The organism is Streptomyces sp. NPDC055189, assembly GCF_053606765.1.
In genome coordinates this window covers 1-56564 of the sequence record NZ_JBSGSG010000056.1, presented here as the reverse complement: position 1 = coordinate 56564, position 56564 = coordinate 1, and the positions used below count along the sequence as shown (strand labels likewise).

The 56564-nt window shown below is 71.3% G+C and carries 48 protein-coding genes (1 of these 48 running past the window's edge); 25 read left to right on the top strand and 23 right to left on the bottom strand.

All coding sequences use genetic code 11. The features are described 5' to 3' along the window. The 3 genes in view from ACWFR3_RS30970 to ACWFR3_RS30960 are tightly spaced (each overlapping or abutting the next) and all read left to right on the top strand, a layout consistent with a single transcriptional unit that may run on beyond the window. A protein-coding gene (locus ACWFR3_RS30970; RefSeq protein WP_453737965.1) for a peptidoglycan-binding protein crosses the window boundary here: on the top strand, positions 1-622 show its 3' portion. Its footprint begins 446 nt before the window's first position; only the last 622 of its 1068 coding nucleotides appear in the window; its start codon lies off the left edge, out of view; its stop codon occupies positions 620-622. Continuing rightward, positions 619-1347: an ABC transporter ATP-binding protein gene (locus tag ACWFR3_RS30965; protein ID WP_453737964.1), complete on the top strand. Its 729-nt coding sequence runs from the start codon at positions 619-621 to the stop codon at positions 1345-1347. The genes ACWFR3_RS30970 and ACWFR3_RS30965 overlap by 4 nt, the downstream gene beginning before the upstream one ends. Continuing rightward, positions 1344-2561, top strand: a complete 1218-nt coding sequence (locus tag ACWFR3_RS30960; protein ID WP_453737963.1) for an ABC transporter permease — start codon at positions 1344-1346, stop codon at positions 2559-2561. Before ACWFR3_RS30965 ends, ACWFR3_RS30960 begins: the two co-directional genes overlap by 4 nt. 441 nt (positions 2562-3002) lie before the next feature. Here ACWFR3_RS30960 and ACWFR3_RS30955 read toward each other — a convergent pair whose 3' ends face one another. Beyond that, positions 3003-4430 carry a PAS domain-containing protein gene (locus ACWFR3_RS30955; RefSeq protein ID WP_453737962.1) on the bottom strand — a complete coding sequence of 476 codons (1428 nt, stop codon included), beginning with the start codon at positions 4428-4430 and terminating at the stop codon, positions 3003-3005. Positions 4431-5048: 618 nt separating this feature from the next. Here ACWFR3_RS30955 and iscB point away from each other — a divergent pair. Continuing rightward, a complete protein-coding gene (gene iscB, locus ACWFR3_RS30950) occupies positions 5049-6482 on the top strand; it encodes an RNA-guided endonuclease IscB (protein WP_453737961.1) in 1434 nt (477 codons plus the stop codon). Between the two features lie 379 nt (positions 6483-6861). Next, the gene (locus ACWFR3_RS30945) at positions 6862-7512 is read left to right on the top strand and encodes a dihydrofolate reductase family protein (protein ID WP_453737960.1); all 651 of its coding nucleotides are present in this window, start codon (positions 6862-6864) and stop codon (positions 7510-7512) included. Between the two features lie 114 nt (positions 7513-7626). Here the strand turns inward: ACWFR3_RS30945 and ACWFR3_RS30940 are convergent, their stop codons facing one another. The 3 genes from ACWFR3_RS30940 to ACWFR3_RS30930 all read right to left on the bottom strand — a co-directional run bounded on the left by ACWFR3_RS30940 (position 7627) and on the right by ACWFR3_RS30930 (position 10778). Next, positions 7627-9240 (bottom strand): transporter, encoded by a 1614-nt coding sequence (locus ACWFR3_RS30940; protein ID WP_453737959.1) that lies wholly within the window; start codon positions 9238-9240, stop codon positions 7627-7629. After that, a complete protein-coding gene (locus tag ACWFR3_RS30935; RefSeq protein WP_453737958.1) occupies positions 9237-10022 on the bottom strand; it encodes an ABC transporter ATP-binding protein in 786 nt (261 codons plus the stop codon). Before ACWFR3_RS30935 ends, ACWFR3_RS30940 begins: the two co-directional genes overlap by 4 nt. Before the next feature lie 108 nt (positions 10023-10130). Continuing rightward, positions 10131-10778: a bifunctional DNA primase/polymerase gene (locus ACWFR3_RS30930; RefSeq protein WP_453737957.1), complete on the bottom strand. Its 648-nt coding sequence runs from the start codon at positions 10776-10778 to the stop codon at positions 10131-10133. 310 nt (positions 10779-11088) lie between these two features. On the opposite strand from ACWFR3_RS30930, the gene ACWFR3_RS30925 reads away from it, so the two are divergent. Next, a complete protein-coding gene (locus ACWFR3_RS30925; RefSeq protein WP_453737956.1) occupies positions 11089-12477 on the top strand; it encodes a transcriptional regulator in 1389 nt (462 codons plus the stop codon). 296 nt (positions 12478-12773) lie between these two features. Continuing rightward, positions 12774-14681, top strand: a complete 1908-nt coding sequence (locus ACWFR3_RS30920) for a hypothetical protein (protein WP_453737955.1) — start codon at positions 12774-12776, stop codon at positions 14679-14681. 30 nt (positions 14682-14711) lie between these two features. On the opposite strand, the gene ACWFR3_RS30915 is transcribed toward ACWFR3_RS30920, so the two are convergent. After that, positions 14712-16019 (bottom strand): ABC transporter substrate-binding protein, encoded by a 1308-nt coding sequence (locus tag ACWFR3_RS30915; protein WP_453737954.1) that lies wholly within the window; start codon positions 16017-16019, stop codon positions 14712-14714. Positions 16020-16130: 111 nt separating this feature from the next. Here ACWFR3_RS30915 and ACWFR3_RS30910 point away from each other — a divergent pair, with 111 nt between their 5' ends. Then, a complete protein-coding gene (locus tag ACWFR3_RS30910) occupies positions 16131-16634 on the top strand; it encodes an SCO4402 family protein (protein WP_453737953.1) in 504 nt (167 codons plus the stop codon). A gap of 102 nt (positions 16635-16736) precedes the next feature. Further along, positions 16737-17621, top strand: a complete 885-nt coding sequence (purU, locus tag ACWFR3_RS30905; RefSeq protein WP_453737952.1) for a formyltetrahydrofolate deformylase — start codon at positions 16737-16739, stop codon at positions 17619-17621. Positions 17622-17676: 55 nt separating this feature from the next. Here the strand turns inward: purU and ACWFR3_RS30900 are convergent, their stop codons facing one another. Both ACWFR3_RS30900 and ACWFR3_RS30895 read right to left on the bottom strand, forming a co-directional pair. Beyond that, the gene (locus ACWFR3_RS30900; RefSeq protein ID WP_453737951.1) at positions 17677-18993 is read right to left on the bottom strand and encodes a zf-HC2 domain-containing protein; all 1317 of its coding nucleotides are present in this window, start codon (positions 18991-18993) and stop codon (positions 17677-17679) included. Next, positions 18990-19589 (bottom strand): sigma-70 family RNA polymerase sigma factor, encoded by a 600-nt coding sequence (locus tag ACWFR3_RS30895; protein WP_453737950.1) that lies wholly within the window; start codon positions 19587-19589, stop codon positions 18990-18992. The genes ACWFR3_RS30900 and ACWFR3_RS30895 overlap by 4 nt, the downstream gene beginning before the upstream one ends. 290 nt (positions 19590-19879) lie before the next feature. On the opposite strand from ACWFR3_RS30895, the gene ACWFR3_RS30890 reads away from it, so the two are divergent. Next, positions 19880-20254 carry an STAS domain-containing protein gene (locus tag ACWFR3_RS30890; RefSeq protein WP_453737949.1) on the top strand — a complete coding sequence of 125 codons (375 nt, stop codon included), beginning with the start codon at positions 19880-19882 and terminating at the stop codon, positions 20252-20254. 27 nt (positions 20255-20281) lie between these two features. Here ACWFR3_RS30890 and ACWFR3_RS30885 read toward each other — a convergent pair whose 3' ends face one another. From ACWFR3_RS30885 to ACWFR3_RS30875, 3 genes are all read right to left on the bottom strand, one after another. Beyond that, complete coding sequence (locus ACWFR3_RS30885; protein WP_453737948.1) at positions 20282-22552, bottom strand: ABC transporter permease; 2271 nt, start codon at positions 22550-22552, stop codon at positions 20282-20284. Further along, on the bottom strand, positions 22549-23265 hold the full coding sequence (locus ACWFR3_RS30880; RefSeq protein WP_453737947.1) for an ABC transporter ATP-binding protein: 717 nt from the start codon (positions 23263-23265) through the stop codon (positions 22549-22551). The genes ACWFR3_RS30885 and ACWFR3_RS30880 overlap by 4 nt, the downstream gene beginning before the upstream one ends. An 85-nt stretch (positions 23266-23350) precedes the next feature. Continuing rightward, positions 23351-23800: a hypothetical protein gene (locus tag ACWFR3_RS30875; protein ID WP_453737946.1), complete on the bottom strand. Its 450-nt coding sequence runs from the start codon at positions 23798-23800 to the stop codon at positions 23351-23353. 423 nt (positions 23801-24223) lie between these two features. On the opposite strand from ACWFR3_RS30875, the gene ACWFR3_RS30870 reads away from it, so the two are divergent. Continuing rightward, entirely contained in the window at positions 24224-24736 is a 513-nt protein-coding gene (locus ACWFR3_RS30870) for an EF-hand domain-containing protein (protein WP_453737945.1), read from the top strand. 19 nt (positions 24737-24755) lie between these two features. Here ACWFR3_RS30870 and ACWFR3_RS30865 read toward each other — a convergent pair whose 3' ends face one another. Then, on the bottom strand, positions 24756-26342 hold the full coding sequence (locus ACWFR3_RS30865; RefSeq protein WP_453737944.1) for a class I adenylate-forming enzyme family protein: 1587 nt from the start codon (positions 26340-26342) through the stop codon (positions 24756-24758). A gap of 231 nt (positions 26343-26573) precedes the next feature. Here ACWFR3_RS30865 and ACWFR3_RS30860 point away from each other — a divergent pair, with 231 nt between their 5' ends. The 3 genes from ACWFR3_RS30860 (at position 26574) to ACWFR3_RS30850 (ending at position 29632) form a co-directional block, all read left to right on the top strand. Further along, positions 26574-27740: an acyl-CoA dehydrogenase family protein gene (locus ACWFR3_RS30860; protein ID WP_453737943.1), complete on the top strand. Its 1167-nt coding sequence runs from the start codon at positions 26574-26576 to the stop codon at positions 27738-27740. A gap of 8 nt (positions 27741-27748) precedes the next feature. After that, complete coding sequence (locus ACWFR3_RS30855) at positions 27749-28636, top strand: acyl-CoA dehydrogenase family protein (RefSeq protein ID WP_453737942.1); 888 nt, start codon at positions 27749-27751, stop codon at positions 28634-28636. Between the two features lie 471 nt (positions 28637-29107). Beyond that, positions 29108-29632: an ATP-binding protein gene (locus ACWFR3_RS30850; protein WP_453737941.1), complete on the top strand. Its 525-nt coding sequence runs from the start codon at positions 29108-29110 to the stop codon at positions 29630-29632. A gap of 374 nt (positions 29633-30006) precedes the next feature. Here ACWFR3_RS30850 and ACWFR3_RS30845 read toward each other — a convergent pair whose 3' ends face one another. Next, positions 30007-30975, bottom strand: a complete 969-nt coding sequence (locus ACWFR3_RS30845; protein ID WP_453737940.1) for a cyclase family protein — start codon at positions 30973-30975, stop codon at positions 30007-30009. 84 nt (positions 30976-31059) lie between these two features. Between ACWFR3_RS30845 and ACWFR3_RS30840 the strand changes: the two genes are divergently transcribed. Genes ACWFR3_RS30840 through ACWFR3_RS30830 form a run of 3 tightly spaced genes read left to right on the top strand, consistent with a single transcriptional unit; the run spans position 31060 to position 34300 of the window. Then, positions 31060-31971, top strand: coding sequence for an SDR family oxidoreductase (locus ACWFR3_RS30840; RefSeq protein WP_453737939.1), 912 nt, complete (start codon positions 31060-31062; stop codon positions 31969-31971). 14 nt (positions 31972-31985) lie between these two features. After that, positions 31986-33233 (top strand): acyl-CoA dehydrogenase family protein, encoded by a 1248-nt coding sequence (locus tag ACWFR3_RS30835; RefSeq protein WP_453737938.1) that lies wholly within the window; start codon positions 31986-31988, stop codon positions 33231-33233. Continuing rightward, positions 33230-34300, top strand: coding sequence for a Zn-dependent alcohol dehydrogenase (locus ACWFR3_RS30830; protein WP_453737937.1), 1071 nt, complete (start codon positions 33230-33232; stop codon positions 34298-34300). Before ACWFR3_RS30835 ends, ACWFR3_RS30830 begins: the two co-directional genes overlap by 4 nt. Positions 34301-34672: 372 nt before the next feature. Here ACWFR3_RS30830 and ACWFR3_RS30825 read toward each other — a convergent pair whose 3' ends face one another. Then, the gene (locus ACWFR3_RS30825) at positions 34673-35695 is read right to left on the bottom strand and encodes a GlxA family transcriptional regulator (protein ID WP_453737936.1); all 1023 of its coding nucleotides are present in this window, start codon (positions 35693-35695) and stop codon (positions 34673-34675) included. Positions 35696-35846: 151 nt separating this feature from the next. Between ACWFR3_RS30825 and ACWFR3_RS30820 the strand changes: the two genes are divergently transcribed. Next, a complete protein-coding gene (locus ACWFR3_RS30820; protein ID WP_453737972.1) occupies positions 35847-37130 on the top strand; it encodes an MFS transporter in 1284 nt (427 codons plus the stop codon). Here ACWFR3_RS30820 and ACWFR3_RS30815 read toward each other — a convergent pair. The 4 genes from ACWFR3_RS30815 to ACWFR3_RS30800 all read right to left on the bottom strand — a co-directional run bounded on the left by ACWFR3_RS30815 (position 37123) and on the right by ACWFR3_RS30800 (position 42418). Then, positions 37123-37755, bottom strand: coding sequence for a flavin reductase family protein (locus ACWFR3_RS30815; RefSeq protein ID WP_453737935.1), 633 nt, complete (start codon positions 37753-37755; stop codon positions 37123-37125). The two genes, ACWFR3_RS30820 and ACWFR3_RS30815, sit on opposite strands and share 8 nt — an antisense overlap. Positions 37756-37833: 78 nt before the next feature. Then, positions 37834-38676, bottom strand: a complete 843-nt coding sequence (locus tag ACWFR3_RS30810; RefSeq protein WP_453737934.1) for an enoyl-CoA hydratase/isomerase family protein — start codon at positions 38674-38676, stop codon at positions 37834-37836. Positions 38677-38761: 85 nt separating this feature from the next. Beyond that, complete coding sequence (locus ACWFR3_RS30805) at positions 38762-40987, bottom strand: acetate--CoA ligase family protein (protein WP_453737933.1); 2226 nt, start codon at positions 40985-40987, stop codon at positions 38762-38764. A 261-nt stretch (positions 40988-41248) separates the two neighbouring features. After that, complete coding sequence (locus ACWFR3_RS30800) at positions 41249-42418, bottom strand: flavin-containing monooxygenase (RefSeq protein WP_453737932.1); 1170 nt, start codon at positions 42416-42418, stop codon at positions 41249-41251. Between the two features lie 326 nt (positions 42419-42744). Here ACWFR3_RS30800 and ACWFR3_RS30795 point away from each other — a divergent pair, with 326 nt between their 5' ends. Together ACWFR3_RS30795 and ACWFR3_RS30790 are read left to right on the top strand one after the other, a co-directional pair. Beyond that, positions 42745-43161, top strand: a complete 417-nt coding sequence (locus ACWFR3_RS30795) for a Zn-ribbon domain-containing OB-fold protein (RefSeq protein ID WP_453737931.1) — start codon at positions 42745-42747, stop codon at positions 43159-43161. A gap of 75 nt (positions 43162-43236) precedes the next feature. After that, entirely contained in the window at positions 43237-44115 is an 879-nt protein-coding gene (locus ACWFR3_RS30790; RefSeq protein ID WP_453737930.1) for a GNAT family N-acetyltransferase, read from the top strand. A gap of 63 nt (positions 44116-44178) precedes the next feature. Here the strand turns inward: ACWFR3_RS30790 and ACWFR3_RS30785 are convergent, their stop codons facing one another. Continuing rightward, positions 44179-44895: a pyridoxine/pyridoxamine 5'-phosphate oxidase gene (locus ACWFR3_RS30785; protein WP_453737929.1), complete on the bottom strand. Its 717-nt coding sequence runs from the start codon at positions 44893-44895 to the stop codon at positions 44179-44181. A gap of 227 nt (positions 44896-45122) precedes the next feature. Here ACWFR3_RS30785 and ACWFR3_RS30780 point away from each other — a divergent pair, with 227 nt between their 5' ends. Next, positions 45123-45353 carry a hypothetical protein gene (locus ACWFR3_RS30780; protein WP_365860416.1) on the top strand — a complete coding sequence of 77 codons (231 nt, stop codon included), beginning with the start codon at positions 45123-45125 and terminating at the stop codon, positions 45351-45353. Positions 45354-45372: 19 nt separating this feature from the next. On the opposite strand, the gene ACWFR3_RS30775 is transcribed toward ACWFR3_RS30780, so the two are convergent. Further along, positions 45373-46605: a thiolase C-terminal domain-containing protein gene (locus tag ACWFR3_RS30775; RefSeq protein ID WP_453737928.1), complete on the bottom strand. Its 1233-nt coding sequence runs from the start codon at positions 46603-46605 to the stop codon at positions 45373-45375. 148 nt (positions 46606-46753) lie between these two features. On the opposite strand from ACWFR3_RS30775, the gene ACWFR3_RS30770 reads away from it, so the two are divergent. Next, positions 46754-48055 carry an acyl-CoA dehydrogenase family protein gene (locus ACWFR3_RS30770; protein WP_453737927.1) on the top strand — a complete coding sequence of 434 codons (1302 nt, stop codon included), beginning with the start codon at positions 46754-46756 and terminating at the stop codon, positions 48053-48055. Then, positions 48055-48534 carry a nitroreductase family deazaflavin-dependent oxidoreductase gene (locus ACWFR3_RS30765; protein ID WP_453737926.1) on the top strand — a complete coding sequence of 160 codons (480 nt, stop codon included), beginning with the start codon at positions 48055-48057 and terminating at the stop codon, positions 48532-48534. Before ACWFR3_RS30770 ends, ACWFR3_RS30765 begins: the two co-directional genes overlap by 1 nt. A gap of 119 nt (positions 48535-48653) precedes the next feature. Here the strand turns inward: ACWFR3_RS30765 and ACWFR3_RS30760 are convergent, their stop codons facing one another. Next, a complete protein-coding gene (locus tag ACWFR3_RS30760) occupies positions 48654-49301 on the bottom strand; it encodes a TetR family transcriptional regulator (RefSeq protein WP_453737925.1) in 648 nt (215 codons plus the stop codon). A 316-nt stretch (positions 49302-49617) separates the two neighbouring features. Between ACWFR3_RS30760 and ACWFR3_RS30755 the strand changes: the two genes are divergently transcribed. Beyond that, on the top strand, positions 49618-51984 hold the full coding sequence (locus ACWFR3_RS30755; protein ID WP_453737924.1) for a serine/threonine-protein kinase: 2367 nt from the start codon (positions 49618-49620) through the stop codon (positions 51982-51984). A gap of 205 nt (positions 51985-52189) precedes the next feature. Here the strand turns inward: ACWFR3_RS30755 and ACWFR3_RS30750 are convergent, their stop codons facing one another. The 3 genes from ACWFR3_RS30750 to ACWFR3_RS30740 all read right to left on the bottom strand — a co-directional run bounded on the left by ACWFR3_RS30750 (position 52190) and on the right by ACWFR3_RS30740 (position 54661). After that, positions 52190-52960 carry an enoyl-CoA hydratase/isomerase family protein gene (locus ACWFR3_RS30750; protein WP_453737923.1) on the bottom strand — a complete coding sequence of 257 codons (771 nt, stop codon included), beginning with the start codon at positions 52958-52960 and terminating at the stop codon, positions 52190-52192. Then, the gene (locus tag ACWFR3_RS30745; RefSeq protein WP_453737922.1) at positions 52957-53418 is read right to left on the bottom strand and encodes a Zn-ribbon domain-containing OB-fold protein; all 462 of its coding nucleotides are present in this window, start codon (positions 53416-53418) and stop codon (positions 52957-52959) included. Before ACWFR3_RS30745 ends, ACWFR3_RS30750 begins: the two co-directional genes overlap by 4 nt. A gap of 91 nt (positions 53419-53509) precedes the next feature. Next, entirely contained in the window at positions 53510-54661 is a 1152-nt protein-coding gene (locus tag ACWFR3_RS30740; RefSeq protein ID WP_453737921.1) for a lipid-transfer protein, read from the bottom strand. A 134-nt stretch (positions 54662-54795) separates the two neighbouring features. On the opposite strand from ACWFR3_RS30740, the gene ACWFR3_RS30735 reads away from it, so the two are divergent. Then, the gene (locus ACWFR3_RS30735) at positions 54796-56400 is read left to right on the top strand and encodes a FadD3 family acyl-CoA ligase (RefSeq protein WP_453737920.1); all 1605 of its coding nucleotides are present in this window, start codon (positions 54796-54798) and stop codon (positions 56398-56400) included. The last annotated feature ends 164 nt before the right edge of the window (positions 56401-56564 follow it).

The window sequence follows — 56564 nt, the reverse complement described above, 5'->3', positions numbered from 1 at the left end:
GGCGGGTACGGCCGCCGCCGTCAAGCAGTGGCAGAAGGCGCACGACGAGAAGCAGACGGGCCGCGTCGGCCCCGACCAGATCGCCTTCTCGCCGGGCGGCGTCCGCGTGAAGTCCGCCGATTCGGCCGTCGGCGACCAGGTCGCCCCGGGCAAGCCGGTGCTCGGCACGACGGGCTCCGAGCGGGTCGTACGGTTCCAGCTCGACGTCGCCGAGGGAAAGCTCGCCAAGGTCGGCACCAAGGTCACCGTGGACCTGCCGGACGGCACGACGGCCCAGGGCCGGGTCGCCTCCGTCGGCAAGACGGCCAAGCCGGGCGACGACCCGTCCGACAAGACCCCCAAGATCCCCGTGACGGTCTCCTTCGACGACCCCGGCAAGGTCGACGGCTTCGACCAGTCCCCGGTCACGGTCAACCTCACCGGAGAGACCCGCAAGGACGTCCTCTCCGTCCCCGTGAACGCCCTCCTCGCGCTGCCCGGCGGCGGCTACGGAGTCCAGGTCGTCGAGCACGGCCGCGCCCGCCAGGTGAAGGTCGGACTCGGCATGTTCGGCCAGGGGCGGGTGGAGGTCACCGGTGGCGGGTTGCGGGACGGCATGAAGGTCGGGGTGCCCAAGATATGAGCGCCGTGGTGGAGTTGGGCGGGGTCACCAAGGAGTACCCCGGTGGCGTCGCCGCCCTGCGCGGTGTGGACCTGACGGTCGAGGAGGGCGAACTCCTCGCCATCGTCGGCCCCTCCGGGTCCGGCAAGTCGACGCTGCTGCACATCATCGGCACCCTCGACCGCCCCTCGGAGGGCTCGGTGGCGATCGCGGGCCACGATGTCGCGACGCTGGCCGACCGCAGCCTCTCCGCGCTGCGCGCACGGCACATCGGCTTCGTCTTCCAGGCGTTCCATCTGGTGCCGGGGATCAGCGCGCGGGACAACGTGGCGGAGGGGCTCCTGTACTCCGGCCTCTCGCGCGGGGAGCGCCGGGCGCGGGCCGCGGAGGCGCTCGACCGGGTGGGCCTCGCGGACCGCATGAAGCACCGCCCGCACGAACTCTCCGGCGGCCAGAAGCAGCGCGTCGCCATCGCGCGCGCGGTGGTCGGTTCGCCGGACCTGCTCCTGGCCGACGAGCCGACCGGGGCGCTCGACTCCGCGTCGGGCGAGGCGGTGATGGAGCTCCTCCACGACCTCAACGCGGAGGGCGCGACGATCGCCGTCATCACGCACGACACGGAGATCGCGGAGCACCTGCCGCGGCAGGTGCGGATCAGGGATGGGCAGGTGGTGGCGGATGTGGCGAATGTTGCGGATGTGGCAGATGTGCGGGCCGCGGCTCGTGAGGAGGTGCGGCCCGGATGATCCGTACGAAGAAGATCGGGAACCCGCGTCTCAAGGCGGCGCGGCTCGGCCCGCGGGACGTTCTCCACGTCGGCTCGGCGGGCCTTCGCAGCCGCCCGGTCCGCGTCGTCCTGTCCGCGCTCGGGATCGCGATCGGGATAGCCACGATGATCGCGGTGGTCGGCATCTCGTCGTCCAGCAAGGCGCAACTCATGCGTGAGCTGGACGATTTGGGCACGAACATGCTGGTGGCTTCGCCGGGGGAGCCCATGTTCTCCGGGGAGAAGGTGGTGCTTCCGCGTGACGCGGCGGGCCGGGTCTCGCGCGTGAAGGGCGTACGGGACGTCGGCGCGACCGGCGATCTCGAACGCAGCGTGCGGCGCAGCGAGAAGATCCCCGAGGACGAGACCGGCGGCATCTCCGTCAAGGCGGCGACCGAGGGTCTGCTGAAGGTGCTTCGGGGCGGGATGGGGCACGGCACGTGGTTCAACGCGGCCAACAGCCGCTATCCGTCGATCGTCCTCGGCCATGTCGCTGCCGAGCGCCTCGGCATCACGGAGCCCGGCCAGCAGGTGTGGGTGGACGACCGCTACTTCACGGTCGTCGGCATCCTCGACCCGCTGCCGCTCTCGCCCGACGTGGAGCGCTCGGCCCTGGTGGGCTGGGCGGCGGCCAAGAGCGAACTCGGCTTCGACGGCCGCCCGACGTCGGTGTACGAACGGTCCACCGACGCTTCCGTGCACGAGGTCCGTGACCTGCTCGCCGCGTCGATCGACCCGGAGAACCCGCGGAACGTCCAGGTGACGGACCCGTCATCTGCCCTGCAGGCGAAGGCGGCGACGGAGGGCGCCTTCTCGACGCTGCTGCTCGGGCTTGGCGGGATCGCGCTGCTCGTGGGCGGCGTCGGAGTGGCGAACACCATGATCATCTCGGTCCTGGAGAGACGCTACGAGATCGGCCTGCGGCGCTCGATGGGCGCGACGAAGGGGCAGATCCGCATCCAGTTCGTGACGGAGTCCCTGATCCTTTCCGGCCTCGGCGGCGTCGCGGGCATCGCCCTGGGGGCAGCGGCGACGGCCGCGTACGCGGTGTCGGGCGGGCTCCCCTGGGTGATCCCCCTCTGGGCGGTGACGGGCGGCTTCGGCGCGACCCTGCTCATCGGCACGGTGGCAGGCCTGTACCCAGCGGTACGGGCTGCCCGCCTCTCCCCGACGCTGGCACTGCACGCGGCGTAGCTCGCGGGGCGGGCGGGGGTTTATGCATGCCGCTCGGCGGCGCCGTGGACGGGCTCCAGGCTGCTGCACGGGTTGCTCGGCGGGTGCCAGGATGGGCTCCGGGCCTGCGCGCCGGGTGCTCGGCGGGTGCCGGGACAGACTCCAGGCCGCCGCTTCGCGGCGAATCTTTCCCGCCCACCCGCCCAGCACCCCGCAGCGGCAATCGGACCGCCCCACCCGCCCAGCGCCCCGCAGCGGCAATCGAACCGCCCCCACCCACCCATCACAACACGGGGCAAACGGGTGGGTGGGCGGGAGAGATCCGCCGCGAAGCGGCGGCCTCGAAAAGCGCCGAGCTACCCGCAGGGAAGCCGCCCCGCGCCGAGGTACCCGCAGGGAAGCCGCCCCGCGCCGAGCTACCCCCATGGAAGTCACCCCGCGCTCAGCCCCCCGGCAGGGAATTCAGCCCCCGGCAGGACCCAGCAAATCCGCCAGATCAAGCGATGCCGCAACCCTCGCCGCGACGCTCTCCGCATAAGCCGCATCCGCCCGCTCGAACTGCGTACGGCTGGCACTCCGCAAAAACGTCACGACGCCCAACGTCCGCCCCCGACTCCGCAGCACCGCGCACAACGCGTGGACGGAATCCTCCGGCCACTGCCTGGCCGCGGCCCACTGCCGGGCACGCTCGGGCGGCGCGGTGCCGGCGCTGGCCCGTACGGAACCCGCCCGGTCCACGCTCTGCGGGGCCGGGTGGCCCTCCAGATAGCGCACGGGCAGGCCCGCCTTGGCCACCGGCAGGCACGGCCCGGGAGCGCCCGCAGGCGTCGCGGCAACCCGGATGAGACGCACCGGCTCCGCATCGCCCGCCCCCGTGCCCCCCGTGCCCCCCGCGCTCCCCGTGTCCCCCACGCCCGCCACCAAGTCGATCAACGCATGGTCCGCGAACCCGGCAAGGGCGAAGTCCAGCTGGACCGTAGCCGCATCGGTCGGATCCTCGCACTCGCCCGCGGCCCGCGCCGCCCGGTGCAACTGCTGCGAACGGAAACGAAGTTGCGCCGCCTCCTGCTCGGTCTGCTTGGCCTCCGTGACGTCCAGGAACAGCCAGGCGACCCCCAGCGGCACCGGCTCCTCCGCCAACGGCGACGCCAGCCGCAGAAAGCCGCTGCGCCAGCAACGCCGCTCGGGCTCACCGCTCTCCGAAGCCTGCACGGAGACCCACATCTCGGCGGGCGCGGGCGGCGCCCCCTCGGCGAGCACATGGCTCAGCGCGCTCTCCAGCTCCTCCACACCCTGCCCGAGCAACTCCCCGAGAGGCCGCCCCAGCAGAGCCGTACGCCCCATCCCAAGGGCACGAGCGGCATGCTCATTGGCCACGGCAGGACGGAGATCGGCATCGACGAGCACCACACCCCACGAGGCGTTCTCGAACAGCGCCTCGCTCAGGGCTATGGACCGCTCCAGGTCGATCTGCGCGTGCACCTCGCTGAACGCGCAGTACAACCCGGCGGGTTTCCCGTCCCCGCCCCGCACGGCAGCGGACTGGGTCCGCACGAGCACCCGCCCGCCGTCCTTGGTCAGCAACGCGAACTCGTGCACCTGGCGACCGTGCGCCTCCATGGCCGCCAGGAGCCGCGACTCGACCTCCTCGGCATCGGCCGTCCGCACCGCCCACCCCGCGAACCCCTGCCGCCCGACGGCCTCCGCCGCCGACCACCCGAGAATCCGCTCGGCCTCACGATTCCAGTGCGTCACGACCCCGTCGGCATCGAACGCACACAACGCGGCGTCCATCCCGTCCAGCAATGCCGCAAGCAATTCGGCCCCACCGGGCTCGGGCCCGTCAGGCCCCAACTCATCGGTGGTTCCGCTACGCCGGGAAGCACTCACCTGGCACCCCCTGCAGGCCGTGTCCTCATGAGCTGCATGTTCTGCGAGTTCCGCGTGTACCGCACGTCAGATCATTGAACTCGAACGTGACGCAGCCCACAGGTACTTCCCAGAAGTTCGACGAAATCGTTGCCCCGCGTGAACGTCCCGGGACGGCCCGATGTTCCTCGAGAGTCTCGCACCAAAGAAACGAACTCACGTCCTTCTCTTCGCACATACGGATGACCTCGTGTGCTTCTGCCCGTCGCGATAGGTGTGATCGCTAGCGTCGGCGATGCATACACGAAGGGAGGTCACTCGCTCCTCGGCCCCGTGGCCGGAGCCCGTCCCATTGCGCGGACAGGCCGAGTGACCAGCCCGAGTCATCAAGACCACCAGGTCAAAGGAAGGCGCTCTTCGATGACTACGTTTCCCGCAGGCGAGCAGACCCACCGGGCTGTGCTTCCTCAGCAGCCCGCACTGGAATCCGTGGGAGCAGACACCCTCAGGAGCGAGGACGAAACGGCTTACGGACTCCCCGCCGCCGCGCGGGGCACCGGCGGGGAACATGGGCGAGGGGAGACCGGCGGGCATGGCGTCAGAACCCGTCGGCGTCACGCCGAATCGGCCGCTGCGGCGGTGGAGACGGCAGAGATCGGGAGCGGTGACGCTCCCACGTCCGGGTACGACGGAGGCGTCGGCGAAGCCAGAGTCTTCGTGCTGGCCAGAGACCGGCAGCCGTTGATGCCGTGCCACCCCGCACGGGCCCGCGAACTGCTCGACAAGGGGCGCGCCGTCGTCCACCGGCAAGTCCCCTTCACCATCAGGCTCAAGGACCGCGCACGCGTCGACTCGGAAGTCGCCGGCGTGCAACTGCGCATCGACCCCGGATCCAAGAGGACCGGCATCGCCCTCACGGACGAGAAGAAGGAAGCCGGCCATGGAGGGGAGCCCGTCGTCGTACGCCGGGGTCTGATGACGGCCGAGCTCCGCCACCGCGGCGATCAGATCCGCCACTGCATGAAGCAGCGCGCCGCGTACCGGCACAGACGACGTTCCGCGAACCTCCGCCACCGAGCACCGAGAAGGGACAACCGAACCCGCCCGGAGGGATGGCTCGCCCCCTCAGTGCGTCACCGGGTCGACACCACCGTCTCCCTGGTGACCCGCTTCTGCCGGTACGCGCCCGTCACCGAGGTCCACCTGGAAAGCGTCGCGTTCGACTCCCACTCCATGAGCGTCGGGAAGCAGCTCAGAGGCGCCGAGTACCGGGACGGCGCACTGGCCGGTACCGACGCTCGCGCCCACTTGCTCGCCGCGCGGGGCAAGGTCTGCGGCTACTGCGGAGTGACCGGCGCCCCTCTGAACATCGACCACATCCACCCCGTCAGCCGAGGCGGTTCCAGCAGACTCTCGAACCTCGTACTCGCCTGTGCCCCCTGCAATCAGGCCAAGGGCAGCACACCCGTCACCCGGTTCCTCGCCGACCGGCCGGGGCGGCTTGCGGTGATCCTTGCGCAGACCCGGACGCCTCTGCGCGATGCGGCCGCCATGAACTCGACCCGCGTACAACTCATCGAGGCCCTGGGTGCGCTCGGCCCGCCGGTGCATGCCTGGCCGGGCGGCCGTACCCACCGCAACCGCATGACGACGGGGCTCGAGAAGACCCACACCACCGACGCCCTCGCCGTCGGTAACCTGGATCGTGAGAACGGCGGCAAGATCGTCCGTGTGCCCACGCGCGTTCTGGTCGTGAAAGCCACCGGACGAGGCTGCTACGCCCGCACCACCCCCGACCGCTTCGGCTTTCCCCGACTTCGCAGGGCGCGGATCAAGCGGCATTTCGCATACGTCACGGGGGATCTCGTACGCGCGACAGTGCCCACCGGCAAGTGGGCCGGCACCTGGCGAGGGCGCGTCTCCGTGCGGGCCAGGGGCCAGCACAGCATCGCCGCGCCGACAGCGCGGATCAACGTCTCCCACCGGCATCTGCGGCTGCTCCAGCGCGGCGACGGATACGCCTACGACACACGCCGGGAGCCCGTCCGACCGGCTTCCGGAAAAAGCGGTTGAGCCGAGCCGCCCCGCTTCCTAGGCTGTGGACCATCACGGAGAGGAGGTGGTTCGGCAGATGTATGGAAACCGGACGCGTGAGGTGACTGCGGGCTAGTGGCCCGTCGTCGCAACTCGATTTCGGCGCCGGACCAGCACGTGTGATGTGCGTGCAGCCGGCCCAATCCCAAGCAGTCACCCGACCCGCGAGCCGCCGGTAAGTCCGGCCGGCTCCCCGCCGTCTCGTACGGCGGGGACCACGGCTCGCGGGTCGTCTGCGTTCCCTCGGAAGAAGAAGTTGGCCGGCCCTGTCGATCCGGTCGTTTCTCGTTCGACGTCATGGTGTGCGGCGCCTTGCCGCGCGGTCATGTGACAGGACCTGACGAGGATGAGGGAACACGTGGATCAACTGCTGAGAGTCATGAACTTCAACGTCTCGAGTGACGGCATCGGCGCCGGTGCCGCCGAGCACCAGAGCCTCGACCTGCCATTCGGCCTCGACCGGCCCGAGAGGCTGTTCTCCTGGGCCGGAGCCACGGCGAGCTGGCCCATGCGCGCGGACGCGGGCGGAAGCCGGGGCCTCGACGACTACTTCACGCGGGACTTCGCCCGCAACATCGGCGCCGAGATCATGGGCCGCAACAAGTTCGGGCCCCAGCGCGGGCCCTGGCAGGACGACGAGTGGCGGGGCTGGTGGGGGGAGGAGCCCCCGTTCCACACCCCGGTGTTCGTCATGACCCACCACGAGCGTCCGTCGTTCACGCTCTCCGACACCACGTTCCACTTCGTCGACGGCAAACCGGCCACGATCCTCGAACGGGCGCGGGAAGCGGCGCAGGGCAAGGACGTCAGGCTTGGTGGCGGGGTCAGCACCGTCCGGCAGTTCCTCGACGCCGATCTCGTCGACACCCTGCATGTGGCGGTGGCGCCGTTGGAGCTCGGGTCCGGACAGCGCCTCTGGGAGTCCCCCGAAGACCTGCTCGACCGGTTCCACCTGGAGGTCGTGCCGAGCCCGAGCGGCGTGACCCATCACCTGTTCTGGCGGAGGTGAGGCGGGGAGGAGAGAGGTGACGCAGGGGCCCTGCTCGCCTTCGGGCAGCGGGCCCCTGCGGCCGGGCCTCAGCCCTTGCTGACCGCGGGCCTCAGCCCTTGCTGACCGCCGACCTCAGCCCTTGCTCACCGCCGAGAGGATCTCCGGCAGCCGCCGCGCCACCCTCGGCGCCGCAAGGCGCAGGCCGAAGTACGTGATCACCGCTCCGTAGGCGCCGCCGAGCGGCAGCAGCAGCCAGGACCAGGACGCCGCGCCCGAGATGTGCAGCCAGATGGTGAAGGCGAGTACCGGGGCGCAGAGCAGTGCCGCCGCGACCATTCCGCCGAAGATGGAGATCCAGGCCAGGCCCGCCTGTCCCGGAGCCACGTTCTTGTAGCCCTCCTGCGGGATCGAGTAGGGGAAGCGGGCCGAGGACCAGGCGCCCGTGGCCAGCATCGCGCCGAGCAGGGCGAAGGAGAGGCCGAGTGCCTCCGGCAGGCCCGTCCAGTCGCCCAGGACGGCCGCCGTGACGACCGTCACGAGCGTCGCGTACGGGAGGGTGATCACCAGGAGGGCCAGTGCGCGGGCGCGGAGTTCGATGTACGCGTCGTACGTCGAGGAGATCGCCATCGCGACCATCCAGAACGCCGAGGTGTCCTGGCCGAACTGGTTGTACATCAGGACGCCGAGCATCCCGGCCGCGAAGCAGGCGAAGTAGATCGAGCCGGTGCCCTGGAGGGCGTTGAAGAGCGGCACGATGAGTCCGATGGCCAGGGACGTCACCCAGGCCGCCTTCGTCTTCGGGTCGCGCCACACGTAGCGCAGGCTGCGCTCCATGACCGTGCCGGTGCGCCCGCCGGGGAGCAGGCGTCCGAGGCCGCGTGCCGGGCGGGCCTTGGCGGGGCCCGACGCCGCGAGCGTCGAGCCGTCGGGGGTCGTCATGAGGTGGGTGAGGCTGCGTTGCCAGAGGGCGAGGAGTGTGGCGAGAGCGGCTGCGCTCAGGGCCAGTTGTGCGATCCCTGTCGCGTACGAGCCCTCGCTCACCGAGTCGACGGCGCCGATCGCCGACGCGGGCGGGATCCAGCGCACGACGTCCGCCGCCGGGTCGAGCTGCGAGAGGCCGGAGGAACCGAGGCGCTGCGCCCCGAAGTTGACGACCTGCGCGCCGACCGCGATGACGAGGCCGCTCAGAACGGCCAGATCGCGCCCCTTGCGGCTGGTCAGAAGCCGGATGTTGGCGGCGGCGACGGTGCGGGCGAGGGCCACGCAGATGAGGAGGGTCAGGGCGATGGCGAGGATCGCCGTGATCGTGGCCGCCGCGCCGTGCGCGAGGGAGATGACCGCCCCGAGCGCGAGGCAGAGCGTGAAGAGCGGCCCGATGCCCACCAGGGACGCCACGAGGAGCGCGCGCACCAGCGGCCGGGGGCGCAGCGGCAGCATCACCAGGCGGGTGGGGTCGAGGGTCTCGTCGCCGCTGGGGAAGAACAGCGGCATCACCGCCCAGCCGAGCGCGAGCACGGCGGTGAGCAGGACGGAGATGGTGGCGGCGTGTTCGTTGCCGCGCAGGGCGATCAGGCCGAGGAGCTGGAGGGCTGCGACGAGGAGCGCGGCGACGACGGAGGCGATGTAGGCGGCGCGGCGTCCTGTCGACTGGTGCAGGCCGTTGCGCAGGAGCGAGAGCTTCAGGCGTACGAAGACGGCGGTCACAGGGGTGGCGGCGGGCGCGGACGTGGCCGTCGGCGCGCTCATCGGGTGCCGCCGCCCAGCCAGTCGAGGTGCGAGCCGTTGTCGCGGGCGCCGGCGCCGACCAGTTCCAGGAACGCTTCCTGGAGCGAGGAGGCGTCGCCCCGTACCTCGGCGAGGGTGCCGTGCGCGCGGATGCGTCCGGCGGCCATCACGGCGACCCAGTCGCAGAGCGATTCGACGAGTTCCATGACGTGGGAGGAGAAGACGACTGTCGCTCCGGACGCGGTGTAGCGCTCAAGGACGCCGCGGATGATCTGCGCGGACACCGGGTCGACGCCCTCGAAGGGCTCGTCGAGGAAGAGGACCTCGGGGTTGTGGAGCAGGGCCGCGGCGAGGCCGATCTTCTTGCGCATGCCGGTCGAGTAGTCGACGACGAGTTTGTGCTGGGCGCCCGCGAGGTCGAGTACGTCCAGGAGTTGCGTGGCCCGCTTGTCGACCTCGTCGCCGGGGAGTCCGCGGAGCCGTCCGGTGTACGCGAGGAGTTCGCGCCCCGAGAGGCGCTCGAAGAGGCGGAGCCCTTCGGGCAGGACCCCGATGCGGGCCTTGACCTGGACGGGGTCGGTCCACACGTCGTGGCCGACGACCTCCACCGTGCCCCGGTCCGGCCGCAGGAGGCCGGTCACCATGGAGAGGGTGGTGGTCTTTCCGGCGCCGTTCGGGCCGACGAGGCCGATGAACTTGCCCGCGGGGAGCACGAGGTCGATCCCGGCGACCGCGATCTGCCGGCCGAAGGCCTTCCACAGCCCTTGCACTCTTACCGCTGCGGGCGGTGCTGCCTCGGTCACGGTGTCCGCCTTTCGTCGCCGTTTCCGCACGATACGTCGGGGGGAAGCACAAAAGCCGGACGGGAGCTGGAAAACCAGCCCGTCCGGCGTCCGTGCCCCGGAGATTCCCTAGCGCCGTGCCTCGCGCCCGCACGCGTAGGCCAGCGGCGAGATGATCTCCTCCGCGTCCGGGAGCCACCGGTTCGCGGCGGTGGGGCGGCACGCCCACTGCACGGCGCCGGTGGCGCCGAAGCGGGTCGGCGGGGCGGCGACGTACGCGCCCTCGCCCAGCGTGACCAGGTCGATCGCGGCCGGCGGCCAGCCCAGCTTGCGTACGAGGTCCGGCACCTTGGCGGTGGCTCCTGGCAGGACGAAGAACTGCATCCGGCGGTCGGGCGTGCAGGTCACGGGGCCGAGCGTCAGCTCCATCCGCTTCATGCGGGCGAGCGCGAGGAATCCGGCGGTCTCCGGCACGTCGATCGCGTCGAACGTACGGCCCGTGGGCAGCAGGATCGAGGACTTCGGCTGCTTGGTCCACAGCCGCCTGGCCCCGGTCGCACTGCCCGTCGCCTGGGTCGCCCAGTCCTCGCGCGCCGGGTGCGAACCGGGTGTCGTGCACGCGGTGTCACCGCACGAGCAGATTTCGGCCCCCTCGACGGACTCCAGCCACGTCCCCGGGAACACGTCCCAGTGGCGCTCTTCCGCGTATCGCACGGCCGTGTCCAGCAAGGATTCTCCGCGCTGCTTCGGGATGTGCGCGGCTGACGTGACTCCCATGGTCTCTTCCACGGACTTCTCAACTCCGCCCGACACCTACGGTTACGGCTGTCGCGTGCGCGGGGGCGGAGCATCGATCCTGCATGTGGGGCGCATGGGTGCACGGGCGGGGGCGCGCATGGGGAATGGGTTCCATGTGCGGGTAGCCAAGACTGGGGCACTCCGAAGAAGCAGCCCGGTTACCGACTTATGGTCCGTTTGTGGTGCATCTTCCGTTTGTCCCAAGGGCATTGATCATCTGGGGTGGCTGATTCCGGCCCCTCCGTCCAGTCCGTCCAGATGAACCACGGTGCACATCAGGGGGTACGCCATGGCCGCAAGGCCGCTCGTCGCGCGGCAGCCCAACGAAAGGCTGCAGGCACTCATTCAGGAAGCGGGTTGCTCGAACGCGGGCCTGGCCCGCCGGGTCAACATGTGCGGCGCGGAGCACGGTCTCGACCTGCGCTACGACAAGACGTCGGTCGCCCGGTGGCTGCGCGGGCAGCAGCCGCGCGGCAGGGCGCCCGGAATCATCGCGGAGGCGCTGGGCCGAAAACTCGGCAGGACCGTCACGATCGACGAGATCGGCATGGCGAATGGCAAGAACCTCGCCTCCGGCGTCGGTCTGCAGTTCTCGCCCACCGTGCTCGGTGCCATCGAGCAGGTCTGCGAGCTGTGGCGCAGCGACGTGGGGCGGCGGGACTTCCTGTCCGGGTCGTCCGTCGCCGCATCCGCGCTCGTCGAGCCGAGCCGTGACTGGCTGATTTCCTCCCCGGACGCGCAGGTCGGCCGGATGGCCGGGCCGCGGGTCGGGCTCTCCGACGTGGCGGCGGTGCGGGCCATGACGGAGGCGCTGAAGAAGCTCGACCACCAGTACGGCAGCGGGCACGTGCGGCCGGTCGTCGTGCACTACCTCAACAGCGTGGTGTCGGGGCTGCTCGCAGGTTCGTACCGCGAGGCGGTGGGGCGCGAACTGTTCTCCGCGGTGGCGCGGTTGACGGAGCTCGCCGGGTACATGGCGGTGGACACGGGCCAGCCGGGCCTGGCCCAGCGCTACTACATCCAGGCGCTGCGGCTAGCGCAGGCGGCGGGCGACCGGGGGTACGGCGGTTACGTGCTCGCCGCGTCCATGAGCCATCTCGCCGCGCAGCTCGGGAACCCGCGGGAGATCGCGCAGTTGGCGCGTGCGGCCCAGGAGGGGACGCGCGGGCGGGTCACTCCGCGCGCGGAGGCCATGTTCTACGCCGCCGAGGCCAGGGGCCACGCGCTGCTCGGGGACGGCCGTTCGACGCAGGTCGTCGCGGGCCACGCGGTCGAGGCGATGGACCGGGCGTCCGGGGAAGCGGACTCGGGCGACGACCCGGTGTGGATCCGGCACTTCGACCATGCGTATCTGGCCGATGAACTGGCGCATTGCCATCGTGACTTGGGGCAGGCGGACGCGGCGGCGCGCAGTGCGGAGGAGTCCCTCGCAGGGCATCCCGAGTCGCGGGCGCGGCGGCGGGCGATCGGCCTCGTGCTGCTCGCCACGGCGCAGGTGCAGCGCCGGGACGTCGAGCAGGCGTGCCACACGGGCATGAAGGCGGTCGAACTCCTCGGCACGCTGCGGTCGAACCGCGGTGCCGAGTATCTGGAGGACTTCCAGGAGCGGCTCGCGCCGTACCGGGAGGAGCCGGTGGTAAGGGAGTTCGGGGCGCGGATGGACATCCAGGCGGCGTGAAGGGGCGCGGGATCGCGGCGGATCGGGTCAGGGGCGCGGCAGCAGGCGCGTAAAGAATTTGTGATGTGTGTCGCGCACCTGTGAACCCGGCCCGTCCCCGCCCTTTCCGCACGGTGAACGGCCAACTCCCGTACGCGGACGATCCTGCCTGGTGGCGTTATCAGCGTTTCGCGGAGAGCTTTTGTTACTTCCGGGATTGAAGCGGTCACGGAGGTTTGAGCTGCGTGGCAGACGGCTGTGGGGACCCGGTAGCGTGAGCCGACGGTTCCGTAGGTCCCCCATTCGTAGGAGTCCCGGTGACGCAGCAGAGCGGGCATGGCGCCGCTTCCTCCGATCCGCACCCCGCGGACCGGCACGCGCACGAAGGCATCGTGCTGCCTGCCGACGGAAGCGAGCCCTTGATGCCCGGCACCACCGGCGACCACGTGGCCCCCTCGGGCGGCAGCCCCTGGGGCCAGCCGTGGGGCCCGGCACCGGCGGACCCGCCGCCCGGCTCCGGCCAGGCGTGGGACGCGGCTCCCGGCCGGCAGCAGACGTACGGCGCGGGCCCCGCGCTGCCCGCCGAGGGCGCGCAGCAGCAGGACTACGGCCAGGGCGCCTCGTACGGGCACGCCGACGCCTCGTACGGAGGCCAGGGCTACGGCGCTCAGGCTCCCGGCGCCTCGTACGGCGGCCAGGCGCAGGGCGCTCCCTACGGGACGCAGGGCGCGGGTGCGCCGTACGCGGGAGAACAGCAGGGCGGGCACTACCCGGGGCACGCCAGGGGCGGCCAGCACGCGGGCCAGCCCGCCGACGGGGCCTACGGGGCGCAGGGCGGGGCCCACGCGGGCCAGCAGGCGGGCGGCGCCCACGCGGGGCAGCCCGCTGGCGGTGCGCACGCGAGACAGGCGGGGGGCGGTGCCCACGCGGGGCAGGCCGCCGACGCCGCGTATCCCGCACAGCCGGGACATCCGCTTCCCCCGGCAGGCCAGACAGGCCAGGCAGGCCAGCTTCCGCCCGCCGCCCAGGCAGGCCAGCTGCCCCCCGCCGGTTCCGGCGCGGGCGCGCCGCTGCCTCCCGTCGCAGGGGGCCTGGCGCCGCTGCCGCCCGCCGCCGCGGGTGACGCGGACGCGACGCAGTACATACCCGCGACTCCCGGCGGCGGAGCCGGGTTCGACGAAGGCGCCACGCAGTACATACCTCCGGTGGCCCCCGGCGCCCTGCCGCCCGAGGCACCCGCGGCGGACGCCACGCAGTTCCTGGGCCGCTCGCCCATGCCCGGCGCGTCCGCGTCCGGCGCGCCGATGCCCCCGGCAGCCGGCTCCGACAGCGAGCCCACGCAGTACATGGCCCCCGTGCCCGCCGAACCGGGCAAGGCGCCCTTCGGGATACGGCCCGGCGCCCCCGGCGACCGGCAGCCGCCCGCCGAGTTCGACAGCCTCTTCCGTACGGAGAACGCGGAGCCCGAAGGCCCCGCGTCGACCCAGCAGATGCCCCGCTTCGAGCCCCAGCAGCCCGCCGCGCACGGCGGTGACGGCGGGGGCCGTGCCGCACGCCGGGCCGCTGCCGCCGCCCCCGCCCCGCGCGGCGAGGGCGGTCGCACCGGGTCGAAGGTGCCGCTCTTCGCGGCGATCGGCGTAGCCATCGCGGTGATCGGTGTCGGTGCGGGCGCCATGCTCAGCGGCGGAGGCGGCGACGAGGAGAAGGACACCCCCCAGACCGTCTCCGAGTCCGCGCCGTCCGACGAGAAACCCTCGCCCTCCGTCGACCCGGCCGAGGAGCAGGCGATCGCCCTGGACAAGCTCCTCGCCGACAGCAACAACAGCCGCGACTCGGTGATCGCCGCCGTGCGCAACGTAGGAAAGTGCGACAACCTCGGCCAGTCGGCCACCGATCTGCGCAACGCGGCCAAGCAGCGCAACGGCCTGGTCACGCGGCTTTCGCAGCTCTCCGTGGACAAGCTCCCGGCCAACGCCCAGCTGACCGCGTCCCTCACCAAGGCCTGGAAGGCGTCCGCCGCGGCCGACAACCACTACGCCGCGTGGGCGGGTCAGGTCGCGGGCAAGAAGGGCTGCAAGAAGGGCCACGCCCGCGGGACGCCGCAGGCGGTCGCCGGGAACAAGTCGAGCGGCGAGGCGACCACGGCCAAGCAGGAAGCGGCCGGGCTGTGGAACACCATCGCCCAGAAGTACGGCCTCACCACGCGCGACAAGTCACAGCTGTAGGACTCGGCAGGCGTGCGGTCCCGGAGCGGGTTACTGCGCCCGCTCCAGGGTCTTCGAGACGTTCACGAAGCCCTTCCGCGCCGGTACGAGACGGCCGTCCCGCACCATCTGGAACGTGACGTCCGCGTTGACCAGGCGCGGGAAGCCGCTCGCCGCGAGCATGTCCTTGAAGCGCCACCGCAGGGTGGGCGTCAGGCCGCCCGTCTCCACCTCGAGCCCCTGGTCCAGGGCCTGCCGCAGCGTCCGCGCCGAGACGTCGCCGCCGTCGAGCGACTCGACGGCGTGCTTCAGGACGGTGTACGCGATCCACGTCGTCTGCACGCCCGCGTCCGTCGGGTCGACCCGGTTGTCGCCGAACGCCTGCTCGCGGATGACCTCGCGCATCTCGTTCCAGCGGGCGTCGCCGGCCGCCGGGTACCAGCCGGTGACGTAGGCGCCTTCGTACGGGCCGTCGGCGCCGCCCGTGCGGTCGATGAGGGACTGGTCGACGCTGCCGAGCACGGAGGAGATCTTCGCTGCCGGGTAGGCGCTCTCGGTACGCCGGTAGGAGTCGTAGAACGTGTCCGTGCGGGCGCCGAGCGCCGCCGTGACGCAGCCGTCGGTGCCGGCGCGCTTCAGTGCCTGCTCGGCCTGGGCCGAGAAGTCGGTGCCGTCCTCGGGTGCCCGTATGTCGGTCGCGGGCCCCCGGCGGCCCTCGGTGAGGCCCGCGTCCAGGAGTCCCGGCAGGTCGTCGCCCGCGATCGTGTCGGGGCGTACGAGGGAGACGTGCTCGCAGCCTGCGGCGAGCTGTCGGCCGTTGCCCGCCATGAGGGCGGGTTCGCCGCCGTTGACCGGGTACGACAGGGGGCTGCTGAACTCCTCGTCGGTGACGCCGTATCCGCCGATGTAGGGGATGCCCGCGACCTGGAGGGGGGAGAGGAAGGACTGGCCGTGCTGGCTGTAGGAGCCGACGACGGCCGCGACCTTCTTGTCGACCGCCTCGCGGGCGCAGTCGGCGGCGCCCACCGGGTCGTTGTGGTCGTTGCAGGTGATGACCTTGAGCTGGTGGCCGTCGAGCCCGCCGTTCGCGTTGATCCAGCGCGCGTAGGCCTGCGCCATCGCCGGGATGCCCGGTTTGTTGGTCGCCTTGGTGTTCTCGGGGGCCCAGGTCATGACGGTCACGGGGTCTTCCCTGGATCCCCCCGCGGAACCAGGGACGACCCCGCATGCGGTGGTCAGGGACGCACACACCGCCATCAGGGCGGCCGCGGTGAACGCTGCGGTCCTGGTGGGACGGGTGGAGCTGGAGGGGCCTGAGGGGCGGAGGAGCAAGGTGCGTCGCGAGACGGGCATGGTCATGCACGATTCCGGCGCAGCGCCAACCATGGTGTGACGTGTTCTCAACGCATGGTGACAAGAAGGTGAATGGCAGGGGCCGGTTCGACCGCGCCGGAGGGGAACGTACGATCGATGACCGTGCAAGGTTCGGAGAACTCTTCCCGTCGTGGCCGTCGCTCAAGCACCATGGGCGGCATGCCAACGAACGACATGCCGTGGTGGCGCTGGCGCAGCAACGTGCGCTCGGCGCTGCACATGCTCTCCGACCCGGGGTTCCAGCGTGAGTGCTGGCTCGCCGGGCGCGATGAGTACGGGGACGTGACCGATGCCGTGTACCGGCTCGTCGAGGACACGTGGCTCGACAACTGGTCCGCCGACAAGTACGTGGGGACGATCTTCCGTGACGTGGAGGAGGCGGCCCTCGTCGACGCCGCGGTGCTCAGGGTCTTGCGGATCATGCATGAGGTGGGTCCGGATGCGCTGGTGTCCGCCTATCTCGACCACCCCGGGTGGCCGGAGGCGGTTCGCGCGGCGCGGGATGCGCATGTCGCTCTCGCTGTGAGTGACGGGGAGAATCCTGATGAGGCGCCCCGGACGCTTGAGGTGCTGCGGATTCTGACTCGGGCGGCGAGCTAGGTTCTTCGTCCGCGGGCGGGTGGGGGCTTGTCGCGCAGTTCCCCGCGCCCCTAAAGGGGCTGTCGGTCCGCGGAGGGTGCTCGTTGTGGGAACCTTGGGCGCATGAATGAGCCGTCCGTCGCCGCGTCCGCCGACCCCGCTGAGCAGTACGTCCTCACCCTCTCCTGCCCGGACAAGCAGGGCATCGTGCACGCCGTGTCGAGTTACCTCTTCATGACCGGATGCAACATCGAGGACAGTCAGCAGTTCGGCGACCACGACACCGGTCTCTTCTTCATGCGCGTCCACTTCTCGGCGGAGGCGCCGGTGACGCTGGAGAAGCTGCGGGCGAGCTTCGCGGCGGTCGGCGACTCCTTCCACATGGACTGGCAGCTGGGCCGGGCCGACGAGAAGATGCGCGTCGTCCTGCTCGTGTCGAAGTTCGGGCACTGCCTGAACGACCTGCTGTTCCGCTCGCGCATCGGTGCGCTGCCGGTGGAGATCGCGGCGGTCGTCTCGAACCACACGGACTTCGCCGAGCTGGTCGCTTCGTACGACATCCCCTTCCACCACATCCCGGTGACCAAGGAGAACAAGGCGCAGGCCGAGGCGCAGATCCTGGAGGTCGTGCGCGCCGAGAACGTGGAGCTCGTCGTCCTCGCCCGCTACATGCAGGTCCTCTCGGACGACTTCTGCAAGCAGCTCAGCGGCCGGATCATCAACATCCACCACTCCTTCCTGCCGAGCTTCAAGGGCGCGAAGCCCTACCACCAGGCGCACGCGCGCGGTGTGAAGCTGATCGGCGCGACCGCGCACTATGTGACGGCCGATCTCGACGAGGGCCCGATCATCGAGCAGGAGGTCGAGCGGGTCGGCCACGACGTCACGCCGAACCAGCTGGTCGCGATCGGCCGGGACGTCGAGTGCCAGGCGCTTGCGCGCGCCGTGAAGTGGCACGCGGAGCGCAGGATTCTGCTGAACGGCCACCGCACGGTCGTCTTCGCCTAGTCCGCCGCCGGATACGACTTCTCGTACGGCGCTACGGCGCTACGGCGATACGGCGCTACATACGGCTCAGTGACGCCGCCGCGAACAGGACGTCCCTGATCGCGCGGCGGTCCCCGTCCTGTCCCGCTGCCGCCTCCTCCGGGGAGACATGGCCCGCGGCCAGGCGGCAGAACTCGACTCCGTCCAGTGCGACATGGGCCACCTCACGGTCCGCGGACGCGTCGGCGCCGGGGGAGTCCAGGGGGATGAACCATTCGCCGCCGCCCATGCCCTCGATCTCCAGGCGCAGGCTGCGGCCGGGCGTGCCCGCCGTCACCAGGTCCTGTGACGGGCCGGCGAGTCCCGCGCGGCGGCGCGCGGCGAGCGTGCCGGGAAGCAGCCGGGCGGCGAGGTCGATCATGCGGTGCAGATGGCGCGGGGACGGCGGCTCGTAGGGATAGTCCACCGCTTCCGCGATGTCGCCCGCGTGGATCCAGCACTCGAAGGCGCGGTCCAGCATCGAGTCCCGCAGCGGCAGTTCGACGCGGCGGCCCTCGTCGTCCGGGGCGCTGTACGGGACGGTGAGGCGGCCCGAGCCCGCGCCGTACGCCCCGCCGGCCGTGAAGGACACCGTGCGGATCAGCTCGTGGGTCTGCTCGCGCCAGGGGCCGCGCACGCCGCGCGTGGGCGGGAAGTACGAAGCGCGCCAGTACGCCTCGGTGCGGCGGCCGGGGTCGACGGGCGGTGCCGTGTCCCTGCCCAGCGGGTCGTCGAGGCCCAGGGCCAGCGCGACCAGGCCGTCGACGGCGAGGAGGTGCGCGATCACTCCGGCCACCGTCGTCTTGCGGCTGACCGGGCTGTCCTCGTCGAACCACCGCAGGCGCACCGGAGCGTGCCACTCCGATTCGCCGATGTCGCGCAGGAGGGCATCGAGGCGGGCGGTCTCCGCGTCGTACGGCATGGCCCACCCGGGCACCGGGATGCGCGGCGGGCGCCGCCCGAGACAGCTCTCGATGACGCGGTTGCGCAGACCGGGGTCCAGGTCGAGGCTCTCCTCCTGGTGCAGCAGGCCCACCGCGTCGCGCAGCCGCAGGGCCTCTTCCGCGCAGGGGCCGCAGTGGCCCAGGTGCTCCTCCACCGCGACGGCTTCCTCGACCGAGCAGGCGGCGAGCGCCCAGGCCCCCAGGAGGGACTTCAGGACCTGGTGGTCGAGGTCCGGGGAGAGATCCGGGGCGAGGTCCGGGGCGAGGGGCGGGTCGGGCAGGGGCGCTCCGGTGTCCTCTATCGAGGTCCGCGGCAGCGGTATGCGGGGCGGCCTGCGGGCGTCCTTCCGCTCGTCCCGGCTCTCCGCATCGTCGCCGCAGCCGTCCTCGAACCGGTCGGGCCCGCTCACAGCGCTCTCCCGTAGCCGGGAGGCGGGCTCTGTGCGGGGTGCGGCTCCGCGGGACCCGCCGCGTCGTTCGCGGTGGAGAGCAGTTGCAGGCCCAGACGCAGTCGGCGGCGCGCCTCGTCCTCCGTCACGCCGAGGTCGGCGGCCGTCTGGCGGTAGTCGCGCCGCTGGAAGTAGGCGAGCTCCAGGGCGGCGCGCAGCGGGGCGGGCATGGCTGTGACGATGTAGTCGGCGCGGGCGGCGGCCGATGCGCGGCGCACCTTGCGCTCCAGGTCCTCCGCGGTGCCTTCGCCGCCGCGGGCCAGGGCGGCGGACTCGGTCTGGCGCAGCCGCCGGACGGCCCGCTGGTGGGTGACCGTGGCGACCCAGGAGCGCAGGGGGCCCTGCTTGGGGTCGTACGCGTCGGGGTTCTCCCATATGTGGGCGAAGACCTCGCGGGTCAGGCGGTCGGCGGCGTCCTCGTCCCCGAGTACGCGGTGGGCGAGGCCGTGCACGAGGGAGGCGAAGCGGTCGTACAGCTCCCCGAGTGCGGCGGCTTCCCCGTGCGCGAGGCGCTGCTGCATGCGGCGGTCCCAGCGACGCGGCGCGTCCTTCGCCATGCGGCCCCCCTTGCGCGTGCCGTGCCTTGCTCGTGCCGTTCCGTGCTCGTGCCGAACTGTCAATCGCCCGTGGCGACTATCCATCAAACGTAGTCGCTACCACCGACAACGCACTCCCTTTGTGGCAAAGTGCACCGGCGCCCGGCCTCGGATGATAGAGACCGGTGTTCCTGGTGTTTCATGGAAGAGAGGTGGGGCAGCCGCGAGGTACGCAGGAAGCGTAGGGAAAGCTTCCGCATCGGCGAGGCGAGCTACGGACGAGCGGTATCCAGCGATCGAGAGGCGTGCGCGTGACGCTGCAGGTGGCCGTGGACGAGCAGGACGGCTGGGCCGTTCTGCGGGTGTCCGGCGAGATGGACCTGGTGACCTCGCCCGTCGTGCGCCAGCGCGTGCACGACGCGGTGGCCGACGGCCGGCACAGCCTTGTCCTGGACCTCTCCGACGTCCTCTTCTGCGACTCCAGCGGCGTCGGCGTGCTGATCGCGACCCGCCGTCTCTTCCGCTCCTGCCAGGGCCGCCTGCGCCTGATACTGCCCGCGAAGGGCGCCGAGGACGGCTCCCACGTGAACCGCGTCCTCGCGGCCCTGGGCGTACGCCGCCTCTTCGAGGTCTTCCCCGACGTGGCCGCGGCCGTGGACGACGAAGCGGCGCCACTCTCCGCGTGACGCCGCTCCATCCGCATACCGCCCGACTCAGTCCCGCCTGATCAGCTCCGGGTCGATGCGCCGCCCCACCAGCGGCAGCGTCCCCGCCACCGCCAGGACGAGCACCCCGGCCATGGCCGCGACCAGGAGCGGCACCCCGGCCCCGTCCCAGAAGATCTCGCCGCCGCCGGTGACCAGATAGGCGGACTCCGCAAGCTTCCCCGCGACGAGCGCGAGCAGCAGCCCCACGGCCAGCGGAAGCACTACCTGCGTGCACTGCACGAGGCGCAGGGTGCGGGCCCGCGCGCCGATCAGGGAGAGCGCCGTGACCTGGGGGCGGCGCTCCACGGCCCGGTCGGTGACGGAGACGAGGAACGCCGCGACGCCGATGACAAGGCCCATCACCATGCCGAGCGCCAGCAGCGTCTCGATGACGGTGATCTGCTGGAGGCCGTCGATGTTGATGCCCGCGGGGTCGACGTCCGCCGTGGGCGCGATGGCGCCGATGCGGTCGAGCACGTCCCGTACGGTGCCGGGGTCCGAGCCGCTCATGAGGACGAGCGTGGCCGCGGCGGGCAGGGCGTGCGCCGGGAGCTCGGAGGGCGGCACCAGGAGGCCGGGGCTCGGCAGGTTGGTGACGTCGTACCCGTCGAACAGGACGGCGGCCTCGGGCACCTTCACCTTCATCGAGGTGCGCTTGCCGTCCTTCTCCAGGGCGTACGTGGAGGTCTTGACGGGGGACTCGGCGACGTTCGGGTCCTGGAGCCGCAGCACCTTGCCCTCCTCGCAGCCCGCCGCGTGCTCCGTCAGCCGGGCAAGCTGTGCGCAGGTGGCGACCAGGGCCGGGGCCTGCCAGTCGCCGCCCTCCCGGGTGGGGTCGGTGCGCGGATCCATCACGATCGCGTCCGCCCGCACCGCGGGGATGTCCCGCAACTTGTCCTGCTGCTCGGCGCTGAGCTGCGAGAGCCGCAGGCCGTACTCCTGCACGGGCGAGTCGGAGCGGCTGATCTGCTGCTCCTCCACCAGGACGCCCTGCGCGAGTGAGGCCGAGAACACGAGCAGGACGAGCCCGGTGACCACGCGCATCGCGCTGCCCGGCTCGACCTCGTTGCGCCGCATGGCCAGGCTCAGGGCGAGGTTGCCGGAGCGGGCCAGGCGCGTGGCGATGCCGTACGAGAGCAGCGGCATGACGCTCACCAGGCCGAGCCCGGTGAGCAGCACCCCGCCGGGCACCAGCAGGGAGTTGATGCCGGAGCTCTGCGCGGGGTTGTCGGTGAGGCCGGTCGCGCAGAAGCCGATGACGATGCCGAGCCCGGTGACGAGGAGCAGGCCGCCCCAGACGCGGGGCGCGCGCGGGGCCGCGGTGCGCCGGGTGCTCAGCGGGTTGGTGGCCGCGGCGCGGGCGCTTGCCCGGCCCACGAACCACGAAAGGGCGGTGCAGCCGATGAGGCAGACGGCGATGGTGGACGCGGAGAGCGCGCCGTCGGCGGGGTACCACTTCAGGCCCGGAAGTCCGGTCCTCGCCATGATCTGGTTCAGGAGCCAGAACTCGGCGAGGCCGAGCAGCGCCCCCAGGAAGGCGGCGACGACGGTCTCGGCGGCGTTCACGCGCTGCGTTCCCTTGGCGCTCAGGCCGAGCAGGCGCAGGGCCGCGAGGCGCCGGTTGCGGCTGGCGGCGGAGAGCTTGGCGCAGACCGAGAGGAAGACGCCGAGGGGCAGCAGTACGAGCGCGGCGAGGGTGAAGCGCAGGATGTCGAGGGTGGACTTCTCGACGGCCGTGGTGGGCGCGTGCTCGGAGCCGAAGCTCTTCAACGCGCGCGCGTCGTCGCCGAGCTTGTCCTCGGTGGTGCCCACGTAGGCGTACAGCTCGTTCGGGTCGGTCAGGCCGGATGGCCCGATCAGGCCCTTCTCCTTGCCGGGCAGCAGCCCCTTGAGGCCGGGCTCGTCACGGAGTTGGTCGTGCAGTGCGGGGGAGGCGAACACCTCGCCGGGCGCGGGGAGTTCGCTCAGGCCGGGCGGTGGCCGCACGGCGGCGCCGTCCTTGCCGCGGGCGAGGAAGACCCGGCTGAACGGCTTCGAGCCGTGCGGGTCGGAGCGCTCGAGGACGAGGGTGGGCTGCCCGGACTTCTTGCCCGCGTAGACCTGCGGGTCGCGGTCGGCCGCCCGCCCGCCGTGCGCCCCCAGGATCGAGGGGATGGTCAGGACGAGCGCGAGACAGCACACCCCCAGCGAGCCGCCGAGGGTCATGAGCCAGAAACGTACGCGGGTGCCGCGCCCGGAGCCGAAGAGGAGCCGCAGGCCGAGCAGGAACTCGCTCATGCGGACGCGCCCTTCGCGGCGAGGACCCCGTCGGCCATCGTGTAGTTGCGGTCGGCCTGCGCGGCGACGTTCGCGTCGTGCGTGACCAGGAGGACCGCGGTGTCCTGCGAGCGGGCGAGGCCGAGGAACTCCTTGAGGACGGTGGCGGCGTTCGCGCTGTCGAGCGAGCCGGTCGGCTCGTCGGCGAAGACGACGGCCGGCTGGTGCACCAACGCCCGTGCCACGGCGACGCGCTGGCTCTGCCCGCCGGACACCTGCGAGGGACGCCGCTCGCGCAGGTCGGCGATCCCGAGGCGGTCGAGCACCTCGGCGGCGGCCTTGAGCGCGGGGCGCTTGCGCGTGCCCGCCAGGCGCAGCGGCAGCGCGGTGTTCTCCTCGATGGTCAGCTCGGGGAGCAGCTCGCCGTACTGGAAGACGAAGCCGAAGCGCTCGCGGCGCAGCGCGCTGATGTCCTCGTCGTCGAGTTCGCCGTACGCCCGGCCCTCGAACCGCACCTCGCCGCGCGCGGGCGGCAGTACGCCCGCGAGGCAGTACAGGAGGGAGGACTTGCCGGAGCCGCTCGCCCCGGTGATCGCCGCGATCTCGCCGCGCGCCAGGGTCAGATGGGCGTCACGGACGGCGGGTGTCGAGCCGTAGGAGAGGTCGACTCCCGTGGCGCTGAGGACTTCTGACGTACCGGTCTTGCCTGTCGACGTGCTGATCGCTTCCCCCAAGAAGGCGAAGGGCCCGGGGCGGGGGCCCGGGCCCGGTGTGCGTGCGCGGCAGCCGGTCAGTGCTGCCGCTTCGTGCCTGTGGTGACTACCGCTTGTAGTGCTTGGTCACCGAGCAGTTGTCCGGGTGGAAGGAGCCCCGGTCACGGCAGGCGCGTATCCAGGCGTTCTTGGTGTAGCGAGCGGCGCCGTCGTACACGAGCTGGTCCTTGTGGACCGTCTTCTTCTGCTTGCCGTTGAACCGGTTCCAGTCGTAACCCTCGACCTTCACCTGCATGTAGACATTGTGGCCGTCGCCGGCCGAGGTGTCCTGAAGGTCGCCCTTCCAGTGGAAGGCACCGTGCTTGGCGCCCGGCGCCTCGAACTTGTAGTAGCCGTTCTTGAACTTGACCCCGCCGCTGGAAAGCGTCGGAATCTTGTGCCACGAGGCGGTTGCCTCGACGTCCCCGCTACCCCCGTTCGCGGTAGCGAAAGCGGTCCCCGCGCCCGTCAGAAAGAGCCCTGCAGCCAGGGCACCGACGGCCAGCTTTCGATTCATTTGTGTTCTCCCGTTTTTGTTGGTCTGCCCTGGTGCGATCCAGGGCGGCAGGAACGTAACACCCCGCTACGACACCCGCAGTTGAGATTCCGGGCGCACGGACCGTCGGGCGCGCATCACTGTGCGTTTGCTTTGCGCGTACGTAAACGATCTTTGAACTGATCATGACACTAGGGAGGTTTGGACCACGGAGAGTGGGCGAGGTGAAGCACAGATGTCGACGATCGGTGAGGGAAGGTCAAGAGAGACCCAAAAGATCATCAAGGGTCGGCTCCTGGTACAACCTCTCTTGTCCCGGTCTTGGCACAAGCATCGGCTTCCCGCCTCCGGGCGGTCGCCGACGACGTAGGCTCGCTGTCAGTAACACCCGGGGAACCCCCGTGCACACGCACCCAACCGCAGAAGTGAGGCGGCCCGAACACCATGGACAGTGCCGAGTACGAGCGTAAGATCGCGGCCCGTTTCACCACCTTCGACCAGGATGGCAACGGCTACATCTCCCGTGAGGACTTCAGCACGGCGGCTGTCGCCCTGCTCAGCGAGTTCGGCGCCACGGCGCGCTCCGAGAAGGGACAGGCCCTCTACATCGGGGCCGAGGCCTTCTGGCAGGGAATGGCGGGGATCGCCGACCGTGACGGTGACCAGCGGATCACCAAGCCGGAGTTCGTGGGCGGCGCCGTGAAGCGCCTGCGCGACAACCCGGCCCGGTTCGCGGAGATCGCGCGGCCGTTCCTGGACGCCGTGATCGCCGTCGCGGACAGCGACGAGGACGGCGCGGTCAGCCCTCAGGAGATCGAGCGGGTCCTCAAGGCTCTCGGCGTCGAGGCGGACACCGCCTCCGCGGCGAGCGGCGCGCTCGACACGGACGGGGACGGGCGAGTGTCGGAGGAAGAGATCGTCGCGGCGTTCTCGGCGTACTTCACCGTTCCTGAGTGAATGCCTGTACGCGCAGGGGCTAGCCCCGCGTGAACCGCTCCCGCAGCTTGTACTTGAGCACCTTGCGCAGTGTCTCGTTGCGGGGAAGGGCCTCCACCACCTCCAGTTGCTCCGGCAGCTTGTACGTGGAGAGCCCTTCCCCGCGCAGATACGCGGTCAGGGACTCCAGGGTGAGGGCAGGGGCCTCTCCCGGCGGCCGTTCGATCACCGCGCAGACCCGCTCGCCCCGTTCGGGGTCGGGCAGGCCGATGACCGCCGCGTCCCCCACGGCCGGATGCCGGTGGAGCAGGTCCTCTATCTCCTTCGCGGAGATGTTCTCGCCCTTGCGGATGATGATGTCCTTGGCCCGGCCGGTCAGGACCAGATGGCCCGTCGGCCGTACGTGCCCCAGGTCACCCGTGATCAGGAAGCCCTCCGCGTCGAAGACCCCCGCACTCTGCTCGGGGTCCAAGTAGCCCTGGCAGACCGCCTCCCCGCGCAGCCGCACGTCCCCGTCGACTCCGGCGGGCACCTCCTTGCCCTCGGGGCCGGTGATCCGGATCTCCATCCCTTCCGGCGGCATCCCCTCCGTCGTCGCCAGGTTCTCGGCGGTGTCGTCCGGCGCGCCCATGGTGATCATCGGCACCTCGGTCATGCCGTAGCCGTGGGTGAGCTGGCAGCCCATCTCCCGTACGACCGCGTGATAGATCTCCGGCGGCTTCGGCGCCCCGCCGCCCGCGAGGAGACGCAGGGTCGGGATGACCTTCTCGCCGGCTGTGAGCTTGCGCTGCTCGGCGAGGAACATCGAGTAGAACGCGGTCGACCCGCCCGCCACCGTCACGCCGTGCCGCCGGTAGCCGTCGAGCGCGTCCGGCAGGGCGAAGAGCTCGAACATCACCGCGGGGAAGCCGTACAGGAGCAGCATCACCGTGTAGTCGGGGCCCGCGATGTGCGCGAAGGGGAACGCCATCGAGCCGACGTCGTCCGCCGACAGGTGCAGCGCGTGGGCGAGGCACGAGCCGCCCGCTATCAGTGAACGGTCCGTGTGCAGAACGCCCTTGGGGTCGGACGTCGTGCCCGATGTCCAGTAGATCCAGCGCACCGACGTGCCGTCGGAGGGCGGCGCGGGCAGTACGGACGGATCGGCGTCCGGCAGTTCGTCGTACGCGTACGCCTGGAAGACGCCCCGCGCGCCGAGCCGGTGCGCCATCTCCGTGTGGTCGAAGCCGCGCCACACCCCCGGCACCGCGAAGAACTCTGCCTTCGACTCCCGCAGGGCGAAGCCGACTTCGCGGTCGCGGTAGAAGGGGATGACCGGCGACTGGACCGCTCCGATGCGGGCGAGCGCGAAGGAGAGCAGGGCGGTCTCGATGCGGGTGGGCAGCTGCCAGGCCACGACCGTGCCGGGGCGCACGCCCATCTCGTAGAGGCCCGCGGCCACGCGTTCGCAGCGGTCGCGCAGCTCGCCGAAGGTCAGGGTCCGGTCGTCGGCGGGGTCGGCGGCGGACTGGATGAAGACCGGGGTGTCCGGTGTGAGCGCGGCGCGACGTTCGATGAGCTCCCAGAGGGTGCGGGAGGCGCCGAGTGCGTGCGCGGTCTCGTTCCCCGCGCTCTCTTGGGTCCTCATGTGATCCCCTCGCGACCGGAGTCCGGCTTGCGGACCGTCGTAACTGACGGGCAGTCAGATCGTGCCGAGAGCGTAAGGCTCACCGCCTTGTCGGTCCAGGGGTGCGGAGCTAGCCTGCGTTCTGACGGGCCATCAGATCTGCCAACGGCTGGGCTGCGGAGGCCGGTGGGATGGCCGCAGTCGTCGGACGGACGACCGGAGGAGACACCATGACCGACGAGCGGGCCTGACGTGGACCTCGCCTACACCGAGGAGGAGGAAGCCTTCCGGGCCGGACTGCGCGAGTGGCTCACCCGGACGCTCCCCCTGCTGCCGCCGCGCCCCGACCCGGCCGACTGGCCGGGGCGGCGCGCGTACGACATGGGATGGCAGCGCAGGCTGTACGACGCCGGGTACGCGGGGCTGCACTGGCCCGTCGACGCGGGCGGCCGGGGGGCAACGCCCACCCAGCACCTCATCTTCCTGGAGGAGACGGAGAAGGCGGGCGCCCCCTACGTAGGGGCGAACTTCGTCGGCCTGCTGCACGCGGGCCCCACCATCGCCTCCGAAGGGACCTCCGAGCAGCGCGCACGGTGGCTGCCGCCCGTCCTGCGCGGGGACGAGGTGTGGTGCCAGGGCTTCAGCGAGCCGGACGCGGGTTCGGACCTCGCGTCGCTGCGCACGCGCGCGTGGCGGGACGGCGACGACTACGTGGTGAGCGGCTCCAAGATCTGGACCTCGCACGCGGAGGTCGCCGACTGGTGCGAGCTCCTCGTGCGCACGACACCGGTGAGCGAGGACGTGCCCAAGCACCGCGGCATCTCCTGGCTCGCGATGCCGATGGACGCCCCGGGGATCACGGTCCGGCCGCTGCGCACGCTCGCGGGCTCGACCGAGTTCGCCGAGATGTTCCTCGACGAGGTGCGGGTGCCGGCCGCGAACCGGGTCGGCGCGGAGAACGACGGCTGGCGCGTGACCATGGTGACGCTGTCCTACGAGCGCGGTACGGCCTTCGTGGGCGAGGTCGTCGCCTGCCGCCGTGTCCTGGGCGAGCTTGCGCGTGAGGCCCGCAAGAACGGGCGCTGGGACGACGCGGTACTGCGGCGCAGGCTCGGCAGACTGAGCGCGGAGTTCGGCGCGCTGTGGCGGCTCACGCAGTGGAACGTGAGCGAGTCGCAGCGGGCCGGGAGCGGTGTGCCGGGGGTCGGCGGGTCCGTCTTCAAGCTGCGGTACTCGCACGCGCGGCAGGAGCTGTACGAGGCCGCGGGCGAGGTCCTTGGGCCCGGCGCGCTCGACCTGGGCCACGAGTGGACCCTGGACCGGCTCTCCTCCCTCTCGTACACGATCGCCGCCGGGACCTCGCAGATCCAGCAGAACATCGTGGCCGAGCGGATACTCGGCCTGCCGAAGGGGCGGTGAGGGCGCGCGTGGACTTCCAACTCAATGCTGATCAGCGGGCGTTGAAGAGTGGCTTCCGGGATCTTCTTGAGGGGCGGTTCGACGGGGGCGCGCTGCGGGCCGCCGTGGACGCCGGGACTCCTTCGCTGGACCGTGCGCTGTGGCGGGAGCTCGGGGATGCCGGGTTCTTCGCGCTGCGGGTGCCGGAGGCGGAGGGTGGGGTCGGACTCGGGCTTCCGGAGGCCGTGTTGGTCTTCGAGGAGGCGGGGCGGGCGCTGCTTCCGGGGCCACTGGTGGCGACGTTCCTCGCGGCGCCGGACGTCGAGGGAGCGGCGCGGGGGGCGGTCGTGGTGACCGCCGTGTCCGGCGGGGGCGATGGAGGGGGCGGCGGGCTCGTGCCCTGGCTGGACGAGGCCGATGTGGTCCCGGGGGATGCCTCCGGTGCCGTTCCGCTGCGGTCCGTCGACCCGCTGACGCCGCTGCACCGGGTGCCCGGTGGCGGAGGGACGGCGGCCCCGGAGGCCGACCTGCTGATCGCCGCCGAGCAGTTGGGGAGCGCCGGGAAGACCTGCGAGATGGCCGTCCGTTATGCCCGTGAACGTACCCAATTCGGGCAGGCCATCGGGGCTTTCCAGGCCGTCAAGCACCTCTGCGCGCAGATGCTCGTCCGTACCGAGGTCGCCCGCGCCGCCGTGTACGCCGCGGCCGTCACCGGCGACGCGCTGGAGATCGCGGGCGCCAAGCTGCTCGCCGACGAGGCGGCGGTACGGGGCGCGCGGGACTGCCTGCAGGTGCACGGCGGGATGGGGTTCACCTGGGAGGCCGACGTGCATCTGCATCTGAAGCGGGCCTGGGTGCGGGCGGGCCTGGGGCAGTCGGCGGCCGGGGCGGAGGAGGAGCTGGCGGCGGCGCTGTGAGGCCGGGGGCCCGTGGGGCACGAGGGGCTCACGAGGTCCGTGAGGCGGTCGCTGTGCGGAGAGTGATCGACTTGTGGGATCCCCGAAGTGGGGGGAGGCTACTGAGCGTCGATATCGGGTTGTGTCCTACGCGTGACTCGTCACGGCATGGAGTCGGGCTTCCGCTCCGGTACCTTGTGTGAGATGCGAGTGGTTCTGAGGTCGAGCCATGCCGGTGTTGCCACTGAGGCGGCGCCGGGCCCGGCGATGCGTACCGCTCGCAGTGCAGGAAGGGGCTGTATGCCCGCCTGTTCGACCCCCCGCAGCGCGCGTCGCACAGTATGCCGCACGCGTACTCCTTCGCGCTGGAATATGCCTGAAGCGCTTGTTGGGGTGACTGAACGTCAACCATGCTGTCTCTCAAGGGGATCACGTTCCGTGACCCCTTGGAGTCGCGAGGCGATGTGTCCGCCGGTTCGGATGGTGTGAGCGGTGCAGGTGCTTCATGTTCAGCTGGAAGTCAGGCCCGACCCCGCAGAGGTGGGACGGGCCCGGAGGTGGGCGCGTTCGCGCCTCGCGGGTTCCGGGATAGAGGTCGACGAGCCACTGGCCGAGACGCTGATCCTGCTGATCTCGGAGCTGGTCACCAACGCGGTGGTGCATACGGGCTGTCCGGCCGTACTGCGCATGCGGCTCCCGGATGCCCCCGACGCCGCGGAGAAAGCCGCGGGGGCCGCCGGAGCCGGGGCCGCAGGGGCCGCGCAGGCGGGGTCCGGGACGGTCCGCGTCGAGGTCGCCGACACCAGCGCACGGCCGCCCAGGCCGCGGCACGCGGACGGCGACGCGACCAACGGCCGCGGCCTCGAACTCGTCGACGGCCTCGCCGACCGCTGGGGCTGGCAGACCGAAGGTGCGGGCAAGAGCATCTGGTGCGAGGTGGACCGGTGCGATTCCGGGGTCGAGGCCGTCGCCTTCGACGGGACGACGTACGACGACGTGGCGTACGAGGCCGTTTGAGCCCCGCAGGTCCCGCATACCGGCGCCGGGCGCCCGTATGCGCCGTCGCGTGCCCCGATGCGCGGCTGTGCGCGGTCGGTACAAAAGCGGCATAATTCATTAATCACCGGACGGGTGTTGACGTACCGTGTCCGATTGATCACGCTTGTGTGCAGCGATTCGCCGCGAGGGGACGTCGAGGGACGGTGGTCTGTGGCCCGGCCCTTGACGAGATGTGGGTCGCAGACGGCGCCGGTCCCTTCGTGGCCTCGGGAGGCAGGACTCGCGCGTCGGAGCCGGATGGCGGCGTGCGGCAACGCGCTCGGGGCGGGCGCCGGGCGCCGGGCGCCGCCATCCCAAGGCTCACGGAGTTCGCGCGGCAGGTCTCGCGGGGCTCACAGCACCGCGACCGGGGCCACGGGCGTTCCCGTGCCGCCGATGAACGGCTCGGGCATCGCGGAGAGCAGGAAGCTGTAGCGGGAAACTTCTGCACAGGCTGTGGACAACTTTTCCAGATTCCAGTTCTGGCCCTGCAGCATCCCCATCTCGACCAGATGGAGCGCGTGCACGGGCAGCCAGAGGTTCTCGATCTCCGGCGGGAAGATCTCGAAGGTCAGGGTGTCGTTGGCGACCGCCGCGACATCGCGCGCGTGGAACCACTCCGGGGTGCGGACCGAGAGGCCGGGGGACGGGTAGCCGTACGCGTGCTTGTCGCCCGCGAGGTAGGTCTGGATCTGCCCGGTGCGTACGAGGACGATGTCGCCGGCGCGGACGGTGACCCCCGCGAACTCCTCTGCCTGTGCCAGGTCTTCGGGCGTGACGGCGTGGTCGCCGGGCAGCCGGTCGACACCCTTGGCGCGGGCGACGTCGAGCAGGACGCCGCGTGAGACGAGGTGCGCCACCTTGTCGATGCCGCTGAACCGGGCGCCGGTGTGGGCGGTGATGGTGTCCGCGGGGCGGCCGTTGTAGATCTTCCCCGAGTGCGACGCATGGGTGAGGGCGTCCCAGTGGGTGGCCGTCTGCAGGCCCATCGTGACCGCGTCGTCGCTGGTGGCGACCGTGCCGGGGCCGAAGAGCTCCTGGTTGATCTGCACCATTGTGTGCAGGGGGTTGACCCGGCCGGGTATCAGGCCGGTCTGGACGCCGTCCTCCTTGAGGGCGAGCGCGAGCGGAATGCGCCTGCCGGTGCGAACGGCGGCGGCGGCCTCGCGGACCACCTCGTCGGTGATGAGGTTGAGGGTGCCGATCTCGTCGTCGGCGCCCCAGCGGCCCCAGTTGTTGACGCGTTTGGCGATGTCGTGGAACTCGGGCGGCAGGGCGGAGCGGGGTGATCCGGCGGTTCCTGTGGATGCCGAGTCTGACATGGGTCCTCCGCGGGGCTTGTCTTCCGGTATCTGACGGGTCATAGAATCTAACGGTCCGTCAGAAACCGCGGGAAGGGGCCGGACGTGGGGAACTTCTTGGCAGGCAAGGTGGTGGCCGTGACCGGTGCCGGGCGCGGCATCGGCAGGGCGGTCGCGCTCGCCGCCGCAGCCGAGGGCGCGAAGGTCGTGGTCAACGACTACGGCGTCTCCATGGAGGGCGCCGAACCGACCAGTGAGATAGCCGACGGCGTGGTCAAGGAGATCCAGGCGGCGGGCGGCGAGGCCGTCGCCGTCGCCGACGACATCTCGACCATGGCCGGCGGGCAGCGGATCGTGGACATCGCGCTCGCCGAGTTCGGGCGGATCGACGGTGTGGTGTGCGTCGCCGGGATTTTGCGCGAGCGGATGCTCTTCAACATGTCCGAGCAGGAGTGGGACCCGGTTGTCGCCACGCATCTGAAGGGCACGTTCACCGTCTTCAGGGCCGCGTCGGCGGTCATGCGCAAGCAGGGCACGGGCACGCTGATCGGCTTCACCAGCGGCAATCACCAGGGGTCGGTCGCGCAGGCCAACTACAGCGCGGCCAAGGGCGGGATCATCTCCCTCGTACGGAGCGCGGCGCTCGGCCTGAACAAGTACGGGGTCACCGCCAACGCGGTGGCGCCGGTCGCGCGGACCCGGATGTCCGCCAACGTTCCCATGGAGCTGAAGGAGATCGGGGAGCCGGAGGACGTGGCCGCGTTGGTCACGTATCTGCTGAGCGACCGGGCGCGGGAGGAGAAGATCACCGGGCAGGTCTATACGGTCGCCGGACCGAAGATCGCCGTGTGGGCCCAGCCCCGTGAGCTGCGGGCCGGGTACGTCGAGGGCGGCTGGACCCCGGAGAAGATCGCCGACTTCCTGCCGGGGACGGTGGGGGTCGACCCGATGCCGCTCCTCGCGCAGATCGAGGCGATGGCGAAGGCGGCCGCCGCCAAAGACCGGCCGAACGCGTAGGGCGGGGCCGGGCGGTGGAGTTCGGATTCGGGCCCGAGGACGAGGAGTTCCGCGCGGAGGCGCGGGCCTGGCTCGGCGCGCACCTGACGGAGGCGTTCGCGGGCGCGGTGGGGCGGGGCGGGCCCGGCAGTGAGCACGAGGGCGTGGCGGAACGCCTTGCCTGGGAGCGGGAGTTGGGGCGGGGCGGGTGGATCGGGCTGGGGTGGGGCTCGGGAGAGGACACTGTTAGTGGCGCGGGTGCGGGGTCAGGGGTGGGCCCGTACGGGAATCGGCGGGCGACGCTGACCCAGCAGGTTGTCTGGGCCGAGGAGTACGCGCGGGCCCGGGCGCCCGGACGCCACGGGCACATCGGCGAGAACCTGCTGGCCCCGACGCTTCTGGCGCACGGCACGCGGGAGCAGCAGGAGGAGTTCCTGCCGCCGATCGCGCGCGGCGAAGCGCTGTGGTGCCAGGGGTACAGCGAGCCCGGCGCCGGCTCCGACCTGGCGGGGCTGCGGACGGTGGCGGTGCGGGACGGTGACGCGTACCGCATCACCGGGCAGAAGATCTGGACCTCGCTCGCGCACGAGGCCGACTGGTGCTTCGTGCTCGCGCGGACGGAGGCGGGGTCCCGTGGCCACCGGGGGATTTCCTTCCTGCTGGTGCCGATGGACCAGCCGGGGCGGATCGAGGTGCGCCCCATCCGGCAGTTGACGGGGACGAGCGAGTTCAACGAGGTCTTCTTCGACGGGGCGATCGCGCGTGCCTCGCATGTGGTGGGCGGTGCGGGCAACGGGTGGCGCGTCGCCATGGGGCTGCTCGGCTTCGAGCGGGGGGTTTCCACGCTCGTGCAGCAGATCGGGTTCGCGGAGGAGCTGGGGGGTGTGGTCCGGGAGGCGGTCGAGCGCGGGGCCGTCGGGGATCCGGTGCTGCGGGACCGGCTGGTGCGGCAGTGGGCGGAGTTGCGGGTCATGCGGTGGAACGCGCTGCGTACGTTGGGCAGTTCGGGGGCCGATGGGGTCGGCGACGCGGGTGCGCCCAGCGTGGCCAAGCTGCTGTGGGGCGGGTGGCATCAGCGGCTCGGGGAGCTGGCCATGGCGGTGCGTGGGGCCGCGGCGGCCGTCGGTCCCGCGGACTGGAGCGAGGACGCCCCGTACGAACTGGACGCGCTCCAGCGGCTTTTCCTCTTCACGCGGGCCGACACCATCTACGGCGGCTCGGACGAGATTCAGCGGAACATCATCGCCGAGCGCGTGCTCGGCCTGCCGAGGGAGGCGCGATGAGGGGTGTCGTTTTCGACAGGAGCAGGGCCGAGGGGAGCAGGGTCGAGGTCGTCGACGACCTCGAGGTACGGGATCCGGGGCCGGGGGAGGTGCTGGTCGCCGTCGCGGCCGCGGGGTTGTGCCACAGCGATCTTTCGGTGATCGACGGGACCATTCCCTTTCCCTCTCCGGTGGTGCTCGGGCACGAAGGGGCGGGGGTGGTGGAGGCGGTCGGTGCGGGAGTGACGCATGTGGGTGCGGGCGATCACGTCGCCCTTTCGACCATCGCCAGCTGCGGGACGTGCGGGGAGTGCAACCGGGGGCGGCCGACGATGTGCCGGCGGGCGATCGGGATGCCGGACCAGCCGTTCTCGCGGGGCGGTGAGCCGATCTACCAGTTCGCGGCGAACTCCGCGTTCGCGGAACGCACGGTGGTGAAGGCCGTACAGGCGGTGAAGATCCCGCAGGACATTCCGCTGACGTCGGCGGCCTTGATCGGGTGCGGGGTGGTGACGGGGGTCGGTGCCGCGCTGAACCGGGCGAAGGTGGACCGCGGGGACAGTGTGGTGGTGATCGGTACGGGGGGCATCGGGCTGAACGTGCTGCAGGGGGCGAGGATCGCGGGGGCGACGCGGATCGTGGCGGTCGACGCGAACCCCGACAAGGAGGGGGTGGCGCGGCAGTTCGGTGCGACGCACTTCTTCTCGTCGGCGGGGGCGGAGGGCGTGCGGGAGCTGTTGCCGACGGGGGCGGACCATGTCTTCGAGTGCGTGGGCAGGGTCGAACTGATCAGGCAGGCGGTCGACTTGTTGGACCGCCACGGCCAGGCGATCCTCCTGGGCGTACCGCCGGCCACGGCCGAGGCGTCGTTCCTGGTCTCGTCCCTGTTCCTGGACAAGTCGATCCTGGGCTGCCGGTACGGCTCCGCCCGACCGCAGCACGACTTCGCGCTGTACGCGGAGCTGTACCGGGAGGGGCGGCTGCTCCTTGACGAGCTGGTGACGGAGGTCTATCCGGTGGAGGACTTCGCCAAGGCGGTGGGGGATGCGGAGGCGGGGCGGGTGGCGCGGGGGGTGCTGACGTTCTGAGGGTTCTCGCCGGGGGCGTTTGGCGGGGGGTGCGGTTTCGGTTCGTTTGTGGGTGCGGGCCTGTTCTGGTGCGGGGCTGGTTCGTCTGTGGGTGCGGGTGCGCGCCGGTATGTCCGTCCTCGCCATCCGCTGGTGGGCGCTTGGCTACTTCGGCTGGGGAGTGTCGCGAACCGTGCTCCGGGCGGAAATACCGGCACACCCCCTCGCGTCTCGACGCCGACTGCGGCCTCAATGGGGGCGGATGCGGGGCAATCGGGCGGGTGGGCGGGAGAGCCTGTTCGTCCAGGGTCGGATGCGGGGTGAACGGGCGGGTGGGAGGGAGAGGTTGTTCGTTCAGGAGAGATGCGGGGTGAGGAACCGCACCCCGGAGGGCTACCGCGGGGCCCGGCGGGTGAACGTGCGGCGGTAGGCCGTAGGGGTCACACCGAGCGCCGCCTGCAAGTGCTGCCGCATGGATTGGGGAGTACCGAATCCCGCGTCCCTGGCGACCTGGTCGACGGAGAGTTCGCTGGACTCAAGAAGGTGCCGCGCCCGCTCCACCCGCTGCTGCGCAAGCCACTGCCCGGGGCTGATCCCCACCTCCTCGCGAAAACGCCGCGTGAAAGTGCGTACGGACATGGATTCCTGCTCCGCCATGTCGCGGAGCTGAATCGGCTCGTGGAGACGCCCCAGCGCCCAGGCCCGCGCCGAGGTCGTGGTCGCGAACTGTGGCTCAGGGACGGGGCGTTGGATGTACTGGGCCTGGCCCCCGTCCCGGTGCGGAGGCACCACCGTACGGCGGGCGACGTCGTTCGCGACCGCCGATCCGTGATCGCCGCGCACGACATGCAGGCAGAGGTCGAGCCCCGCCGCCACACCCGCCGAGGTGAGCACGTCACCGTCGTCGATGAACAACACCTCCGCATCTACCGTGATCTGCGGAAACAGGCGCTGGAAGTGCTCCGCCGACGCCCAGTGCGTCGTCGCCGTGCGGCCGTCGAGGTAGCCCGCGGCGGCGAGGACGTAGCCGCCGGTGCAGATGGAGATGAGGCGCGTGCCCGGTTTGATGTGGGCGAGAGCCGCGGTCAGTTCGTCGGTCAGGCGGCCTTCCTCGTAGACCGGACCGAGTTCGTACGACGCCGGGATCACGACCGTGTCCGCGGTCGCCAGGCACTCCGGGCCGTTCTCCACGAGGATCGCGAAGTCGGCGTCCGTGCGCACCGGGCCCGGCGGGCGGACGGAGGCGGTCACGATCTCGTACAGCGGCTCGCCGTCGGCGTCACGCGCGCGGCCGAAGATCCGCTGCGGGATGCCGAACTCGAAGGGGATGACCCCGTCCATGGCAAGGACCACCACTCGGTGCCGGGTGATACCGGTCCGCGTCGTCCGGGGGGTGGCGCCGGTCTGGGAAGCCATGGCCCGATTCTAGCTAATGCTGTCCTTTGGGCCACTCGTTTGGGGTTACGGAAATCCGGAGGCTGTTGTCGTGACCCAGACAGACGTGAATCAGCCGGTCGAGCCGCAAGCGGAGGTGCCGGGGCCGCCCGCGGAGGTGCCGGGCCCGCCCATGGAGGCGCCGAGGCAGCGGCGTCGTATCCACCGCGCGTGGTTCGTCGCGGCCGTGACCTTCGTGACGATCATCGGCGCCGCGGCCTTCCGCTCCCTGCCGGGGCTCCTCATCGATCCGCTGCACGAGGAGTTCCACTGGTCGCGCGGCACGATCGGCCTCGCGGTCTCCGTCAACCTCGCGCTGTACGGGCTCACCGCACCGTTCGCCGCCGCGCTCATGGACCGCTTCGGCATCCGGAAGGTGGTGGCGGTCGCGCTCGTCGTGATCGCGGTCGGCTCCGGGGCGACCGTCTGGATGCAGTCCGCCTGGCAGTTGCTGCTGTGCTGGGGGCTGCTCGTCGGGCTCGGCTCGGGGTCCATGGCGCTGGCCTTCGCCGCCACCGTCACCAACCGGTGGTTCACCACGCGGCGCGGATTCGTCACCGGCATCCTGACCGCGGCATCGGCCTCCGGGCAGCTGATCTTCCTGCCGCTGCTCTCCTGGCTCGTGGACACGCACGAGTGGCGGCCCGCCGCGGTGACCGTCGCCCTGGCCGCGCTCGCCGTCGTCCCGTTCGTCTGGCTGCTGCTGCGCGACCATCCGGCGGACGTGGGCGTGAAGCCGTACGGCTCCGAGGAGTTCGTGGAGAAGCCGCCGCCCGCCACGGGGGCCGCGCGGCGTGCGGTCACCGTGCTGTTCAAGGCGGCCCGTACCGGCCCCTTCTGGCTGCTCGCCGGGACCTTCGCCATCTGCGGCGCCTCGACCAACGGCCTGATCCAGACGCATTTCGTGCCCGCAGCGCAAGACCACCACATGCCGGTCAGGGCAGCCGCGTCGCTCCTCGCCGTCATCGGCATCTTCGACGTCGTGGGCACGATCGCGTCCGGCTGGTTGACGGACCGCTTCGACGCGCGGCGGCTGCTCGCCGTCTACTACGCGCTGCGCGGCATCTCGCTGCTCTTCCTGCCGCTCCTTCTCGATTCGACGGTGCATCCGCCGATGATCTTCTTCATCGTCTTCTACGGCCTCGACTGGGTGGCGACCGTGCCGCCGACCCTGGCCCTGTGCCGCGAGCAGTACGGCGACGACAGTGCCATCGTCTTCGGCTGGGTGCTCGCGTCGCACCAGGTGGGTGCCGCGCTCGTGGCATTCATCGGCGGTGTCGTGCGGGACACCTTCGGGAAGTACGACGTGATGTGGATCGCCTCGGGGGCGCTGTGCGCGGTGGCGGCGCTGATGTCCCTGGTCATCCGGCGGCGGGTCGGTGACGACGAGGCAGGCGCGCGGCCCGCGCTCACGTAGCGAACGTGCCGGACGTTCCGAACGTGCCGAACTTGCCCCGGTGGAACAGGAGCGGTTCGCCGTCGTCGGTGGCGCCCAGGGCGTCGACGCGGCCGACCACGATCAGGTGGTCGCCCCCGGTGTGCACCGCCTGGATCGTGCAGTCGATCCAGGCCGGTACGCCGGCCAGGCGGGGCGAGCCGGTGACGGGCGCGGAGTCGTACACGACGCCGGCGAACTTGTCGGCGCCGCTCACCGCGAAGCCGCGGCACAGGGCGCCCTGGTCGGCGCCCAGGACGTTGACGCAGAAGACGCCCGCGCGGGCGATGCGCGGCCATGTCGTCGACGTACGCGCGACCATGAACGAGACGAGGGGCGGGTCGAGGGAGAGCGAGGAGAAGGACTGACAGGCGAATCCGGCAGGGCCCGGCTCGCCTTCGGATGCCGGTGCCGTGACAACGGTCACGCCGGTCGCGAAGTTCCCCAGCACGCGCCGGAATTCACGCGCGTCGAGCGGCGCCCGCTCGTCGTCGCCGACCGCCCGCAGCTGGGGGCGCGGGAGGGCTTCGACCGGGCCGGTGGCGGTCGGCGCTCCGACCGACCTGAGATATCGGACGACGGTGGCCGCCATCCCTGCATGTCCCATCACATTCATCATTGAAGCTGACGGGTCGTCAGATTGGAAGGGCTTCGACGGGGGCGCCGGACGGCTGCCTGCCCGTGCTCAGCGGCCCTCGTACGACGGGGAGCGCCTCTCGACGAAGCTCGCCACGCCCTCGTTCGCGTCCGCCGTCGTCATGTTGATCTCCTGCGCGGCGGCCTCCGCCGCGAAGGCCGTCGAACGGTCCGATTCGAGGGACGCGTTGACCAGTTGCTTCGTCATGGCGATGGCGCGGGTCGGCCCGCTCGCAAGGCGCTCCGCCCAGGCGCGGGCGGTCTTCTCCAGTTCACCGGCGGGTACGACGCGGTTGACGAGGCCGAGGCGTTCGGCGTCCGCGGCCGGCACCGAGTCCCCGAAGAACATCAGCTCCTTGGCCCGCTGGGGGCCGATGAGCCGCGGCAGCAGATAGGCCCCGCCCCCGTCCGGTACCAGGCCACGGCGGACGAAAACCTCGATGAACTTGGCCTGTTCGGCGGCGATGACGAGGTCACAGGCGAACGCCAGATGCGCGCCGATCCCGGCCGCGGTCCCGTTCACCGCCGCGATCACCGGCTTCTCGCAGTCGAGGACCGCGGAGATGAGGCGCTGGGCGCCCAGTTTGATCGTGCGCGCCACGTCACCGGGCACACGCTCGGCGGTGACGGGGGCTCCGCGCAGGTCGGCGCCCGCGCAGAAGCCCTTGCCGGTCGCGGTGATCACGACGGCGCGGACGGCGGGGTCGGCGGAGGCGTCGGCGAGCAGCGAGATGACGCGTTCGCGCTGGTCCCAGGTGACGGCGTTCATGGCTTCGGGCCGGTTGAGGGTGATCCACGAGACGGCGTTGTCAGTGGCGTGGAGTACCAATGAGTCGAGGGGATCGGTTGCGCCGGTTCCGGCTTTGGTTCCGGCTTCGGGGGAGGGTGTCATGGGGCGTGGTACTCCATTTCGCTGCGGGGTGTTCGGGTGGGCGCGCGGGAGAAATTCGCCTCGAAGCGGCGGCCTGAGAACCCGCTCACCGGCAGACGGCAAGAGCGTCCAGAGCGACCGCCCCCTGCCCCTGGGGCAGCACCATCAGGGGGTTGATGTCCAGCTCCGCCAGGTCATCGCCCAGCTCAAGAGCCATCCGCTGAACCCGCAGCACCACCTCGACGAGCGCGTCGATGTCGGCAGGGGGCGCGCCGCGGACCCCGTCGAGGAGCGGCCTCCCGCGCAGCTCGGAGAGCATCGCGAGCGCCTGGGACTCCCCGAAGGGCGGCACCCGTACGGCCACGTCCCGCAGGACCTCCACAAGCACGCCGCCCAGCCCGACCGTCACCGTCGGCCCGAAGAGCTCGTCCTGCGTCACGCCCACCACCATCTCGACGCCCCGCTCCACCATCTGGCAGACGAGGACGCCGTCAAGGGCGATCCCCTCGTAGCGCGCGATGTCCGTCAGCTCCCGATAGGCGTCGCGCACCTGGCTGGCCGAGGTGAGACCGACCTTCACCAGGCCGAGTTCGGTCTTGTGGGCAAGGTGCGCCCCGGACGCCTTCATCACCACCGGGTAGCCGACGAGCCCCGCCGCCCGTACGGCAGCCGCCGCGCTGGTCACCAACTGCTCGCGCGGTACGCGAATCCCGTACGCGCGCAGCAGCTGTTTCGCCGCGTGCTCGCTCAGCTGCTGGCCGGGCCGCATCAGGGCCTGCGCCTTGCGGAAGGACGGCGAGGGCGTGCGCGGGGCCTCGGCGAAGGGGGAGCGGTAGCGGGTGGTGAACCGGTGGTGGTCCAGATAGGCGCGCACCGCCGTGATGCAGTTGGCGAAGGTGCGGAAGGTGGCGACGCGCGAGGAGCCGAGCAGCGTGGTGCGGTAGGCCTCCTCGGTGCCGACGGGCGAGCCCCACACCACGCACACCAGCTTGTCCGTCTGCTCCGCCGCGTCCACCAGGTCCTGCGCCAGCTTGTCGCTCATCGGCGGGAAGGGCCCGGTGATGGGACAGATCAGCACCCCCACCTCCGGATCGTCCAGGATCGCGTCGATGATCTTCCGGCCGCGCCAGTCGCCCACCGGGTGCCCGCCGTTGTCGACGGGGTTGGCGACGTTCAGGTAGTCCGGTATCCACTGGTGGAGCTCCGCCTGCTTGGCCTCCGAGAGGGCGGGAAGGCGCAGCCCCGCCTCTGTCGCCAGGTCCGAGAAGTGCGCGCCCGTGCCGCCCGAGATCGAATACACGACGACGCCTTCGGCTTGCGGGGGCCTGGCGCGCGCCAGCAGGGCGGAGGTGTCCTGCAGTTCGTCGAGGCCGTCCACCCGGATCACGCCGTACTGCCGCATCGCCGCGTCGACGACCGTGTCGGCGCCGGTGAGCTTGCCGGTATGTGAGGCGGCCATGCGGGCGCCGGTCTCGGTGCGGCCGACCTTCACCGCGACGACGGGCACACCGTGCTGGGCCGCCCGGTCGGCGGCGAGCAGGAAGGAGCGGCCGTCCTTGAGGCCCTCGACGTAGCAGGCGATGGCTCCGACCTCGGGGCGCTCGGCGAAGTACGAGATGAAGTCGGCGGTCTCCAGATCGGCCTCGTTGCCGGTGGGCGCCCAGTGCGAGAGGCGTACGCCGATCTCCTGCATGGTGAAGACGGGGCGTCCCTGGTGGCCGGACTGGGTGATCAGGGCGATCGCCGGTCCTTCGAGGTCGTCGCGGAACTTCTCGAAGGCGTTCAGGTTCGTGTTGGGCCCGAGCAGCCGCATCCCGGAGCGCTCCACGGCGGCGGCAAGACGGGCCTGCGCGGCCGCTCCCTCCGCACCGGTCTCGGCGAAGCCGGAGGCGAAGGCGACCGCGAACTTCACCTTGGACTCGGCGAGTTCCTCGATCACGGGAAGGGGATCACTGACGAGGAGTACGGCCAGATCGACCTGTTCCGGCAGGTCGGCTACGGAGGGGAAGCAGGGGGTGCCGAAGACTGACCGGCGGGTGGGGTGCACCGGATGCAGCCGGGTGCCGCCGCGTTCCGCCCAGTCCATGAGCTGGCGCGTGATGCCGGTGTTCGGCCGGCCCTCGGCGTCCGATGCGCCGATGACGGCGACCGACTCGGGGCGGAAGAACCGGTCCAGATCAGGTATGTCCGCGTGCAGGGGACGGCCGCTCACGTCCAGGTCGTCCGCCGTGGCGGCCTGTCCGTGGACGGCGGGTGCCGGGGCTTCGCCGCAGGCCACAACATGCGCGCGGCGGGGGTCGGTGGTGAAGGTGCCGTAAGTCGATCCAAGCATCGGGCCGCCCGCTCCTGTGGGAAAGGAATGCAACTGACGCATAGTCAGATTACTGAACTGACGCTGTGTCAGGAACAGTGCTGCACGAAGATTGGGGCGGCCCTTTAGCGGTACCCATGGCTCGGGGGGTGCTACTCCCCTCCGGCGATCTTTGGCGCCGGGAGGGGGTAGTACCGGCCACGGGGGATCTGTGTGAAGGGGGGGCGGGCGACTGCGGGGCCGTCGTGGCTGGTCGCGCAGTTCCCCGCGCCCTTTAAGGGGCTAGCGGCTCTGGCGGGTTGCCACCGCCTTTGCGATTTTCTCCGCGTCCCGGGCCATCTCCCGCAGCATTCCGCTGATGGGGTTCGTGAACCCGGTGAAGTAGAGGCCGGGGGCCGACTTCGAAGTGCGGGCGCCGCGGACCAGCGGGGTGCCCTTCGCGTCGAGTACGCCGAGGTCGCCGAGGAGCGGTTCAAGGGCGCGGCGGTAGCCCGTGGCCGCGATGACCGCGTCGGGGCAGATCCGCGTGCCGTCGGCCAGGACGACCTTGCCGTCCTCCAGCGCCTCCACGGCCGCGACCGGTTCGACCCGGCCCTTGCGCACCGCGTCGATCAGGCCGACGTCCTGCACCGGGATCGCGCCCTCGTTGACGCGGGAGTAGAGGCCGGTGGCGGGGCGGGGCAGCCCCTGTGCGGACAGGTCGGGGACGCTCGCCTTCGCGATCGGGCCCGCGAGACGGTCGACGAGGGAGACGGGCAGCCTGCGGCAGAGGATGCCCGTGCGCTGCGCGGGCCAGCCCGCCGTGGAGCGGCGGACGATGTGCGGCGCGGTGCGCACCGCGAGGCGTACGCGCCCGGCGCCGCCTTCGGCGAGGTCGACGGCGATCTCGGCGCCGGTGTTGCCGACGCCCACGACCAGGACGTCCTTGCCTTCGTAGGAGCCCGGTTCGCGGTAGGCGCTCGCGTGCAGGAGTTCGCCCGTGTAGGTGTCGCGGCCGGGCCAGTCCGGCAGGTGGGGGGTGTGGTTGTAGCCGGTGGCGATCACCACCGCGCTGCCGGTCAGCTCACGGCCGCCGGTGGCGTGCAGCAGCCAGCCTCTGCCGTCGGCGGCGCGCTTCAGGCGGGAGACCTCGACGCCGGTGACGATCTCCAGCTGGTGGAACTCGGCGTACTTCTCCAGGTAGCGGAGCACGTTGTCACGTGACACCCACCGTCCGAAGGCGCGCGGTATCGCGAGCCCCGGCAGGGCGGAGAGGCGTCGCGTCGTGTGCAGGTGCAGGCGGTCGTAGTGCGTGCGCCAGGAGGCGCCGACCCGGTCGGACTTCTCGAGCACGACCGCGCGTACGCCTCGCGCACGCAGGGCGGCCGCCACGGAAAGGCCGCCGGGTCCGCCCCCGACGACGTAAACGGGACGGTCTTGGTGTGGCGTTTGTGGGGGAGTGGTGTCGGCCATGGACCTGAGAGTAATCACGTGGTCACTTGATGGGGGACGGTCAAGCCCCAAACCGGTTGCGAATTGATCACGGGTGTACGCGGCGGGCTTACGCCGACGGCCCCCGCGGCACGCAGGCGGGCCGATCCCCCGTACCGCCTCTTGCGTACGACCCTTGCGCAGGGGGCAGGTGTGCGTTGAACTGACGTGCCGTCAGATGCCGTCAGAAACCCTTACCCGGAGTGGGAGACAGCCGTATGGGGAGCACTGGGAGCACAGGGACCGGGAACACAGGGAGCAGTGGCAGCCCGGGAAGCGCTGGAAGCGCAGGAAGCACAGGAAGCGCTGTGAGCGCCGGGGATCCGCGCTTCGACCTGCCCGAACCCGACGCCTTCACCCGCCCGTACTGGGACGCGGCCGCGCGGGGAGACCTTCTGATCCGCCGCTGCGGCGGATGCGGCAGGGCGCACCACTACCCGCGCGAGTTCTGCCCGTACTGCTGGAGCGAGGAGGGCGCGTGGGAGCGGGCGAGCGGCCGCGCCACGCTCTACACATGGTCCGTGGTGCACAGGAACGATCTGCCGCCGTTCGGCTCCCGCGTCCCGTACGTCGCCGCGGTCGTCGACCTCGCCGAAGGCCCGCGCATGATGACGGAGATCGTGGAGTGCGAGGCCGCCGGGCTGCGGATCGGGATGGCGCTGGAGGTGGCGTTCCGGGATGCGGGGGAGGGCGTGACGGTGCCGGTCTTCCGGGGGGTGTCGTGAGGGATCGGGATGAGCTTTCGGCGTGATGTGCTCATCGGCTTCTGCTACGGGTGTGGCGCGGGTGAAGATGGGGGCATGGCTTCCTCGGACCCCTACGCCACCTGGCAGCTGACTCCTGACCTGGAGCAATTCCTCGCCGGAGCAGCGAAGTTCCTGCACTCCGACCCCGTCACGCACACCGTGCTGCTCAGCGCCTGCGAGACTCTGCGCACGCACGGGCTCCACGTGTACGGGGACGGCGTACCCCACTTCGGGATCCGTGCCGCGGGTGACGGCGTCGTGGAGGGCGTCTTCATGTGGACCCCGCCGCACCGTCTCGCGCTGAGCCCGCTCGCTGACAGAGCCGCCGCCGACGACCTCGCCGCGCTGCTCTCCGACGCGGGCGAGAAGCTGACCGGCGTCGGTGGCGAGCGGGACACCGCCGAGGCGTTCGCGCGGGCCTGGCAGCGCCACACGGGGGCGACCGCCGAGGTCGCCGTGCACGACAGGCTGTACGGCCTTGGCACCCTCACCCCGCCCGACCCCGCCCCGGAAGGCGCCGCGCGCGTCGCCACCGAGGCGGACCGGGAGCTGCTGATGCGCTGGCACCATGAGTTCGGTGAGGCATTGGGTGCTCCCCGGGCGATGATCTCCGGAACCTGGGCCGACACCCGTATCGCCTATGGAGGCATCACCCTCTGGGAAACCCCCGACGGCACCCCCGTAGCCATGTCGGGCCGCACGCGCCGCGTCGGCGGCCAGGTCCGGGTGGCCCCCGTCTACACCCCCGCGGCGCACCGCGGCCGTGGCTACGCGGGAGCGGCGACCGTCGAGGTCTGCCGTGCCGCCCTTGCCGAAGGCGCGGACGAGGTGCTGCTCTTCGCCGACTCCGCCAACCCCACGAGCACCGGGCTCTACCAGCGGATCGGCTTCCGTCCGGTACGGGACTTCGCGCAGTACGACTTCACGCGCTGACCTTCATCCTGCTGTGCCGTGCTGTGCTGCGATGCGGGCTCTCAGGGCCACAGCAGCCGGGCTTCACGGCCACAGCAGCTCCCTGACCCAGCCTCCGTCCGCGTCCTTCCGGTAGCGCAGCCGCACGTGCCGGCGCCGCGCGTCCCCCTGGAAGAACTCGACCTCGTCCGGTTCGAGTACGTACAGCGTCCAGCTCGGCGCCGGGGCGTCCGGCTCGGCCTGAGCGTGCTCCCAGGCGGCCTGGCTCGCGGCCACCAGGTCCCCGTACGACGGCAGTACCTCGCTCTGCCTGCCGACCAGGGCCGACGCCAGCGCCCCGGGCGACCGGCGTGCGAGATCGGCGCGGCTCTCGGCGGCGCCCGCCGTCGTGACCCGGCCGCGCACCCGGACCTGGCGGGCCTGCGCGGGCCAGTAGAACCCGAGCGCGGCCTCGGGGCGCGCCGCGAGCTGGCGGCCCTTCGCGCTGCCCGCGTGCGAGCCGAAGTGCCAGCCGGACTCGTCCGCGTCGTGCAGCATCAGCGTCCGTACGTCGGGACGGCCCGACTCGTCCGCCGTCGCCAGGGTCATCGTGTGCGGCTCCACCTGCCCCGCCTCGGCCACGTCCACGAACCACTGCCAGAACAGGGGCAGCGGTTCTGCGGGCGCGGTCGCCGTATCGAACGGGGGCAGTTCGGTGTCCCAGACGCGCAGGGAGCGCAGGAGGGCACGGCCGTGGGTGGTGTCGTCGGGCCTGGTGTCATCGGGCCTGCTGCCGTCGGGCCTGCTGTCGGAGTCGTCCATCCACCGAATCTACGGGAGCGGTCGTCGTGTCCGGTTGAGGCCGAAGCTCCGGATGCGGATGTTCGACGAAGCAGCAATTCCGGTGACGGCCGCTGAACTCGCCTTATGCGCAAGGTACTTGGATGCTTATACGCGATCTCGCCAAACCTGTTGCAGGCACGTGAAATCTTCAACATGATCCCCGTGCGTCACTTCCGCACCATGACCGGACGGGAAGGAAGAACATCGTGCGCAAAATCGCAGCACTTCTGACCACAGGCGCCGCAGCCGTCTCGCTGCTCGGCGCGGGCGCCGTCAGCGCGCAGGCCCAGGCCGAGGCCTGGCAGTACATCGCCACGTACTCCAGCCAGAGCAAGTGCATCGACGCGGGGCAGAGTTACGTCCGCGAGGGCTTCAACAAGTACAGGTGTGACCCGAAGCCCGGCGGCACCGGCTATTACAAGCTGTACGTTTCCTGACCGGTGCGGGCGGGGCTCCTCAGCCCCGCCCCAGCACCACCGTCCCCGACGAGCAGAACCATCCGCCCGTCCCCGACGCCACCGCCACCTCCGGCAGCCTTCCTCCCGCCTTGCGCACCTGGCGGCCCTCGCCCGCCTCCCCCCGCAGCTGACGCACCGCCTCGACGAGCAGGAAGAGGCCCCGCATTCCGGGGTGCTGGGCGGAGAGGCCGCCGCCGTCCGTGTTCGTCGGGAGTTCGCCGTCCCGCAGCAGGCGGCCCTTCTCCACGAACGCGCCGCCCTCTCCCTTCGCGCAGAACCCCAGGTCCTCAAGGGTCACCAGGGTCATGTAGGTGAAGGCGTCGTAGATCTGCGCCACGTCGACGTCCGCGGGGCTCATGCCCGCCCGTTCGAACGCCAGGCGGCCGCTCACCGCCGCCGGGGAGACCGTGAAGTCCTCCCACTGCGACATCGTGGTGTGCGAGACGTGCTCGCCGGTGCCCAGTACCCAGACGGGGGCCGACGCGCAGTCGGCCACGTACTCCTCCGCCGCGAGGAGCACCGCGCATCCGCCGTCGGAGCGTATGCAGCAGTGCAGCTTGGTGAACGGGTCCGCGATCATGGGGCCGCTCAGGACCTCGTCCACGGTGATCGGGGTGCGGTACATCGCGTCGGGGTTGGTCGCGGCGTTCGCGCGTGCCTGGACCGCGACGGAGGCGAGTTGTTCGAGCGTCGTGCCGTACTCGTGCATGTGGCGGCGCGCGGCCATCGCGTACTTGGAGATCAGGGAGTGGCCGTAGGGAACCTCGAACTGGAGAGGGCCGCGCGCGCCGAAGGAGAGGTTCGAGGTGCGGCGCTTCGCCTTGATGTCCGCCCTCGCCGTCGATCCGTAGACGAGGAGCACGGCGTTCGCGCGGCCCGCGGCGATCGCGTCCGCCGCGTGGGCCGCCATGACCTCCCAGGTGGCGCCGCCGACGGAGGTGGAGTCGACCCAGCGCGGCTTCAGGCCCAGGTACTCGGCGACCTCGACCGGGGCGAGCGTGCCCAGGCCCGCGGACGCGATGCCGTCGATGACCTCGCGGCCCAGGCCCGAGTCGGCAAGGGCGCGACGGGCCGCCCGGGCGTGCAGGGCGTAAGGGGTGGCCTCGTCGACGCGGCCGCAGTCGGAGAGGGATATGCCGACGACGGCCACCTTGCGCGGGCGTATCGCCGAGCCCGTGCCCGACCGTGCCCCGGAAGGGTTGGGAGGAGGGGGAGTTGGCAGAGTTGGCATAAATCTGACGGTACATCAGATGTGGCTCACCAGGGAGAGCGTTACGTGGCGTCGTGACCCTGTGCATCTGCCGGGCGCGGTCTTAGCATGACGGCCCGTCAGATCTGGGTCGGCGGACTTGGCCGCCACCCCGGGGAGGAGCCCGCCGATGGACGCCGCCTTCACCGCGGAGCAGGAAGAAATCCGCCGCACCCTTCGTGAGCTCGTCACCAAACGCTGCGGCCCCGACGAGGTGAAGGCAGCGGTCCGCACCCCCGCCGGGTACGACGCCGCCCTCTGGTCCGCCCTCGCCGAACAGCTCGGCCTGCCGGGCATCGCCATTGCCGAGTCGTACGGGGGAGTGGGCTGCGGCCCGGCGGAGCTCGCCCTCGGCAGCGAGGAGCTGGGCCGCGCCCTCACCCCCTCGCCCCTCTTCGCCACCGCCGCGCTCGTCGCCCCGCTCCTGGAGCGCCTGGGCACCGGGGAGCAGCGGGCCGAGCTGCTGCCGCGCATCGCGGAGGGCGGCCTCACCGCCGCGCTCGCCGTGCCCGGCACCGGGCTCGCCACTGCGCTCGGGCTCGTCGGCGACAACCTCGGCGACTGGTCGGGCGGTGGCCGCGCGGGCGGCGTCCAGGCCAAGCTCGCCGACGACGGGGTCTGGCGGCTCTACGGGCAGGCCGAGCAGGTGCTCGACGGGCACAGTGCCGGCCTGCTCGTCGTGGCCGCGCATACGGGGGGCTTCGCCCGCTCCCGCACGCTGCTTTATCTGGTGCGCGAGGGGGCGGCAGGGCTCGTACGGACCCGGCAGACCTCCCTGGACGAGACCCGGCCGCAGGCCCGCGTCGAACTGCGTGACGTGACGGCCGAGCTGCTCGGAGCCGCCGACGACGCCGACGTGCCGGGCGCGCTCGCCGCGGCCGGCGACCGTGCCGCCACCGTGCTCGCCGCCGAGGCGGTGGGGGCGGCGGACCGGGCGCTTGAGCGGACCGTGGAGTACGTGAAGCAGCGCGAGCAGTTCGGGCGGGCGATCGGGTCCTTCCAGGCCGTCAAGCACCGGCTCGCGGACGTGTACGTGCAGGTGCAGGCCGCGCGGTCGGCGGCGTACTACGCGGCGTGGGCCGCGGGGGCGGGGTCCGAGGGGGCGGGCTCCGGCCCGGCGGGAGCGGGCGTCGAGCGGGTGGGGGGACTCGCGCTCGCGCAGGCGCTCGACGCGCTGCGGACCGCCGCTTCGGAGGCCGTGCAGCTGCACGGCGGCATCGGCTTCACCTGGGAGCACGAGGCGCATCTGTACTTCAAGCGGGCGTCGAGCGACGAGCTGCTCTTCGGGCCGGTGCACCGACTGCGGGCACGCGCGGCGGAACAGGCCGACCTGTTCGCCGCCGCGAAAGCGCCGGCCTCCGGCAGCACGCAGCCGGCCTCAGGTAGCACCCAGCCGGCCTCAGGCAGCACCCAGCCGACGGCGGCCGTCTGATGGCGCCCGGCGTCCGGCTCGTGCAGAAGGTGTCGTCCACCAGGGTCTTCGCGAAGATCGCCCCGCACGTCGTCCCCGCGATGGACCGCACGGTGCACCGTCTCACGCGCGGCAAGGTGCTGCTCAGCGCGAAGATGCTGCCGGGGGTGATCCTGACGGCGCGCGGCGCCAAGAGCGGGCTCCCGCGGCGTACACCGCTGGCGTGTATGCCGGAGGAGTCGGGGAGTTGGATACTCGTCGGCTCCAACTTCGGGCGTCCGGGACACCCCGCCTGGACCGGCAATCTCATTGCCCACCCGGATGCGGACGTCAACTGGCGCGGTGCGGACATTCCGGTCAGGGCGCGGCTGTTGGCGGGAGATGAGCGGGCCGCGGCATGGGATGCGGCGCTGAAGTTCTGGCCGCCCTACGCGACGTACCAGTCCCGCGTGGAGCGGGAGATCCGCCTGTTCCGCCTGGAGCGGCGTACGGACCACTGACGGGGCCGTCAGGGGTACGCAACCGCCCGGGGAACACAGCGGCGGATCACTGGGACATCGTGATCCGCCGCTGTGGTGACAGGACTTGGGAACGCGTCAGAAGACAAGCGTGAAATGCCTTACTTCGTCGGCTTCTTGCCTGTTACGCCCAGATGTACCAACAGTGCGAGGTTCGGCTTGAGTTCGGCCTGCTTGACGCCCCACGTCTGGAAGCCGCGCTGGTGCGAGGCGACCGCGGCGAGCATCGCCACCAGGGAGCCCGCCATCGCCGCGGGGTTCACGTCCTTGTCGACCTTGCCCTTGGTCTGGAGCTCCTTGACGGTGTCCGTAAGGGAGTTGTTGACCGAGTTCAGGATCTTCATGCGGAGCTTGTAGAAGCGTTTGTCGCCTTCCGCTGCACCCAGATCGACGACCCGGAGGATCGCGTCGTTCTTGCGCCAGAAGTCGAGAAAGCCCTCGACCAGTTCCTGCGAGGTCTGCCATCCCGCCTTGCCGACCCAGGAGCGGCCGTCGAGGAGTTTGGTCAACTCCGCGCCCTCCACCGCCATTTGCTCGGCAATTTCGAGGACGGCGCCTTCCACGTCGGGGAAGTACTGATAGAAGGTCGCGGGTGAAGTCCCCGCCTTCCGGGCGACGTCGATGACTTTGACGTCCCGGTAGGGCGAGGAGCTGAGCATCTCGCTGAGGCAGTCGAGCAGCTTCTGACGCGTCGCCTGACCGCGCCGACCGGCCACGCGGCCGTCGACGGTACGTACCTGTCCTGTCATGCCGTCAGCTTACCGAGGGGTGATCGGAGCGCGATTCGGCCGAGTGCAAATGGGGTTGAGGGCGGTATTCCGCTCCGCTCCGCGCGACGCTCCGGCGCCGTGCTTGAATAGCTCACACGTTCGAATCAGGCTCCACTCACGCGTCTTCTTCCCCTCGGCGTCTTCTTTGTCCCACAACACCCCGATCCCGCCCCGGGTTCGCAACCGCCGCCCCGGACAGGAAGAATCAGGGTGCGTGCCGCCGGAGCGGCTCGGTGGTGAGACGCTGCACGGGGCCGCTCATACGGCGCCCGCGTACGGGGAGGTGGCAGGGCAAGTGGTGGATCAGCTGACGCAGCACGATCCGAGGCGGATCGGCCCGTTCGAGGTGCTCGGCCGGCTCGGAGCCGGTGGCATGGGCCTTGTCTACCTCGCACGCTCCGCGTCAGGGCGGCGCGTGGCGATCAAGACGGTCAGGACCGAGCTCGCCGAGGACCAGCTGTTCCGCGTCCGCTTCACGCGCGAGGTCGAGGCGGCACGGGCCGTGTCCGGTTTCTATACGGCCGCTGTGGTGGACGCCGACCCGCGCGCGGCGGTGCCGTGGCTGGCCACCGCGTACGTACCCGCCCCCTCGCTCGAAGAAATAGTGAATGAACACGGGCCGCTGCCCACGCAGGCAGTGCGCTGGCTCGCGGCCGGCGTCGCCGAGGCCCTGGAGTCCATCCACGGAGCGGGCCTCGTCCACCGTGACCTCAAGCCCTCGAACGTCCTCGTGGTGGAGGACGGGCCGCGCGTGATCGACTTCGGCATCGCGTCCGGCGTCTCCAACACCCGGCTGACCATGACGAACGTCGCCGTGGGCACGCCCGCGTACATGTCGCCCGAGCAGGCGAAGGACTCACGCAGCGTGACCGGCGCGAGCGACGTCTTCTCGCTCGGCTCGATGCTGGTCTTCGCCGCCACCGGGCACGCGCCCTTCCACGGGGCGAACCCCGTCGAGACCGTCTTCATGCTGCTCCGCGAGGGCCCTGACCTGGCCGGACTCCCGGACGAGCTGCGCCCGCTCATCGAGACGTGCATGCAGATGGAGGCGCCGCTGCGGCCGAGCCCCAACGACCTCCAGGCCCAGCTCGCACCCCACCTCTTCGCCTCGGAGAGTGAGGACGGCGACAGCGGTACGGCATCCGCGTGGCTGCCCGAGCGGGCCGTCGCGCTGATCGAGGCGCGCCGGGGCGGGCGTCCGCCCGTGCGGGCCGCCCTTGCCTCCTCCGGGCGCAGTGGCGGCCGTGGCGGTGGTGCCCCCGCCGTCGCTGCTCCGCCGCCTCCGCAGCACGCGCCGCCCGCGCCGCCGACGCAGCCGCCGCCCTTCGGGGGTGTGCCGGACGCCGGTCCCGTGCATCTCGCCGGGGCGAAGGTGCCGATCGGTCCTGGCCCGCGGGTGGCCGACGCGCGCGCCGCCGCCGGGGGCGCGCCGTCCGCCGATGCCGGGCTCGCCGCTTCGTGGTCGCGGTCCAAGGCCGCGGCGAACGGCGTCGACCCCGTGGTGCCCGCGCCCACCGTCGCGCCGGACGCGGGGGCCGCCTGGCGGCCCTGGCGGTTCCGGATGTCCAACGACGTGTGGGGCACGCCCGCCGTCGCGGGGAACCTCGTGTACGTCACGTCCTTCGAGGTCCACGCCCTGGACGTCGGCACGGGCCGCCGCAGCTTCAAGACGCGGGACGTCGCCTGGTCCATGGCGGTCGCCGACGGCCGCATCCACGCCTCGGACGGCCCCACCCTCTACGCCCTCGACGGCGCCGACGGCACCGACATGTGGCGCCTGAACACCGATGCCTGGGTGTACTCCCTCCAGGCCGACCGCGGCACCGTCGTCACCGGCACGCGCGGCGGCGGCGTACAGGCCTGGGAGGCCGCGAACGGCCAGAAGCTCTGGGAGATCACCGGGGCCCAGACCGACTTCGAGACCCCCGAGGCGGGACCCGTCATCCACGACGGCACGGTCTACGTCTGGAAGGACGCGCGCCTGCGCGCCCTGGAGGCCCGTACGGGCGACGAGCGGTGGTCGTACCCCATCGGCGACGCGGCCTCGTGCGGCGGCGTACCGGTGCGGCTCGCGCCCGCGCAGGACGGGTACGTGTACGTGTCCGCGGGCACCCGGGTGCTCGCGATCGACGTGGCAGGGGGCCATGTCCGGTGGCACTTCGAGGCGCCCGCTGCGTTCCTGTGCCCGCCCGCGTTCGCGCCGGGACCCGCTGTCACCGGCGGCGGCGTGTACCTCGCGGACTACCTCGGGACCGTGTACGCCCTCGATGCCACGGACGGCCGTGACAGGTGGCGCATCGCCACGGAGTCGCGGGCCTCGATCGAGCCCGTGCTGGTCGCCGACGGCCATGTGCACGTGGGCAGCGGCAAGGGGCTCTACACGCTCGACGCGGTGACGGGGACGCCCAAGTGGCGGTTCCAGGCCGGCGGCGAGGTCGTCGGCGCCCCTGTCGTGGCCGACCGGCGGATTCACTTCGGTTCCACGGACCACTTGCTGTACACCCTGAAGGCGGACGACGGGCGTCTGCGCTGGAAGCTGGCCACGGGCGGCGAGATCACCGGGGCGCCGGTGGTGCGGGATGGCGTTGTGTACGCGTGCAGCAAGGATCGGTGCGTGTACGCGTTGGACGCGGAGCGGGGGACCGGGACCGCCCGGTCCTAGGCCCCGCCGTCCCGGGGTGCGGGTCGTCTCCCGCCCGTGCCGCCCGCTTCGCGGCGGATTTTTTCCCGCCCACCCGCCCGATTGCCCCGCGTGCCCTGTGTCGTGACGGCCGTCGTGCCGTGGTGGAAGGGGGGTCGGACGGCGGCCGTCCACTCGTGACGTTACGCCGAGTGCGTGAACCGCGCGAGGCGGCGGTTTGATTCGCTCACCTGGTACGGAAGCCCGAGCCGCGCCCCGTGAAGAGGCCCGCCTGGCGTTCCGGGGGCAGATTGCCGAGGGCGATGAGGTGCGGCGCCTGCGCCAGGGCCCCGGTGCGGGCCGCCTCCTTCGCCGCCCAGAGTGCCCGTACCGTCCCCTGGACCGGCTCGGTCGGACAGGCGGCGATCACCTCGGCCGCGCGGGTGGCCGCCGTCAACAGGCCGTCGGAGGACGTTACTTCGGAGACCAGGCCCGTCTCATAAGCCCGGCGGGCAGAGACCCGCTCGGCCGTCCCCATCAGCGACATCCTGGCGACCTCGCCGAGCGGCATGCGCTGCGCCATGAGGATCGCCTCGTACGCGCTGACCATGCCGTATGTGGTGTGCGGGTCGAAGAAGGTGGCGTGCTCGGCGGCGATGACGAACTCCGACTCACCCAGGAGATAGAAGGCGCCGCCGCACGCCATGCCGTTCACGGCGGCGATGACCGGCTTCCACAGGTCGTTCGCCTTGGGGCCCACGGACAGGAGCGGATCGTCCATCGAGTAGGGGGAGCCCGGCTGCGGTACGTCCGTGTCGCGGTCGATGCCCGTACAGAACGCCTTCTCGCCGGCGCCGGTGAGGACGATCGCCCGCACCGTGTCGTCGAAACGGAACTCCCGCCAGGTCGCCGTCAGTTCGGCGGCCGTCGCCATGTCGATGGCGTTGTGGCGGGCGGGGCGGTCCAGCGTGACGACCGCGACGCCCTTCTCCTTGTCGAACGCCGTACGCAGGCTCATGGCCGCTCCAGCAGCCAGCGGGGCATCGCGATCCCGTCCACGTCGGTGAACGCGACCTGCACCTTCGCGCCGATGCGGAGGCGCTCCGGGTCGACCGAGTCCAGCGGGGCGTCCGGGGTCGCGACGAGGTTGCCGACCAGGCGGATGCGGGGGGCGTCGGCCAGCTCGACGATGATCGCGTTGTAGGGGGCGTGTGTGGCATAGGCGGGGAGCAGGGGTGGGTGTGGTCGTACGTAGGACCAGATGCGGCCCCGTCCGCTCATGCGTTGCCACTCGGACTCGAAGGACTGGCAGTGGGGGCAGCATGCCCTGGGCGGGAACCGGAGCTCCCCACAACCGGGGTTGGCGCAGGCCTGGATTCTCAGTTCGCCCCGTGCTGCGTACTCCCAGAAGGGGGCGCCGTCTTTGTCGATGGTGGGGGAGAGCAGGGGCTCGGGCGTTGTCGTCGCGTCTGCCATGTGATCGTCCTTGTCCGTCCGCGGATGCGTCGTGGTTGCTCGCGCAGTTCCCCGCGCCCCTTACGGGGCCCGGAGCAGTTCCCCGCGCCCCTTACGGGGCGCGTAGAAGTACCGCCGACGTTGGTACGCCCTCCCCGGCTGTAACCAAGCACGTTGCCGCGTCCGGCACTTGGGCCGTGCTCGTGCCCCGGAGTTGTTTCACGCCCTCGTTGATGAGGTTGAAGCCGTGGACGTAGGCCTCGCTCAGGCCGCCGCCACCGGTGTTGATCGGCAGCCGGCCGCCGCTCTCCAGGGCGCCGCCCTCCGTGAACGCGCCGCCCTCGCCGCGGCCGCAGAAGCCGTATCCCTCCAGGGAGAGGGGGATCAGCGGGGTGAACGCGTCGTAGATCTGCGCCACGTCGACGTCCTCGGGGGCGAAGTCCGCCTGCTTCCAGAGGTGTCGGGCGGCCGTCCAGGCCGGGCCCGTCAGCGGGTCGTCGTTCCAGTAGTTGACCATCCCGTGGTGCTGCGCGGGCAGGCCCTGGGCGACGGAGTGGACGTACACCGGCTTCTGGCGGCAGTCCCGTGCCCGCTCGGCCGACACGATCACGCAGGCCAGCGCGCCGTCCGTCTCCAGGCAGTTGTCGAAGAGGCACAGCGGCTCGCTGATCCAGCGCGACGACATGTACATCTCGCGGGTCAGCGGGCGTTCGTACATCATCGCGGCCGGATTCTGGTTGGCCCGGTTCCTGCACGCGAGGGCCACGTTGAAGAGGTGGTCGCGGGTCGCCCCGTACTCGTGCATGTAGCGGCGCGCCAGCATCCCGATCTCGTCCGCCGGGCGGAGCAGGCCGAAGGGGCGGGTCCACTGGGCGGGGGTGGGGAGTTGGACCGCCGTGTTCTTCCAGGGGCGCGGTCCGCTGCCCCGCTTGCGGGAGCGCCATGCTATGCCGACGCTCGCCTGCCCGGTGGCCACGGCGGACGCGAGGTGCGCGATGGTGGCGCAGGAACCGCCGCCCCCGTAACCGACCTTGCTGAAGAAGGTCACGTCGCCCGAGCCGATCGCCTTGGCGACCTCGACCTCGTCCGTCTCCTCCATCGTGTACGAGGCGAACGCGTCGACCTCGGATGGCGCGATACCTGCGTCGTCGAGCGCGGCGACGATCGCCCGGCAGGCCAACGTCTTCTCGTCCTCGGGCAGTTGTTTGGCGAACGCGGTCTGCCCGATCCCGACTATCGCTGTAGCGTCTTTGAGTGAAGCCATGGGCAACGGCACCTCCGCGAGTGGCGTAGTGGCGAGGCTCCGGGGCTTCGCCATACGTCGTCCCGACTGCTGACAGCGCGTCAGGTTACAGCTAATCTGACGGATAGTCAGCTACTGCGGCGGAGGGGCTTGTGATGCGCGGCGACCTGGAGTGGGGCAGCATCCCGGGACTGGTCCGGGCGGCCGCCGAGCGGTACGGAGACCGGGAAGCGGTCGTCGAGGGCCGCACCCGCGTCTCGTACGCCGGGCTCGGCCGCCGCGTGGAGCGGGCCGCCGCCGCGTGTATCGCCAACGGGGTCAAATCCGGTGACAGAGTGGCCGTCTGGGCCCCCAACACCCTGGACTGGATCGTCTCCGCGCTCGGCGCCGTATCGGCGGGCGCGGTCCTGGTCCCCCTCAACACCCGCTTCAAGGGAGCCGAAGCGGCCTATGTCCTGGAACGCAGCCGCGCGAGGCTGCTCTTCGTGACGGGCACCTTCCTCGGCACGTCGTACGTCGCCTCGCTGCGCCGCGCGGCGGCCGACGGGAAGGGGGACGGCCCGCTGCCCGGCCTCCCGCACCTGGAACAGGTCGTGGTCCTGTCCGACGACGCCCCGGAGGAGTTCCGCACCTGGAAGGACTTCCTGGCCAGCGGTGACGGGGTGAGCGGCCATGACGTACGGGGGCGTGCGGACGGCGTCGACGGGGCGGCGCCCTCGGACATCGTCTACACCTCGGGCACCACCGGCCGCCCCAAGGGCGCGGTCATCACCCACGCCCAGACCCTGCGCTGCTACGGCATCTGGAGCGAGCTGGCCGGTCTGCGCGAGGGCGACCGCTATCTGATCGTCAACCCGTTCTTCCACACCTTCGGCTACAAGGCGGGGATCATCGCCTGCCTGATGCGGGGCGCGACGATGATCCCGCAGCCGGTCTTCAACGTGGACACGGTCCTAGCGAACGTGGCGGCGGAGCGGATCTCGGTCCTGCCCGGCCCGCCGACCCTGCACCAGTCCCTCCTGGACCACCCGGCCCGCGACCAGCACGACCTTTCGGCCCTGCGCCTGGTCGTGACGGGTGCGGCGGTGGTCCCGCTGCAACTGGTCGAGCGGCTGCGCGCGGAGCTGCACATCGCCACGGTCCTCACGGCATACGGCCTCTCGGAGGCGAGCGGCATCGTCACGATGTGCCACCAGGGGGACGCGGCGCAGACCATCGCGTCCACCTCGGGCCGGGCCATCCCGGACACGGAGGTGCGGGTGGTGAGCCCCGGCGGCGAGGTGCTCTCGCCGGGCCGCCCCGGCGAGGTCCTCGTACGCGGACACAACGTCATGCAGGGCTACTTCGAGGACCCGGCGGAGACGAAGAAGGCGCTCGCGCCGGGCGGCTGGCTGCGGACGGGCGATGTCGGGGTCCTCGACGAGGCGGGCAACCTGCGCATCACCGACCGGATCAAGGACATGTTCATCGTCGGCGGATTCAACGCCTATCCGGCCGAGATAGAGCAACTCATCGGCGTACACCCGCAGGTGGCGGACGTGGCGGTGATCGGCGTTCCCGACCCGCGGCTCGGCGAGGTCGGCAAGGCGTACGTGGTGCGGCGGCCGGGTGCGGTCCTCACCTCCGACGACCTGATCGCGTGGTCACGCCGCGAGATGGCGAACTACAAGGTCCCCAGGGAGATCGAGTTCGTGACGGAGCTGCCCAGGAACGCGAGCGGCAAGGTCGTGAAACACGAATTGCGCCGCCGTCGAGCCTAGTTGCCGCTCTTGATGATCGCCTCGCGCTCGGCGGCACTGCACTCCACGCAGAACTCATTGCCCTCGGGATCTCCCAACACTCCGTTCTAGCGGTTCTGGAGTGTCGGCATGGTGGCATCGGTCCTGGTCAAGCCCCACAACGGGGCACCGTCCGTCCCTACCGA

Bases quoted from the DNA above. Each gene is read 5' to 3' on its own strand.
- ACWFR3_RS30965 (WP_453737964.1), top strand. From the start codon at position 619: ATGAGCGCCGTGGTGGAGTTGGGCGGGGTCACCAAGGAGTACCCCGGT.
- ACWFR3_RS30960 (WP_453737963.1), top strand. From the start codon at position 1,344: ATGATCCGTACGAAGAAGATCGGGAACCCGCGTCTCAAGGCGGCGCGG.
- ACWFR3_RS30940 (WP_453737959.1), bottom strand. From the start codon at position 9,240: ATGAGCGCGCCGACGGCCACGTCCGCGCCCGCCGCCACCCCTGTGACC.
- ACWFR3_RS30930 (WP_453737957.1), bottom strand. From the start codon at position 10,778: ATGGGAGTCACGTCAGCCGCGCACATCCCGAAGCAGCGCGGAGAATCC.
- ACWFR3_RS30925 (WP_453737956.1), top strand. From the start codon at position 11,089: ATGGCCGCAAGGCCGCTCGTCGCGCGGCAGCCCAACGAAAGGCTGCAG.
- ACWFR3_RS30915 (WP_453737954.1), bottom strand. From the start codon at position 16,019: ATGACCATGCCCGTCTCGCGACGCACCTTGCTCCTCCGCCCCTCAGGC.
- ACWFR3_RS30910 (WP_453737953.1), top strand. From the start codon at position 16,131: ATGACCGTGCAAGGTTCGGAGAACTCTTCCCGTCGTGGCCGTCGCTCA.
- purU (WP_453737952.1), top strand. From the start codon at position 16,737: ATGAATGAGCCGTCCGTCGCCGCGTCCGCCGACCCCGCTGAGCAGTAC.
- ACWFR3_RS30895 (WP_453737950.1), bottom strand. From the start codon at position 19,589: ATGGCGAAGGACGCGCCGCGTCGCTGGGACCGCCGCATGCAGCAGCGC.
- ACWFR3_RS30885 (WP_453737948.1), bottom strand. From the start codon at position 22,552: ATGAGCGAGTTCCTGCTCGGCCTGCGGCTCCTCTTCGGCTCCGGGCGC.
- ACWFR3_RS30875 (WP_453737946.1), bottom strand. From the start codon at position 23,800: ATGAATCGAAAGCTGGCCGTCGGTGCCCTGGCTGCAGGGCTCTTTCTG.
- ACWFR3_RS30870 (WP_453737945.1), top strand. From the start codon at position 24,224: ATGGACAGTGCCGAGTACGAGCGTAAGATCGCGGCCCGTTTCACCACC.
- ACWFR3_RS30865 (WP_453737944.1), bottom strand. From the start codon at position 26,342: ATGAGGACCCAAGAGAGCGCGGGGAACGAGACCGCGCACGCACTCGGC.
- ACWFR3_RS30845 (WP_453737940.1), bottom strand. From the start codon at position 30,975: ATGTCAGACTCGGCATCCACAGGAACCGCCGGATCACCCCGCTCCGCC.
- ACWFR3_RS30830 (WP_453737937.1), top strand. From the start codon at position 33,230: ATGAGGGGTGTCGTTTTCGACAGGAGCAGGGCCGAGGGGAGCAGGGTC.
- ACWFR3_RS30825 (WP_453737936.1), bottom strand. From the start codon at position 35,695: ATGGCTTCCCAGACCGGCGCCACCCCCCGGACGACGCGGACCGGTATC.
- ACWFR3_RS30820 (WP_453737972.1), top strand. From the start codon at position 35,847: ATGGAGGCGCCGAGGCAGCGGCGTCGTATCCACCGCGCGTGGTTCGTC.
- ACWFR3_RS30815 (WP_453737935.1), bottom strand. From the start codon at position 37,755: ATGGGACATGCAGGGATGGCGGCCACCGTCGTCCGATATCTCAGGTCG.
- ACWFR3_RS30810 (WP_453737934.1), bottom strand. From the start codon at position 38,676: ATGACACCCTCCCCCGAAGCCGGAACCAAAGCCGGAACCGGCGCAACC.
- ACWFR3_RS30805 (WP_453737933.1), bottom strand. From the start codon at position 40,987: ATGCTTGGATCGACTTACGGCACCTTCACCACCGACCCCCGCCGCGCG.
- ACWFR3_RS30800 (WP_453737932.1), bottom strand. From the start codon at position 42,418: ATGGCCGACACCACTCCCCCACAAACGCCACACCAAGACCGTCCCGTT.
- ACWFR3_RS30790 (WP_453737930.1), top strand. From the start codon at position 43,237: ATGGCTTCCTCGGACCCCTACGCCACCTGGCAGCTGACTCCTGACCTG.
- ACWFR3_RS30785 (WP_453737929.1), bottom strand. From the start codon at position 44,895: ATGGACGACTCCGACAGCAGGCCCGACGGCAGCAGGCCCGATGACACC.
- ACWFR3_RS30775 (WP_453737928.1), bottom strand. From the start codon at position 46,605: ATGCCAACTCTGCCAACTCCCCCTCCTCCCAACCCTTCCGGGGCACGG.
- ACWFR3_RS30770 (WP_453737927.1), top strand. From the start codon at position 46,754: ATGGACGCCGCCTTCACCGCGGAGCAGGAAGAAATCCGCCGCACCCTT.
- ACWFR3_RS30765 (WP_453737926.1), top strand. From the start codon at position 48,055: ATGGCGCCCGGCGTCCGGCTCGTGCAGAAGGTGTCGTCCACCAGGGTC.
- ACWFR3_RS30760 (WP_453737925.1), bottom strand. From the start codon at position 49,301: ATGACAGGACAGGTACGTACCGTCGACGGCCGCGTGGCCGGTCGGCGC.
- ACWFR3_RS30750 (WP_453737923.1), bottom strand. From the start codon at position 52,960: ATGAGCCTGCGTACGGCGTTCGACAAGGAGAAGGGCGTCGCGGTCGTC.
- ACWFR3_RS30745 (WP_453737922.1), bottom strand. From the start codon at position 53,418: ATGGCAGACGCGACGACAACGCCCGAGCCCCTGCTCTCCCCCACCATC.
- ACWFR3_RS30740 (WP_453737921.1), bottom strand. From the start codon at position 54,661: ATGGCTTCACTCAAAGACGCTACAGCGATAGTCGGGATCGGGCAGACC.
- ACWFR3_RS30735 (WP_453737920.1), top strand. From the start codon at position 54,796: ATGCGCGGCGACCTGGAGTGGGGCAGCATCCCGGGACTGGTCCGGGCG.